The 44,643-nt window shown below is 47.1% G+C and carries 31 protein-coding genes and 1 pseudogene; 18 read left to right on the top strand and 14 right to left on the bottom strand.

All coding sequences use genetic code 11. The features are described 5' to 3' along the window. Positions 1–277 precede the first annotated feature (277 nt). From efp to radC, 3 genes are all read left to right on the top strand, one after another. Entirely contained in the window at positions 278–844 is a 567-nt protein-coding gene (efp, locus tag EV202_RS06990) for an elongation factor P (RefSeq protein WP_106069239.1), read from the top strand. A gap of 132 nt (positions 845–976) precedes the next feature. Further along, a complete protein-coding gene (locus EV202_RS06985) occupies positions 977–1,966 on the top strand; it encodes a glycosyltransferase (RefSeq protein ID WP_131926337.1) in 990 nt (329 codons plus the stop codon). Positions 1,967–2,002: 36 nt separating this feature from the next. Beyond that, positions 2,003–2,689, top strand: a complete 687-nt coding sequence (gene radC / locus EV202_RS06980; RefSeq protein WP_131926335.1) for a RadC family protein — start codon at positions 2,003–2,005, stop codon at positions 2,687–2,689. Between the two features lie 502 nt (positions 2,690–3,191). On the opposite strand, the gene EV202_RS06975 is transcribed toward radC, so the two are convergent. Then, complete coding sequence (locus EV202_RS06975) at positions 3,192–4,322, bottom strand: AAA family ATPase (protein WP_125239913.1); 1,131 nt, start codon at positions 4,320–4,322, stop codon at positions 3,192–3,194. Positions 4,323–4,527: 205 nt separating this feature from the next. On the opposite strand from EV202_RS06975, the pseudogene EV202_RS06970 reads away from it, so the two are divergent. Next, positions 4,528–4,918: pseudogene (locus EV202_RS06970) on the top strand (MarC family protein); the annotation flags it as partial. Between the two features lie 148 nt (positions 4,919–5,066). On the opposite strand, the gene EV202_RS06965 reads toward EV202_RS06970, so the two are convergent. The 3 genes from EV202_RS06965 to EV202_RS06955 form a co-directional block, all read right to left on the bottom strand. Continuing rightward, complete coding sequence (locus tag EV202_RS06965) at positions 5,067–6,605, bottom strand: RagB/SusD family nutrient uptake outer membrane protein (RefSeq protein ID WP_131926333.1); 1,539 nt, start codon at positions 6,603–6,605, stop codon at positions 5,067–5,069. A gap of 13 nt (positions 6,606–6,618) precedes the next feature. Further along, positions 6,619–9,513 carry a SusC/RagA family TonB-linked outer membrane protein gene (locus tag EV202_RS06960; protein ID WP_131926331.1) on the bottom strand — a complete coding sequence of 965 codons (2,895 nt, stop codon included), beginning with the start codon at positions 9,511–9,513 and terminating at the stop codon, positions 6,619–6,621. Positions 9,514–9,724: 211 nt separating this feature from the next. Then, a complete protein-coding gene (locus EV202_RS06955) occupies positions 9,725–10,924 on the bottom strand; it encodes a site-specific integrase (protein WP_131926329.1) in 1,200 nt (399 codons plus the stop codon). A 792-nt stretch (positions 10,925–11,716) separates the two neighbouring features. Here EV202_RS06955 and EV202_RS06950 point away from each other — a divergent pair. The 5 genes from EV202_RS06950 to EV202_RS06930 all read left to right on the top strand — a co-directional run bounded on the left by EV202_RS06950 (position 11,717) and on the right by EV202_RS06930 (position 22,035). After that, complete coding sequence (locus EV202_RS06950; protein WP_165899403.1) at positions 11,717–14,902, top strand: SusC/RagA family TonB-linked outer membrane protein; 3,186 nt, start codon at positions 11,717–11,719, stop codon at positions 14,900–14,902. A 29-nt stretch (positions 14,903–14,931) separates the two neighbouring features. Further along, complete coding sequence (locus tag EV202_RS06945) at positions 14,932–16,572, top strand: RagB/SusD family nutrient uptake outer membrane protein (protein WP_131926327.1); 1,641 nt, start codon at positions 14,932–14,934, stop codon at positions 16,570–16,572. 345 nt (positions 16,573–16,917) lie between these two features. After that, the gene (hflX, locus tag EV202_RS06940) at positions 16,918–18,174 is read left to right on the top strand and encodes a GTPase HflX (protein WP_131926325.1); all 1,257 of its coding nucleotides are present in this window, start codon (positions 16,918–16,920) and stop codon (positions 18,172–18,174) included. Positions 18,175–18,219: 45 nt separating this feature from the next. Further along, positions 18,220–20,205, top strand: coding sequence for a DUF4954 family protein (locus EV202_RS06935; RefSeq protein WP_165899402.1), 1,986 nt, complete (start codon positions 18,220–18,222; stop codon positions 20,203–20,205). Positions 20,206–20,397: 192 nt separating this feature from the next. Further along, complete coding sequence (locus tag EV202_RS06930; protein WP_106069228.1) at positions 20,398–22,035, top strand: fumarate hydratase; 1,638 nt, start codon at positions 20,398–20,400, stop codon at positions 22,033–22,035. A 243-nt stretch (positions 22,036–22,278) separates the two neighbouring features. Here EV202_RS06930 and pelA read toward each other — a convergent pair whose 3' ends face one another. The 4 genes from pelA to pyrH form a co-directional block, all read right to left on the bottom strand. Continuing rightward, complete coding sequence (pelA, locus tag EV202_RS06925; protein ID WP_131926321.1) at positions 22,279–23,391, bottom strand: pectate lyase; 1,113 nt, start codon at positions 23,389–23,391, stop codon at positions 22,279–22,281. A 148-nt stretch (positions 23,392–23,539) separates the two neighbouring features. After that, positions 23,540–24,472 carry a ribosome small subunit-dependent GTPase A gene (gene rsgA / locus EV202_RS06920; protein WP_125239482.1) on the bottom strand — a complete coding sequence of 311 codons (933 nt, stop codon included), beginning with the start codon at positions 24,470–24,472 and terminating at the stop codon, positions 23,540–23,542. Between the two features lie 71 nt (positions 24,473–24,543). Then, a complete protein-coding gene (gene frr / locus EV202_RS06915) occupies positions 24,544–25,104 on the bottom strand; it encodes a ribosome recycling factor (protein ID WP_131926319.1) in 561 nt (186 codons plus the stop codon). Between the two features lie 60 nt (positions 25,105–25,164). Next, the gene (pyrH, locus tag EV202_RS06910) at positions 25,165–25,875 is read right to left on the bottom strand and encodes a UMP kinase (protein ID WP_125239481.1); all 711 of its coding nucleotides are present in this window, start codon (positions 25,873–25,875) and stop codon (positions 25,165–25,167) included. Positions 25,876–26,262: 387 nt separating this feature from the next. Between pyrH and EV202_RS06905 the strand changes: the two genes are divergently transcribed. Genes EV202_RS06905 through EV202_RS06895 form a run of 3 tightly spaced genes read left to right on the top strand, consistent with a single transcriptional unit; the run spans position 26,263 to position 30,688 of the window. Next, a complete protein-coding gene (locus EV202_RS06905) occupies positions 26,263–28,629 on the top strand; it encodes an efflux RND transporter permease subunit (RefSeq protein ID WP_131926317.1) in 2,367 nt (788 codons plus the stop codon). A gap of 17 nt (positions 28,630–28,646) precedes the next feature. Then, positions 28,647–29,429 (top strand): outer membrane lipoprotein-sorting protein, encoded by a 783-nt coding sequence (locus EV202_RS06900; protein ID WP_106070502.1) that lies wholly within the window; start codon positions 28,647–28,649, stop codon positions 29,427–29,429. Next, entirely contained in the window at positions 29,426–30,688 is a 1,263-nt protein-coding gene (locus EV202_RS06895; protein ID WP_394336156.1) for a DUF1302 family protein, read from the top strand. Before EV202_RS06900 ends, EV202_RS06895 begins: the two co-directional genes overlap by 4 nt. Positions 30,689–31,225: 537 nt before the next feature. On the opposite strand, the gene EV202_RS06890 is transcribed toward EV202_RS06895, so the two are convergent. Continuing rightward, entirely contained in the window at positions 31,226–33,745 is a 2,520-nt protein-coding gene (locus EV202_RS06890; RefSeq protein ID WP_131926315.1) for a heavy metal translocating P-type ATPase, read from the bottom strand. Between the two features lie 146 nt (positions 33,746–33,891). Here EV202_RS06890 and EV202_RS06885 point away from each other — a divergent pair, with 146 nt between their 5' ends. The 3 genes from EV202_RS06885 to EV202_RS06875 all read left to right on the top strand — a co-directional run bounded on the left by EV202_RS06885 (position 33,892) and on the right by EV202_RS06875 (position 38,082). Beyond that, positions 33,892–34,500 carry a TetR/AcrR family transcriptional regulator gene (locus EV202_RS06885; RefSeq protein ID WP_106069220.1) on the top strand — a complete coding sequence of 203 codons (609 nt, stop codon included), beginning with the start codon at positions 33,892–33,894 and terminating at the stop codon, positions 34,498–34,500. A gap of 68 nt (positions 34,501–34,568) precedes the next feature. Beyond that, entirely contained in the window at positions 34,569–36,341 is a 1,773-nt protein-coding gene (locus EV202_RS06880) for an ABC transporter ATP-binding protein (protein ID WP_131926313.1), read from the top strand. Continuing rightward, the gene (locus EV202_RS06875) at positions 36,334–38,082 is read left to right on the top strand and encodes an ABC transporter ATP-binding protein (RefSeq protein WP_131926311.1); all 1,749 of its coding nucleotides are present in this window, start codon (positions 36,334–36,336) and stop codon (positions 38,080–38,082) included. The genes EV202_RS06880 and EV202_RS06875 overlap by 8 nt, the downstream gene beginning before the upstream one ends. Here EV202_RS06875 and EV202_RS06870 read toward each other — a convergent pair. After that, positions 38,071–39,429, bottom strand: coding sequence for an MATE family efflux transporter (locus EV202_RS06870; RefSeq protein ID WP_131926309.1), 1,359 nt, complete (start codon positions 39,427–39,429; stop codon positions 38,071–38,073). The genes EV202_RS06875 and EV202_RS06870 overlap by 12 nt on opposite strands. A 166-nt stretch (positions 39,430–39,595) precedes the next feature. Between EV202_RS06870 and EV202_RS06865 the strand changes: the two genes are divergently transcribed. Next, complete coding sequence (locus tag EV202_RS06865) at positions 39,596–40,276, top strand: tetratricopeptide repeat protein (RefSeq protein WP_185741367.1); 681 nt, start codon at positions 39,596–39,598, stop codon at positions 40,274–40,276. 46 nt (positions 40,277–40,322) lie between these two features. Here the strand turns inward: EV202_RS06865 and EV202_RS06860 are convergent, their stop codons facing one another. The 4 genes from EV202_RS06860 to EV202_RS06845 are packed head-to-tail and all read right to left on the bottom strand — an operon-like array spanning position 40,323 to position 43,616. Further along, complete coding sequence (locus EV202_RS06860) at positions 40,323–41,096, bottom strand: biotin--[acetyl-CoA-carboxylase] ligase (RefSeq protein ID WP_131926307.1); 774 nt, start codon at positions 41,094–41,096, stop codon at positions 40,323–40,325. After that, positions 41,080–41,436 (bottom strand): MmcQ/YjbR family DNA-binding protein, encoded by a 357-nt coding sequence (locus EV202_RS06855; RefSeq protein WP_106069214.1) that lies wholly within the window; start codon positions 41,434–41,436, stop codon positions 41,080–41,082. The genes EV202_RS06860 and EV202_RS06855 overlap by 17 nt, the downstream gene beginning before the upstream one ends. A 39-nt stretch (positions 41,437–41,475) precedes the next feature. Then, positions 41,476–41,844, bottom strand: coding sequence for a YraN family protein (locus EV202_RS06850; protein ID WP_106069213.1), 369 nt, complete (start codon positions 41,842–41,844; stop codon positions 41,476–41,478). Beyond that, positions 41,844–43,616: a S41 family peptidase gene (locus EV202_RS06845; RefSeq protein WP_131926305.1), complete on the bottom strand. Its 1,773-nt coding sequence runs from the start codon at positions 43,614–43,616 to the stop codon at positions 41,844–41,846. Before EV202_RS06845 ends, EV202_RS06850 begins: the two co-directional genes overlap by 1 nt. Positions 43,617–44,037: 421 nt before the next feature. Here EV202_RS06845 and EV202_RS06840 point away from each other — a divergent pair, with 421 nt between their 5' ends. Together EV202_RS06840 and EV202_RS06835 are read left to right on the top strand one after the other, a co-directional pair. Next, positions 44,038–44,241, top strand: a complete 204-nt coding sequence (locus tag EV202_RS06840) for a hypothetical protein (RefSeq protein WP_106069211.1) — start codon at positions 44,038–44,040, stop codon at positions 44,239–44,241. Continuing rightward, positions 44,238–44,471 carry a hypothetical protein gene (locus tag EV202_RS06835; RefSeq protein WP_106069210.1) on the top strand — a complete coding sequence of 78 codons (234 nt, stop codon included), beginning with the start codon at positions 44,238–44,240 and terminating at the stop codon, positions 44,469–44,471. The genes EV202_RS06840 and EV202_RS06835 overlap by 4 nt, the downstream gene beginning before the upstream one ends. Positions 44,472–44,643: the final 172 nt, after the last annotated feature.

The following is a 44,643-nucleotide window of genomic DNA, read 5'->3' as shown; positions in this document are numbered from 1 at the left end:
TTGTTGTTATCACTTACAAAGTTAACTATAATGGTATAGCTTTTTTAGGGCTATATTATGTTATCCGTCACTTCCGATTTTAAACATAGGAACTTGTTTTATGTTATTATTCTCACGAATTCGGGCTGCAAAAATAGGGACTTTTTTCAAATAAACCAAGAGATAACTCATTTTCTCTCAAAAGTTTTTGTGATTTTTGTCGATTTCCATTACTTTTGCAGCTGTGAAGCAATTCCAACAAACAAAGTAAACTATAAATAATATAAAGACTATAAGTATGATTAATGCCCAAGACATTAAAATCGGGACTTGCATCCGCATGGACGGCAAGCTTTATTTCTGTATCGACTTTCTGCATGTAAAGCCGGGAAAAGGTAACACCTTTATGCGCACTAAGTTGAAAGACGTAGTGAACGGCTATGTGCTCGAACGTCGTTTCAACATCGGTGAAAAGCTGGAGGACGTACGCGTGGAGCGTCGCCCGCACCAATATCTCTATCACGATGGTGACTATTACCAGTTTATGCATCAGGAAACTTTCGAACAAGTACCTATCACCCACGACCTCATCAACGGTGTAGACTTCTTGCTTGAAGGCATGGTGGTAGACGTGGTATCGGACGCCACAACCGAGACCGTGCTTTATGCTGATGTGCCGGTAAAGGTTCAGCAGAAGGTTACTTACACTGAGCCGGGGCTGAAAGGTGACACGGCAACCAATACCTTGAAGCCTGCAACCGTAGAGTCGGGGGCAACCGTTCGTGTTCCCTTGTTCATTAACGAAGGCGAGACCATTGAAATAGACACTCGCGACGGTTCTTACGTAGGCCGCGTAAAAGCATAATTTCTTTGTACAGTTTGTAATTCGCTCGGCAGCTTGTCCATAACTTTTTTGGGCAGGCTGCTTTTTTTATTGCCGGATTTCCATTATTGCCGGGTTTCCATTACCTTTGTTCGTCGCTAAAGAACAAACGCTATGAGATACTCAGTCATTATCCCCGTTTTCAACCGTCCGGACGAAGTGGACGAGTTGCTGCAAAGTCTTATCCGCCAGAGTTACACCGATTTTGAAGTGATTATAGTGGAAGACGGCTCTTCTCTTCCTTGTCGGGACATCGTGGAGAAATTCCGAGGAAAGCTGGATATACATTATTATAATAAGCCCAATTCCGGCCCCGGACAGACACGCAACTATGCCGCAGAGCGCAGTAATGGTGAGTATCTGATTATTCTGGACTCCGACTGCATTCTGCCCGAAGGATATTTCACCGCTGTGGAAGATGAATTGCAGTGCAAGCCCGCCGATGCCTTCGGTGGCCCGGATCGTGCGCACCACTCCTTTACCGACATGCAGAAAGCCATAAACTATTCCATGACTTCTTTCTTCACCACCGGCGGCATACGCGGAGGAAAAAAGAAGATGGACAAATTCTATCCCAGAAGTTTTAATATGGGAGTGCGGCGAGACGTCTATCAAGCCTTGGATGGTTTCTCTAAGATGCGTTTCGGCGAGGACATTGATTTCAGTATCCGCATCTTCAAGGCAGGATATACGTGCCGCCTGTTTCCCGGAGCATGGGTATATCACAAACGTCGGACGGACTTGAAGAAGTTCTTCAAACAAGTACATAACTCCGGCATTGCCCGTATCAATCTGTATAAAAAATATCCTGAATCGTTGAAGATAGTCCACTTGTTGCCGGCAGCATTCACATTGGGCTTGGTTATACTGTTGTCAGGTGTGCCTTTCTGCTTGTACAGTCTGATGCCTATCGTTGCCTATGCTCTGTTGGTCTGTGCGGATTCTACCATCCGAAATCGAAGTCTGCGCATCGGTATCTATTCCATTGCCGCTTCTTTTGTCCAACTTGTTGGCTATGGGACGGGCTTTTGGCTGGCTTGGTGGAATTGTTGCGTATTGGGAAGAGGAGAGTTTGAGGCTTTTAAGAGGAGCTTCTATAAATAGTCACAACAAAGGCGGCGGAGATAATAAGCATACGGTATGAATAAGCTGAATATCAATCAGTGGGCAGAAGAGGATCGCCCGCGGGAGAAAATGATGCAGAAAGGGGCGGAGGCTCTGAGTGACGCCGAACTGCTTGCCATACTTATCGGATCGGGCAATACGGAAGAGAGTGCCGTAGCTCTGATGCAGCGGGTACTTGCTGCCTGTGGCAATGACCTTAACCGGTTGAGTAAATGGGAAGTACATGACTTTTCCCGTTTCAAGGGTTTGGGGCTTGCCAAAAGCATCACCGTAATGGCTGCCCTTGAATTGGGTAAACGGCGTAAATTACAGGAGTGTTCCGAACGCGCCGTCATCCGTTCATCGGCAGATGTCTATGAGCTGTTCCATCCTTTGCTATGCGACCTTGCCACCGAGGAGTTTTGGGTATTGCTTCTGAATCAGACTTCCAAAGTGATAGACAAGGTGCGCATCAGTCGCGGAGGTATCGATCAAACGACTGCCGACGTACGAACCATCCTACGCGAAGCTTTGTTGCGGCGTGCCACACAGATTATCCTCATCCATAATCACCCTTCGGGCAGCACACGCCCCAGCATAGACGATAAACGCCTGACGGAACAAGTGAAAAAAGGCGCGCAGACCATGAACATACATCTGGCCGACCATGTAGTTGTTACGGATGGTCGCTATTACAGCTTCAGTGATGAGGGAATGTTGTAACCTCCGGCTTCTTTCAGCAGGGCTGCCTCTGACTTGTTATTGCTTTTACCTTTACCGTATCTAATGATACCTGAGTTCAGGACAAGAAGCAGGTCGATAACCTTACACGGATACTTGTGTTTTAAAGTAAAATTCCATTGGTTATCAGACGTTTACTCCTACCCTGTCAGACACAAGTGTCTGATGGCTCAAACACCTGTGTCTGTCACGTCAGGAACTTGTGTCTGTCGGCTTGGACACTTGCGTCTGTCATGACAAAGGCTTGCAGCTGTCAAAACAGGGGGGGAGGGCGCTCGACGTAAAAGGCTCTTTTCTCTTCTGCCTAACCATTGTAAACCGGTGCATTCAAGAAATATCTGACCGATAGGATGCAGCCCCTCATCTTTAGAAGAAGGAACCGCCTATCCCGAATTCAGGTCTAATGATGTGTTATTAACCTTGTCGTAATCTCAGGCATTTGAAAAGCAGACCTGAAATCAAGCTCTCAAACCTTTGCCGGGCGTCACGCTTTCAATTCCTTTTGTAGCCACACTTTCATCACCGGATCCGGGATGATAACGTGGCGCTTCTCAATCTCTATAAGTTCTTTTTTAATCAATGCCCTCTTTACGATACTGACATTTGCCGACGAACCAAGTTGATATTTCTGCAAAACCTCTTGTGTGGTAAACTCGCTATGGACGCCATCAATAATGGCCTTTAAGAAATTCATCTGATAAGTCGTAAGGCTCTCGGTCTGTTTTTCAAACAACGGTGTGTTTTGGTCAATAATATCCTGATATGCCATCTTGAAGTCCTGCTCTGTGGCGACTTTGTCCGTATGCACCCATACCAACCATGCCAACTGCTGCACATACGAAGAATGGTTGTCCACTCTTTGACATATTTTTTCGGCCAATTCTTTTGAGATTTGTTTACCTGTAGCAGCAAAACGGCCACAGATGTAATCAATCCAATCTGAAGTTCCGATTTTGGGCAAATAAATAGCGTCGCCGAATTTATAAAACGGAAGGCTTCTTTTTTCAAAAAGCTCATTCATCAAGTGCTTTTTACTGCCGAACAAACAATAAGATACTGACTTTTGTAGTTGCCATACAGAACGTAACCGCTTCTGAAAAGTCTTCGAATCCTTGAATTCGGCAATCTGTTGGAATTCATCGATGCATACAACAATCTTACAACTTTTTTTTTGCGCTATTTTTTCGGGGAGTTGCAGAATCTCATCAATATCGTCGCTTTTGGGATTCATTTCAAGTGAAATGGAGAAATCCGTCATCGGATCAGTGCCTATTGATATTTTGGGGCTGATACGCGAAAGGAATAACTTGACATTTTCAAGCCACTCATCCAGCTTGGAAGATGTTTGTTTAAGAACGGCGGTCGCAAATGCGTCATAGAAATCTCTGTCGCTGCGACACGGGAATATATCAAGATACACAACCTTCAATTTGTCGGATTGTGCCAAGCGGCACGCTTTCTGCACTAAAGAAGTCTTACCCCAACGGCGGGGAGAAATCAGCACCGTATTTATGCCGTGTTGAAAATTCAATAGTAGACGTTCCGTTTCTTTCTCCCGATCGGTAAAATTATCGCCCGATGTTGCAATACCGAATATAAAAGGCTTATTCTCCATAAATCTTCAGATATTATTCTGATGTAAAGGTAGGTAATATTTTTATTAGTAACAATGTTGTTACTAATAAATTTGTTACAATGTAAATCCTAAAGACTGTCTTGGTCTTAGAATACTTTAGATTTGCACAATCATAATTATTTAGTGTAAATTCTACCTTTGCAGTTAAAACAAGTTAACCAGGGAGTATGGTGGCCTATATCGAGTTCTGGTTAAAATAGGTTTTGATATGCTGCAGGCCGTTACACGCCTATGAAGCTGAAAGATGAAGAGATAAAGACTTATGCCGATGACATTTCCACACTCCGCTTGGCATTCCGATGCTTTGTGGGTCGGCTGCCATAGCCAACGCCATTGTGCTGATGCAGGATGCCTATACCTTTGAGATGAAAGGGGCTGATAGGTAGATTGCTTTGAATTATTTGTTGACTTTCTTTGTTTTGGGTGCTTCGACGCACTTGGTGAAAGTGTTGGGCGAAACGGGAAACGATGTGATGATGCGCTTGATGAGACTTATTCTGATGGTTATTGCAGTGGAGTGTTTTGTCAGCGATGTCAAATCCAGATTGATGGATATATCGAAAGATTGTATTTGACGTTTTCTTCGAATGTCCGAAATGATGAGTCATTAACAATTTGAACTGCCCCAAAAATTATCTAACTTCTTGGGCAGTTCAATTTGTTAATGACCTTATAAAAGTCTCCTGCACAGATAATCCAGGAAAACTCTTCTAAAACAAGTTATTATTCATTATCATCATTCTTCGTAATAGAAGGATTGTTCTCCATCTCAGTATCTGGAATATGATAAATCAGGCGAAAATCGCGTGAAGAATACGTCACTGCCTTGAACTGCGGCAAATCAACGGCATGATTTGTACTAGTCGAACGATCTATTGTCTCGCCGCGGCGCTTAGCATCAAGATAGCGATTACCTTCCATCCATGTATCGATACGTTTCTGTAAACAAATTTCCCGATACAGAGCTTCACCACTGTCAGAGCATGAATAGCCGGGGATACGGGTTGCCATCACCGCATTCAACATATTCTTTGCCATTGCCTCATCACCAGCCAAATAATAAGCTTCAGCTGCTACAAAATACATTTCGCCACTGCGGAAGTAAATTATTGCAGAAGTAAAGGCTTCTGTACTTGCTCCGGTCATATAAGTATCTCTGAACTTATTCTGTATATATGGTGTCAATTTGCCGGATTCTTCATAGCCGTAGTTGACTTTCAACTTATTGTAAGCCGCATCATAGCCAAACCATTTTTTGCGAATATCGTTCTCGGCTATCTTATCATACAAGTCCGAAGCGATAAGTTTGCGGAAGCCGACTTTACCTCCATAGCCAATCATATAAGCGTCTACATGCGAGAAGAAAGAGGCATAATATCCAGTAGTTTCGGTAGTTACATTGTATCCCCAAATAACCTCCGGCATATCCAAGGAGTTGAATCCTCCCAGCATATCGCTTTCGGAGTTAAAAGAACCTCCGGCTGCGGCAGCTTCGGCATATTTAGCCGCATTGGCATAGTCACCTGTAAACATCAAAATGTTAGCATATATTGCCGCCGCTGCATATTCAGACAAGCCCACTTTCCCATTATGGAATTTTTCTCCTTTCAGGTAACCATAGCCTTTCTCTATGTCGCTGAGGATTTGGGTATAAATATCTTTTACGGGAACACGTTCCTGACGATATACTTCTTCCGTTTTCAATGGTACACCGGGCTTATCGGCTGCCACACTGTACGGATGTTGCCATAGATTTATCAGCCAAAAATAGCAATAGGCACGTAAAGAGTAAGCTTCGCCCAACATGATTTTGGCCTCTTTACTTCCCGGTTGTCCTCCATCTGTAGGTTTCAGCATCAAAATGATGGTATTGGCGTTGTCTATCACTGAGTATAACTGATTCCAAGTGCTTCTTGTACGTCTGTAGTTACCCTGCCTGTTATCCAATTGGTAGTCGTAACAAAAGAAATGAGCATCTCTGTTATAGGCGATATCCTCACAAAACAAGTCCGTAGCCAATTTGATTGCAGGGAGTCCAAAATCGTCATGACCGATATGATAATCACCTCCAATGTATAAATTCATGTAGGCACCAGTGACATAAGCCTGTACCTTTGTAGGTGTTTTCTGCATAGTTGCAGTTACCGTCTCTTCTTCCAGATAACGGGTAGGGTTCGTCTCCAAATAATCATCGGAGCAAGACACAGTCAGCGCAATAGCACTGAATGCAATACCTTTGAATATAATATTTCTCAGATTCATATAAGTCTTGTTTTTAGAATGTTAAAGAAAGTCCTACAGATATTGAACGAATTGCCGAATAGTTGGCTTGTGACTGGCCGTAAATGTATTGGCGTGGATCCATACCTTTACGTTTCGACCAAAGAGCAACATTATCTGCGGCAAAATAAATACGCGCATTTTCGATAGCAGCCGGCTTCAACCATGACTTCGGGAAAGTATATCCCAACGTAATGTTGCGGATATTAAAGAAAGTAGCGCTGATGAGGAAACGGTCGGAGAACGTGTTGGCATTCTGGTTACCATTCAATACCGGAATATTACTTGTTGTATTCGTTTCACTCCATGCATTCCGTATATCCTGATGCCAATTGCGACCTGCATCGCTACCCGCATGCATCAAGCTGGCATACATGCTGTCGTAGATTTTTCCGCCCAACTGATAATTCGCGGCGATGGAGAAGTCAAGCCCTTTCCACGAAAACTCTGTGCTAATGCCACCTTGGAAGTCGGGAAGAGCCGTACCGATATAATATTTAGTGGCCTTACTATAGTCATCTGTCGTTTCCAATGTGATATTCCCTTCTTTGTCTTTACTATCTCGATACCACAGTGAATGCCCTTTCTCGTCCAAACCGGCATAACGGTAGTAATAGAAATCATATACACTCTTTCCTTCGCGGATATTATAGTAAGTACTGTGAGTGATACCGGCTTCACGCTTATCTTCAGGTATATCGGTCACCTTGTTCTTGTAGTGCGTTCCTGTCAAGGTCCAGTTCCATTTCATATCTCTCGGCATAGGGATATTAATGCCCAAAGTGAATTCAAAGCCCTTGTTGGTCATAGTCAATGCATTTTTCGAAATGTATGACAGGCCGGAAGACATAGGTTGGGGCACATTGTACAACATGTCTTCCGTTTTTTTGTTGAAATACTCAAAATCGATATTCAGCAGATTGTCCCACAGACTTGCACTCAAGCCCACATTGAAGTTGTAAGAGGTTTCCCAAGTCAAATCAGGGTTACCGTGATAATATTTGGATACCGCAAAACTACCGTCAGAATTCGATACGGAATATTGGGTTTTGTAGGCATAATAATTGCTGGTGGTAGTGGTAGGATAATAGATGTCATCATTACCTACACTGCCATAGCTGGCACGCAATGTCAGGTTACTTATCCAAGAAACGTTCTCCATAAAGGTTTCTTTCGATATTCGCCAAGAGCCGCCCAATGACCAGAACGTACCCCAACGATTGTCTTTGGCAAATCTGGAAGAACCATCGCGGCGGAGTGAGCCGGAGAAGTAATACTTGTCGTCGTAATCATAGTTCAAGCGTCCCAAATAAGACTCAATGGTATACTCATTTGAATAAGAATTCATATCCTCCATGGTGATGGCATTGGAGTATTCCGGTACAAGATCATCGAAGAATTTGGTCTTGGCATTATACAAATAATTATACATATACTTATAGTTTTCGTGGCCTACCAATATATCCAAATGATGTTTGCCGGCTATTTCCTTGGTATAATTCAACAATTCGTTGATGGTGTAAGTCTGTGAGCGGGTACGATATTTATAACCACGTCCTCCCGAAGCAGCAGCATCGCCGAAAGAAGGTGTCATAAAGCGATTCTGCATTTGGTTAGTCATGTCGTAACCCATATTTCCCGAAAACTTGAAGTCTTTCAGAAATGTAATATTGACGCCAAAACGGCTACTGACATTGTCGCTGATAATTTGATTCTGGTTAGCGGCATCGGATGCAACAACATTCTGATTGGATCCCCATGCTCGGTTTCCATAAGTTCCATCACCAAAATCATAACGTCTGCTTCCATCTTCATTATAAACAGGAGTTCCTTTTCCATCGTAAGCATACACCGGATAAATGGGAGCTACATATTGTGTAAACATAAATGTGTTCACATAATTGCTTAGACCACTAATTGCTTGGCTGTTCTGCTCACCGCGCGCATAAGCCACACTACCGTTCAGCTTGATAAACTCATTCACTGTATAATCACCGCTGGCACGAAGAGACAAGCGGGTGTAATCCGAATTGGAAATAATACCCTCATCATCCAAATATCCCAACGACAAGAAGTGAGTCGACTTGTCCGAACCACCTTGTACGGTTAAAGTATATTCTTGACGTGTTCCATTTGAGATGGCTTCTTTTTCCCAATCGTCTTGATACAACAATTTTGCGGAAGTAAGATTACCGTTAGTGTCTACAATCGCCCCGTTGTCAGTATCATAAGGATTGTAACCCAATTTTCCGAAAAGTCCGGCAGAAGCTTTTTCACCTGACCCCAATTGATTCTTGAGTACAGTCCAATAAGTAGTCATATATTCACCCGGTGATTTCATGATGTCGTATTCGGGAATACCTCGGCTGTTTATTCCCATACGGGCATCAAGAGTTACTTTTGATTTCTGCGAGTTCCCCCTTTTAGTGGTAATTACCACAACTCCATTGGCAGCACGCGAGCCATAAAGTGAAGTGGAGGCGGCATCTTTCAGTACGCTGATGGACTCAATATCAGAAGGATTGATAGCCGAAATACTTCCGTCATAGGGCATGCCGTCTACCACATACAATGGGGCTGCACTAGAATTGATAGACCCGATGCCTCGAATACGTACAGTGGCACTCTCGCCCGGCTGACCGGACTGCATGGCTACTTGCACACCCGGCGCAGCACCTTCCAAAGCCCTACTGACATTGGACACTTGAAGTTTTTCTATGGACTTGGAGGATACAGTCGAAGCCGATCCCGTAAACGAAGATTTCTTCGCTGTGCCATAAGCCACAACCATAACCTCTTCCAATTGCTCAGCTTCCGCTTTCATCACGACTCTCACATTCGGTTTTATAGCCACCTCCTGTGTCTGCATACCAATGAATGAAATCTGCAAAGTCTTTGCGGTACTATGTCATATACGGCAATCTGCTTGTCTGCCTTAAGAAAACGAGAAGAGCCTGTTCGATTTTCATCCGGAACATTTATCGAGCATGGCTCCACAGAACACGGTTGTGCCCCGGCAACACATTTTATCTACCCACCCTTTACCGACTTTCAGATGTAACACTTTGTAAGCCAACCGACAGCCGACAATTGTCATGAGGCTATTTGTCGTGAGTGCATCTACCCGGTTCATTAATCGGATGTTCCGAGTTCTTTTTCAAATCCTGTACGATGGTCATATCCATCACATCCGCATAAACCTGGGTGGTTTTTAGGTTCTTATGGCCGAGCAGCTTCTGCACCGTAGTGATGTTTACACCTTTATATATTAATAAGGTGGCGTTGGTATGGCGGGCGGTATGGAAAGATATCCTTTTTCCTAAATTAGCCAAGCGTGCAAGCATAATCAACTCCTTGTTCACGTTGGAATTGTTTTTCAGTTGGTAGAAACAATCCGGGGCATCCTTGTATTTATCCAATATCCCGAGCGCTTTCCCGCCGAAAAGAAGAAAAAGGGGAAGCCTGACTTCCGTATCGGTTTTGACGGTTCTATAAACCAGCCATGTTTCCCGATATATTTCTACTATGTTATCCGAAGAGAGATTGATGAAATCGGAATATCGTATTCCCGTATAGCAGCAAAAGAGAAACGCATCCAGCGTCTTCCTGTACTTGGCGGCTTTCCCCATAAGGGGCAGGTGCTCCAGCCGTTCCAGCTCTTCCGGAGTGAGGTGGGTGTGTTTGTTGGCCACGGTTTTAATCTTATATTTTCTGAAAGCATATTCCCTCATTTCCATGTAACCCTTGTTGATTGCTATATTGACCTGCCGTTTAAGGTGTTTCATGTGCTTGGCTATCGTGTTGATGTGGTAACCTTTGGAGCGCAGGAAGCATTCGAACGAAGTGATAAACTCGAAAGTCAGGTCGGCAAAGCAGAGATCCTTTTTAAACTCCCCCAGTAGTGCAAGCGTAGAGAGGTGGTTGCTCTTGCTGCTCTTTTTCAACGTGGAATTTTCTACTTCTTGTTTGAAGAAATGCAGAAAAGACGCAGAATTGCTGTTGCCGCTCAAGCCGTCTTTCAACGACTCCAGAGAAATGCGCTTTCCTTGCCGCCACATATCCAGTTCTTTCTTTTCTATCTCTGTTGCATACTGCTGTATCCAGCGATTCAGGGCATCTGCATTCGGGTGCTTTTTCACTACACATCTGGCGGTGTCCCACTGCTCCGGTTTCAGATAAACTCCGGTAGAGAAGTACTTTTTCTTGTTTTTCAGATAGGCTTCCACTTGCACCAAGGCCATCCCTTGCCTGTTCAGGCGCTTCTTCCTGTTGTACACTAAACGGTAAGTAATCTTATTCATCTCTTCAGTTTTTTAGAATTTGCATTGCAATTATGCGGCATTTCCTTCAACAAACCGTCATCAGGGATTCTTTCCGGTTTTATGTGGCATGAGGGTGTGTCAAAACTAAAATGACCTCTCCGAAAAGTTACAGAATGTAACTATAAGACCTAAAAAGAGTCGTATCAAGCTCTGTTTCGAGTAATGATACAACTCTTCTTTTTGCCTTTAGGGATGTTCAACTTTCAAATCAAAAGTTCATCTGGATTAAAATTGAGTTTTGACACACCCTCATCTTCGCATAGAATGAAACCTTGTCTCTCATTACGAGTGAAGCCACTTCCCATTACTACTGAAGCCGCTTCACTCGTAGTGGGAAGTAGCTTCAGTAGTAATGGGAAGTAGAGTTTCATCTCGACAAGAATGGGTGAAACTTTAGGGTATTTATGGGAAAGATAACGGTTATCCGGGATTCCTGCTACTTGGACTACGAAGCCGAATTATCAGTGCATGAAGCATATTTCACAAGCCACCGGCCTGTTTTTTTAACCTTATTGATATAAAAAGTGTATACAAAGCAGAGTCTTTCGCCAAATGCGGGGGTGCATTATGATAGGCCGTCTTCTTGTTTTTGGATCTTTTAAAGGTAAAAAACATGCTTAAAAGCATAAAACAGCCATACGCATTAACAAAAAGACAGATTTACAAGGTTTTTTCAATAAAATAATTGTCTAATTCAGTTTTATTAATATATTTGCATTTTGTTAGAGTAAAGAAACAATTAATGTAAAGTTAAACTTTAAGAGAGAATTTATGAAAAGAAAATTAATGCTGTTATTGGCCTGTCTTTTTGTTGGGATAGGCTTGGTAACTGCCCAAACCCAGAAGGTTACGGGTGTTGTAACCTCTGAAGAAGACGGGCAGCCGGTTATTGGAGCTTCTGTATTGGTGAAAGGTACACAGATCGGTGCTATTACCAATGTAGATGGAAAGTTTGAATTATCGAATGTACCAAGTACCGCAAAGACTTTGCAGATTTCGTTTATTGGCATGCAGACACAGGAGGTGGCTGTAAAACCGAGTGTGAAGGTTGTGCTGCGAGCAAACACCGAACTTATTGATGAAGTAGTGATTGTAGCTTATGGTACAGCCAAGAAGGAATCGTTGACTGGTTCTATATCCGTGGTGGATAATAAGAAAATCGAAAAACGTATTACAACGAGTGTGACGGGTGCACTTGAAGGTGCAGCTCCGGGCGTACAGGTGAACAATACCTATGGTGAGCCGGGCGCAGCTCCGAGCGTCCGTATCCGCGGTTTTGGTTCTATGGTATCAGGAGCAACATCTCCGCTGTATGTGGTGGACGGTGTGCCTTTTGATGGTAACATGGCGGAATTGAACTCTAACGATATCGAGAGCATGTCCATCTTGAAGGATGCCGCTTCGGCCGCACTTTATGGTAACCGTGCCGCTAATGGTGTGGTTCTTATCACTACCAAAAAAGGACGTAACTCCAGCAAGCCGAGCATCACGCTGCAAATGAATCAGGGTATCTATAACAGAGGTATTCCTGAATATGACCGTCTGGATGCCGACCGTTGGATGGAAGCTACTTGGATGGCTAAAAAGAATGCCATGATGACTAACAAAGGAATGTCGGCAACTGAAGCGGCTGCCTATGCCACAGCACACGTTATGAGCGAATCAATCGGCCGTAACATCTACAATGCAGCTGACGACCAACTGTTTGATGCTAATGGAAAATTGATTGCCGCTCGTCTGGCTGGTTATGACGACCTTGATTGGCAGAAACGCAACGGACATCGCCAAGACTATAACTTATCTGCCGCTACTTCCGGTGATAAATATAATGTATATTCTTCTGTTGGTTATCTGAAAGAAAAAGGTTACGTGGAAGCTGCTGACTACGAGCGCTACTCTGGTCGTATCAACACCTCTTATACACCCAACTCATGGTTTAAGGGTGGTGTGAATCTTAATGGTTCTTGGACCAAGCGTAACTATAACAGTAACGCTTCGGGAAGCATGTATGCCAATCCTTTCTATATTACTCGTTACATGGCTCCCGTGTATCCTCTGTATCTGCACAATGCTGATGGTACTTACAAACTGGATGAGGCCGGAAACAAAATGCATGATACCGTTTCTCCTTATTTGAACAACCGCAACATTGCATACGAGTTGCTGAAAGATAAAGAGGAGTCAGTACGTAACGTATTGGGCGGACAGGCTTTTGCCACAGTGTCTCTGCCTTATGGAATATCGTTTACCTTGAAAGGCGACTTGAACAACAGTACTACGAACTATCAGAAGTTCAACAACCCCGAGATTGGTGATGGAGCCACGAACGGTGGACGTTTGACATCACGTGCTTACCAGTACAGAACTGTGACTTTGCAGCAAATCTTGAATTGGGACTACAAATTCAACAATGTACACAATTTCGAGGCTATGGCGGCTCATGAAACTTATAGCTGGGAACGTAAATTCACTCGCGGCATGAATACCGGTATGGCGGTAGATGGAAACCTTACTATCGGGAACTTCCTGAAAAACTCCTACTTCGAAGGGTATGATGATGAAGACAAGACTGAATCTTATCTGGCTCGCTTGAAATATAACTACGATGACCGCTACTTTCTGGAAGGTTCATTCCGTCGCGACGGCTCTTCACGCTTCCACAAAGACAACCGTTGGGGTAACTTCTACTCCGTGGGAGCCAGCTGGAACATGAAACGAGAAGTTTTCTTGCAAGATGTGGACTGGGTAAATACATTGAAGATGCGCGCTTCTTATGGTGAAGTGGGAAATAACATGGGGGTTACTCTTTATGGACACATGGCTCTTTACTCCATCGAGAAGAATGCCGGTGACCCGGCTTTGGTGAAGCAGGCCCTTGCCGCTCCCGACATCAAATGGGAAACCACTCAGACTGTAGACATCGCCGTAGAAGGCCGTTTGTTCGATCGTCTGGACTTCCAGATTGGATATTTTGACAAACGCTCAAAAGACCTGTTGTTCCAAGTACGTCTGCCGCTCTCCGCAGGTTCTTATCCCTGGGGAAGCTTGATGAACATGACGCAATACAAGAATATCGGTACAATCTCTAACCGCGGTTGGGAAATTTCTTTGAAGGCTGATATCATCAACGATAACGACTGGAAATGGAAAGTAGGCATGGATGCCACTTTCTTGAAGAACAAGATTGTAAAGCTTCCTGAAGGCAAGGATATCTTGAACGGTATGCAGAACTACTCTGAAGGACACTCTATCTATGAATTCTATACATATCATTTCGAAGGAGTGGATCAGTTGACCGGTACGTCTCTTTATACATTGGATCCGGAGAAAAAAGAGAAAGCTGCTGAGGCTGGTGCCTTGAGCTCTATCAACGGAGTGGAATATGCAACTGCTACCTCTTATGCTAAGCGTGAATGGGCGGGAAGCGCATTGCCTACCGTGTTTGGTTCTGTCAGCACAGGTCTCTCATGGAAGAACTGGGATTTGAACATGTTGTTCACCTATTCTTTGGGTGGAAAGACTAATGATGGCGTGTACAGATCTTTGATGAGTGTTTCTGAATCTGGCGCATCTGGTAGTGCTATGCACGTAGATATTCTGAACTCTTGGAAAGAAGCTCCTGCCGGTATCACAGAGACTTCTTCCAACCGTATCGATGCCAATGGGCTGCCTCGTGCAGACTTCTATAGCTCTTCAGACCTGAATGCGGTGAGCGACCGTTGGCTGACAAGTGCTTCTTATCTTGTTTTCAAGAACTTGAATCTTTCTTACAGCCTGCCCAAACGCTGGTTGAGAAGCATGAACCTTGAAGGCTTGTCTGTAACTGCTGGTGTTGAGAACCTCTTTACGCTGACTTCTCGCAAGGGACTCAATCCGCAGTATTCATTTAGCGGTGGATCAGATGATACATATGTAACGGCTCGAGTATATAACTTAGGCCTGACTGTGAAATTTTAAAGGTATAACCACTTAAATTTGTATTAGAAATGAAGAATTTTATCAATAAAATGTTTGCCGGTGGCCTGTTGGCCGGTATGATGTTGGTATCGTCCTGCTCCGGTGACTTTCTGGATACGGCTCCCACAGATTCTACGGGAGCAGCTGATGCTGTCGGTACTACGGCCAATGCCATGAAAGCCTTGAATGGTGTCGCCAAGATTATGACCACACAGCACTCACCGTTCAGACAGGGCTTTGCGGGAGAAAATAATGTCATCTCTCATTATGAGAACTATCCGAGCGAGAATTATCTCTATAATCTCTACGCTTCCGGATGGGCACCTATTCACAATCAAGAGTTCCATTCACGCACCAACTCTATCTACGATGCCTATGCATGGTATTACTATTATACCATTGTGGGCAATGCCAACACAATCATTGTCAATATAGACAATGCGGCAGGATTGGAAACAGAGAAGAACTTCATTAAAGCGTCGGCTCTGACTTTCCGTGCTTATGCTTTTGAAAAATTGGTTCGTTACTACTGCTGGCGTTGGCAAGATTCCGGTAACGGAACTTCACAGGGAATCGTGCTCCGTTTGGATGAAACTACTGGTGGACAAAAGTATGCTACACTGGGTGAAACCTATGCTCAAATCTATAAAGATCTTGATGAGGCAATCGAATTGTTCAATAAGAGTGGAAAAGACCGTGCCGAGGGTAATGTCTGGATACCGAATGTCAATGTGGCTCACGCCGTATATGCACGTGCCGCCCTTGCCAAGCAAGATTATTCTAAGGCTGTGTCGGAAGCCAAACTGGCTCGTCAAAACTTCCCGCTCATGTCGAATGCGGAATATCATGCCGGATTCTGTAACCCGACAAGTGAATGGATTTTCGGTAGCTTCGGCAGTGCACAGGAGAATAACTGGTATTGGAGTTATGGAACTCAATTCTCGTGCAACGGATATTATGCCAATAACGCTAAAACCGGGGCGGGTGCCATCGGACGTCATCTCATCAACCGTATTCCTGATAACGATGCCCGTAAGGCTTTGTTCTTGACTGAAGATAAGTTCCCTGAATTTAACTTTACTAACACCTCAGCTATTGATCAGACTTATGGTATCTTTGGAGGAAACACAAAGGGAGCTGATGCGGCAAAAGCAAGAGCTGCCGCTGCTGCTTATTGCAAAAAAATGGCTGTTTCAGGACTTGAAGCTCCTTATCAGGCAGGTTATATGTATTTGGGTGGCCAGCTTAAGTTCTATGTATTCGATACTCCGGGTGTGAGCTACTTGCCTTTCATCCGTTCATCGGAGATGGTGCTGATTGAAGCAGAAGCCAACTACTTCTTGAAGAACGAAACTGCCGCTCAGGCATCTTTGGTAGAGCTGAATGCTACTTCAGGGCGTAATCCTAAATATACTTGTGAGAAGACGGGTAATGACCTTTGGAATGAGATTATGGATTATCGCGAACTTGAACTTTGGGGTGAAGGATTTGCTTGGAGCGACTATAAGAGATGGAATCGTCCAGTAGATCGTAAGGGATTTGCTGAAGGCGGTAATGCTCATATCTCCATTGCTAAGCTTATTCCTGCTGATGGTGTGAACAAATGGACTTGGGATGTGCCTTTAAATGAAACAGACTATAATGATGAATTAAAGGACGCAAATAAATAAATTTGTTATCGTTGCTTTGAGATATTGTATAGGTAAAGCCTCCACTTCCTGTTTCTATTTGTAGAAATGGAAAACTGTGCAAGTGGAGGGTATATCAAGCAATCTTAGTATTTTTGGGGGATGCGGATTATGTATCTTCTCTTAGTTTTCATAAATGAGAACTAAAGGGCTACATAATCCGCATTTTGTAGTCTAAAGTTCCTACTTTCTCTTCTTGCCCAACCCTCTTGTTGACAAATACCAAGCAATCTCCGAATTAAATAATAACCTTGCTGAAAGATTCTGTAGAAATCCTTATATTTGTGGCCATTAAAATTGGAATATATATAATATAAGGTATAGTAAATGAAAGAATTTGTAATTTCCGAGGTGCAGGCCGAAACAACGGTATTGGTGGGTCTTATCACGAAGACGCAGGACGAGCGCAAGACCAACGAATACCTTGACGAGCTGGCATTCTTGGCTGAGACAGCCGGGGCGGAAGTGGTGAAAAGATTTACCCAAAAACTGGACCAGGCTCATTCGGCGACCTACGTGGGCACGGGTAAGCTGGCCGAGATAAAAGAATATATCAAGAACGAAGAAGAGGCTGAACGTGAGGTGGGGATGGTTATTTTCGACGATGAACTCTCTGCCAAACAGATACGGAATATTGAAGCGGAACTGAAGGTTAAGATTCTGGATAGAACTTCGCTTATTCTCGACATCTTTGCCATGCGTGCGCAGACAGCCAATGCTAAAACACAGGTGGAACTGGCGCAGTACAAATACATGCTCCCTCGTCTGCAACGCTTGTGGACACACTTGGAGCGTCAGGGAGGTGGCTCCGGTGCCGGAGGCGGTAAGGGGTCTGTGGGACTTCGCGGACCGGGTGAGACACAGTTGGAAATGGACCGTCGTATCATCCTCAACCGTATGTCTTTGCTGAAAGAACGTTTGGCCGAGATAGACAAACAAAAATCCACGCAGCGCAAGAACCGTGGACGGCTGATTCGTGTGGCGTTGGTGGGATATACCAACGTAGGCAAGTCGACGCTGATGACGTTGCTCTCGAAAAGCGAAGTGTTTGCCGAGAATAAGCTGTTTGCCACGCTGGACACTACGGTGCGCAAGGTGATTATCGAGAATCTCCCGTTTCTGCTTTCCGATACGGTGGGCTTTATCCGCAAGTTGCCCACTGATTTGGTGGATTCCTTCAAGTCCACCCTCGACGAGGTGCGTGAAGCCGATTTACTGCTGCATATCGTCGATATTTCTCATCCCGATTTTGAAGAACAGATAGAAGTTGTGAACAAGACATTGGCCGACATCGGCGCCGCTGGAAAGCCCATGGTACTTGTGTTCAATAAAATAGACGCTTACACCTACGTGGAGAAAGCGACTGACGACCTTACCCCCAAAACAAAAGAAAACTTAACACTCGAAGAACTGATGAAGACGTGGATGGCGAAGATGGAGGATAGTTGCCTCTTTATCTCCGCCCGTGAAAGAATCAACATGGAGGAACTGAAAAGTGTGGTTTACGGACGTGTGAAAGAACTGCATGTGCAGAAGTACCCCTACAACGATTTTCTTTATCAGGTCTACGGAGACGAAGAATAATCCTTGGAAAGTTGAAAAGAAGCTTTCCTTTTTCATTAAATCCGTATGAGTTATAGAAAATTGACCGAAGCCGAAGTGCTTCGTTTGAAAAGCCAGTCGTGTCTGGCTGATGATTGGGAAAAAGTGACCGTTGTCGAAGAGTTTGCAACGGAGTTCGTGCACCATACCCGTTTCTCGGGAGAGGTGCGTTTAGGAGTGTTCCGGTCGGAATTTACTTTGCCGGGAGGAATAAAGAAGCATTCCGGCCTGCGGCATGTGACGTTGCATAACGTTACCGTGGGAGATAATTGTTGCATTGAGAATATCCAGAACTACATTGCCAATTACGAGATAGGCCACGATACTTTTATCGAGAATGTGGATATTATCCTTGTGGACGGAGTATCGAAGTTCGGCAACGGGGTGGAAGTCTCCGTCCTGAACGAGACGGGAGGGCGCGAGGTGCTTATCAGTGACAAGCTGTCGGCGCATCAGGCTTACATCATGGCTCTTTATCGCCATCGTCCGGAACTGATAGCACGGATGAAAGAAATCACAGACTTCTATTCCAATAAGCACGCTTCTGCCGTGGGGAGCATAGGCAGCCATGTGATGATATTGAACACCGGCTCCATCAAGAATGTCCGTGTGGGCGACTATTGCCGCATTTGCGGAACATGCCGCTTGTATAACGGGAGCATCAACAGCAATGAAGTGGCACCGGTGCACATCGGGCACGGGGTGATTTGCGATGACTTCATCATCTCTTCCGGTTCGCATGTTGATGACGGGGCGATGCTGAGTCGCTGTTTCATTGGGCAAGCATGCCGGCTGGGACATAATTATTCCGCTTCGGACTCACTGTTCTTCAGTAATTGTCAGGGAGAAAACGGTGAGGCATGTTCTATTTTTGCCGGGCCGTTCACGGTTACTCATCATAAGTCCACGTTGCTGATTGCCGGTATGTTCTCGTTCATGAATGCCGGTTCGGGATCCAACCAGAGCAACCACATGTATAAGCTGGGGCCTATTCATCAGGGAACGTTGGAACGTGGCGCGAAGACCACATCGGATTCGTATATCTTGTGGCCGGCAAGGGTAGGGGCATTCTCCCTGGTCATGGGGCGCCACGTCAACCATTCTGATACTTCGAATCTGCCTTTCTCCTATCTGATAGAACAGAACAATACGACCTATCTTGTGCCGGGTGTCAACCTGCGTAGTGTGGGCACTATCCGTGACGCACAGAAATGGCCGAAGCGTGACGGACGCACTGACACCAACAAACTGGATTACATTAACTACAATCTCCTCAGTCCCTACACCGTACAGAAGATGTTCAAGGGACGGGAAACGTTGCTCAACCTGCGCCATGCCAGTGGAGAGCTTTCCGATATCTATTCTTTTCATAGTGCAAAAATCCGTAACTCTGCACTGAACAAGGGACTTAAGTTCTACGAGATTGCCATTCATAAGTTTCTTGGAAATTCAGTCATCAAACGTCTGGAAGGGACTGGCTTTCAAAGCGACGAAGAGATACGTGCCCGCTTGAAGCCCGATACGCTTGTGGGGAGCGGCGAGTGGGTGGACATCTCCGGGCTGATTGCTCCGAAAAGCGAGATAGACGCTTTGATAGACGGCATTGAGTCGGGAGCGGTGAACCGGCTGAAGTATATCAACGCCGAGTTTGAAAAGATGCATACCAACTATTATACGTATGAGTGGACGTGGGCATACGAAAAGCTGGAAGAATTTTACGGTATTCATCCGGAGCAGATGACGGCGGAAGATATTGTCCGCATCGTAGAAAAGTGGAAGGAAGCCGTGGTCGGTCTGGACCGTATGGTTTACGAAGACGCCAAGAAAGAATTCTCGCTGGCTTCGATGACCGGATTTGGTGCTGACGGCTCGCGCCTTGAAAAGGAACTCGACTTTGAGCAGGTACGTGGCGACTTTGAAAGCAATCCTTTCGTTACGGCCGTACTGAAGCATATCGAGGTGAAAACGGCATTGGGCGACGAACTGATAGGACGGATGAAAAAGGTGATGTAGGCAAATGCGCCTCTTCTCTCCGGATGCAGGGCATCATTTTTACTCTGATTAAAGAAATATTTCAATAATAGTTCTTACCTTTGCTTTGTGAAAGTAAGCGACATTCGAGGCATGACATACATGAGATTGTTCCCGTTTGGTTCGCACTACTTTTGTGCAGCGATTAACTAACTTAAAAATAAACGAGTAATTATGGCAACACCTCCGTTCAAGTATCAGCCCATGTTCGAGAAAGGGAAAGATACTACCGAGTATTATCTGCTTACGAAAGATTATGTTTCAGTAAGCGAGTTTGAAGGAAAGCCCATCCTGAAGATTGAGAAAGAAGGTCTGACGGCTATGGCAAACGCGGCTTTCCGTGATGTGTCGTTCATGTTGCGCCGTTCGCACAACGAGCAAGTGGCCAAGATTTTGAGCGACCCCGAAGCGAGCGATAATGATAAATATGTGGCATTGACTTTCTTGCGCAATGCCGAAGTAGCGTCTAAAGGCGTGCTTCCTTTCTGCCAGGATACGGGTACTGCCATTATCCATGGCGAAAAAGGACAGCAGGTGTGGACGGGCTATTGCGATGAAGAGGCTCTCTCTTTGGGTGTTTACAAGACCTATACGGAAGAAAACCTCCGCTATTCCCAGAATGCTCCGCTCACCATGTATGAGGAAGTGAACACGAAGTGCAACCTTCCGGCACAGATTGATATCGAAGCCACGGAAGGCATGGAGTATGAGTTCCTTTGCGTGACCAAAGGCGGCGGTTCGGCCAATAAGACGTACCTCTATCAAGAGACAAAGGCTATTCTGAACCCTGAGACGCTTGTTCCCTTTCTCATTTCGAAGATAAAGACGCTGGGCACTGCGGCCTGTCCTCCTTATCACATTGCATTCGTCATCGGCGGTACGTCTGCCGAGAAGAATCTGTTGACGGTGAAGTTGGCTTCTACCCGTTTCTACGACAATCTGCCTACTACGGGCAATGAATTCGGCCGTGCTTTCCGCGATGTAGAGCTGGAAAAAGAAGTGTTGGCAGAGGCTCATAAGATAGGACTCGGCGCACAGTTCGGCGGTAAATACATGGCCCACGACGTACGCATCATCCGTTTGCCGCGTCACGGTGCTTCTTGTCCCGTGGGATTGGGTGTTTCCTGCTCTGCCGACCGTAACATCAAGTGTAAAATCAATAAAGAAGGTATCTGGATCGAGAAGTTGGACAGTAATCCGGGCGAACTGATTCCGGCAGAACTCCGTCAGGCAGGAGAGGGCGATGTGGTGAAGATTGACCTGAACCGTCCGATGGCCGAGATATTGAAAGAACTGACCAAGTATCCGGTATCTACCCGCCTATCGCTGAACGGAACCATCATCGTGGGCCGCGACATTGCGCATGCCAAACTGAAAGAACGTTTGGATAAGGGAGAAGACCTTCCGCAATACATCAAGGATCATCCTATCTACTATGCAGGTCCTGCCAAAACTCCTCAAGGCATGGCTTGCGGTTCCATGGGCCCGACTACGGCCGGACGTATGGACTCTTACGTAGAGTTGTTCCAAAGCCACGGCGGCAGCATGATCATGCTTGCCAAGGGTAATCGCAGCCAGCAGGTGACGGATGCTTGCCAGAAGTATGGCGGCTTCTACCTCGGCTCTATCGGTGGTCCTGCTGCTATCTTGGCGCAGAACAACATCAAGAGCATTGAATGTGTGGAATATCCCGAGCTGGGCATGGAGGCTATCTGGAAGATTGAAGTGGAAAACTTCCCGGCATTTATTCTGGTAGATGATAAGGGGAATGACTTCTTCAAACAGTTGAAGCCTTGGAATTGCAGCAAGTAACCCTGTCATTATAACAGGCTTTTCCATATGTTGTTACCTCCCCCACCGAACGACAGGTCGGGGGAGGTCGACTTAGAAAGTTTGTCTCTTTTCACTTCCGTCATCGTGCTCCCACACTTTATGGGTTGCAAGCCCACACTTGGCGGGTCGTAATCCCACACTTTGGCAGGTATAAGCTCACACTTTAAGGAAGCTCTTCCCACACTTTGGGGAAGGAGTCCCCACACTTAAGGGACAGCCTCCTTATTTCTTGTTCAGTGTCTTTTTCCACTTCTCATATTTTTTCAGCACTTTTTGCCCACCATCGTTAAACCAACTGTAACCGTTGCGCCGTTCGTAACCTATCTCGGAGATGTCGAAGCGCTTCACGCCGTCGCGGTCGCAGAAGAAAGGACGATTATCTTCCAGCGTATAGAAGCGTGCCCAAAGCGCGGGGCAATCGGCATCATCCTGTGAACAGGGAACCATGCGATAATCTTTCTTACCTTGGCTGTTGATGAAGCTCTCTTGCTTCATGCCGACGATCTTGCTCTCCTTGAGCCAATCTGCGGCTGCTTCTACGGCAGTGACGATTTCCTTGGAGGGTTGGGGGATGGACATCAGCAGCAGGATGATGTCGTCCGATTCGGCACCGCTCAATGAAGGCAATTCGTAGGCACGGGCTTTGGCCGGAGCCAGCGTGTGTTCATCGTGCTGGGCGCACCATACGGTGAGTTTCCCGTTGCGACGGACTTGTGTTTTCAGGATGCACTCCACTCCTTTATTGAAGGCTGCGCGGGCTTGCCGGCACAGGCTGTCAGTGACGAAAGTATAAGGCGCCTGCTTTTCGTAGACTTCGCGCAGCAGCTTCATCACGTTTATCATTGCATTGTCGTTGTAGGTGATGTGGGTATAGTAACCTTTGGAGCGCGGCCAGAATTGCGGGAAACCTCCATTGGCATACTGCGACTTCAGGATGTAGCGTATGCCCTCGATGGCTGCATCTCTGTATTTCTCTATCTGCGTGGCCAGATAAGTGCGTGAAAGATAGCGTATCTCCGTGCTGGTGGCGCTGTTGTCTATCGTGCTTTCGTTTACGTCGTCTTTGGCATGGAGCACATCCTCCAGCTCTTTCGGTGATAATTCGGCAGGCATGTAGACGTTCTTCGGCCATCCGCCGGTGGTATGCTGATATAGCAATACATTGTCGGCAATGCGTATGGCCTCAGCGGTCTTGAAGAAGTCATCGTCCAGTTTCGCAGCCATCCTTACCCAACTTTTGTAAGGCTGTTTATCTTTGTAGGTCGTTGCGGTTTCTTGCGCTTTGGTTCCGACCATGCCGGCGAGAAAGGCGCAATACAGAATAATTCGTTTCATGATCTTTCCTTTCTTTATAAGAGATTCTTAGTCGAATACAAAAATAAGGAGAAACAAGAAGCCGAAGGGGGAATAATTGGCTTTATAGGGGGAAATTTAGGTAGGCGTCGGCTTTTCCGGTTGAATAAGAGGGTGGGGAGGCCGGCACTTAATAGGCAGCCCTGTACTTTCCTTCTTCTTTGTCTTCCAGCATGTTCAGGTAAGAAGCGTAGCGTGATTCGCTGATCAGATGCTCTTCCACGGCTTTTCGAACGGCACATCCCGGTTCGTGGCGATGGGTACAGTTGCCATAGCGGCAACCGGCGGAAGTCTTGAATATCTCCGGGAAATAGTGCCCTATTTCTTCTTCCTCCATATCGAAAGTGCCGAATCCTTTGATGCCCGGAGTGTCGATGAGGTATCCGTTTCCCGGCACCGGAAACATTTCGGAGAAGGTAGTGGTGTGCATCCCCTTGTTGTGATACGAGGATATCTCGCCGGTCTTGATGTCCAAGTCGGGCAGGAGGGCATTGATGAGCGTAGACTTGCCCACACCGGAGTGTCCGGAGAAAAGCGTTACACGTTCTTTGAGTTCCTCTTTAAGGAGGTCGACGCCTGTGCCCTCTCGGGCCGACACCTTGAAACAGCGATAGCCGATGGTGGTGTAGAGGTTGATAAGTGCGTCCATATAGTGAAGCTCTTCTTCATTATAGGCGTCTGTTTTGTTGAAGATGAGCCGCACCGGCACACGGTAGGCCTCGGCCGAGGCCAGAAAACGGTCGATGAAAGTGGTGGAGGTCTCCGGATAGTTCACAGTCACTATCAGCATGCACTGGTCGAGATTGGCTGCGAGGATATGCGATTGCTTGGAGAGGTTGGATGCCCGGCGGATGATGTAATTCTTCCGGTCTTCTATTTCGCTTATAAAGGCCGTGCCTTCTTGATTCAGGATGATCTGCACACGGTCGCCCACAGCCACGGGATTGGTGCTGCGTATGCCTTTCAGGCGGAAGTTGCCTTTGATCTTACACTCCACATCCTTGCCGTCGTCGGTGTGTACCAAGTACCAGCTTCCGGTGTTTCTGATTACAAGTCCCTTCAAATTAGCTCAGAGTTGAAAGTGGAAAGGCGAGAAAGAAAATAGATTTCCGCTTCCGCCTTTCCACCTGTTTTTTATACTGTCATTATTTCCTTGTCTTTGGTTGCCAGCATGTCGTCCATCTGCTTGATGTACTTATCATGAATCTTTTGCAGCTTTTCCTCACCGCCTTTCTGGGCATCTTCTGCCAAACCTTCTTTCACGGACTTTTTCAAGGCGTCGATGGCGTCGCGACGGGCGTTGCGCACACTCACTTTGGCTGTTTCGCCTTCGCCTTTGCATTGCTTGGCCAGCTGCTTGCGGCGTTCCTCGGTCAGCGGTGGGATGCCGATGCGGATAATCTCGCCGTTGTTTTCGGGCATGATGCCGAGGTTGGAGTCGATGATGGCTTTTTCGATGGGGCGGAACATGCTTTTGTCCCAAGGCTTGATGGCGATGCTGCGTGCATCGGGAGTAGTCACGGCCGCCACGTTGTTGATGGGCACCATACTGCCGTAAGAATCTACACGGATGCCGTCCAGCAAACGGGTATCAGCTTTGCCTGCGCGGATGTGTACCAGTGCTTCTTCCAGATACATCACTGCCATATCCATTTTCTCTTGCGCTTCGTCTAAGATTTCTTTTACGTCTCTCATATTGTTTCTGTTTTGAGGTTGCTTTGGTTTGAAACTGTGCAAATATAATTAATTTCGGGTTTAATTATGTACCAGTGTGCCTATTTCTTCGCCTTGCATCACTTTCTTCAGGTTGCCCACGGTGTCCATGTCGAATACGATGATGGGGAGATTGTTCTCCTTGCACATGCAGGTGGCGGTGAGGTCCATCACTTTGAGTCCGCGCCTCAGCACTTCGTCGTAGGTGATGTCGTGGAATTTGGTGGCGGTGGGGTCTTTTTCCGGATCGGAGGTATAGATACCGTCCACTCGTGTTCCTTTCAGCATCACGTCGGCTTCTATCTCGATGCCTCGCAAACTGGAGCCTGTGTCGGTAGTGAAGAACGGGTTGCCCGTTCCGGCCGACATGATGACCACTTCGCCGGCTTCCATACATTCAATGGCTTTCCATTTATTGTAGAACTCGCCGATAGGCTCCATGCGCACGGCGGTGAGCACACGGGCCTTCACGCCGGCAGCCACCAGCGCAGAACTTAGTGCAAGGCTGTTGATGACGGTTGCCAGCATTCCCATCTGGTCGCCTTTCACACGGTCGAAGCCCTTGTTGGCACCGCTCAGCCCCCGGAAGATATTTCCGCCGCCGATAACGATGCCTATCTGTATGCCCATTCCATGTATTTCCTTGATTTGCGCTGCATATTCGGCAAGGCGTTTCTCGTCGATGCCGTACTGCTTTTCTCCCATCAGGCTTTCGCCGCTGAGTTTCAGCAAGATTCTTTTGTATGTTGCCATAATTCTTTAAGTTTGTTTCTCTGTTTCGGCAAAGATAATGCAAACAGAGTGCATAAAAAATGAACTTGTCCATTTTTTTATCTTCCACTGCAATTAAATTTTGATATGGAAGGGAGAGAATTTATAACCATTGATTATGAGAGCTTAATGAAAAATCACTATTTTAAGGTATTGTATCGGTGCTGATACATTACGAAATTTGCATCCGAGAATAAAGGTATATTACTCTCATATCAAAAAAAACTGTATAACCGAATTCTATATGAGGCATTTAGAATACATCATCATATTATCATTCAACGAAGCGAGCCGCCCGAAAAGAGCGGCTCGCTTCGTTTTTTTTGAACAAAACGAAAACTTGTTCTTTTTTAAAAACATCAATTAAGTATGAACATCGAAAAAATCAACTGCTGGTTTGCCCGGAGAGGCAAATGGATTGTGAAAAGACGCCGGCTCGTCTTGGGGCTGTTTGTTTTGCTGTTAGGCATAAGTTTCGCCGGTTTGCGTTACCTCAACATCAGTTCTTCGTGGAACGATTATTTTCTCGAAGACGACCCGATGCTTGTGAAAACCGATGAGTTTAAAGAGATATTCGGAAATGACAATTTTGTGGCTGTCCTCACACGGTGCGACAATACGTTTACGAAAGCGAACCTTGAACTCATCCGCGAGTTGTCCAACGAACTGCTCGACAGCCTTTCGTACGCCGACAAGATAACTTCCATCACAGACATAGAGTTTATGGTGGGTAGCGAGGATGGAATGACTATTGAGCAGATTGTGCCCGAAACGATTCCGTCCGACGAAGACGGATTGGCCGAAATCCGGCGGAAAGCCTTTCAGAAGCCATACATTGCCGATCGGCTCGTTTCGCAAGATGGCAGGCTGACATGGATTTTCCTTAAACTGAGACCCTTTCCTGAGGATTCGGTATGGAATAAAGGCAAAGGTTCCGTTTCTCCCGAAATGCTTACGGGCAGAGAATTGGAGCGCATTATAACCAAAGAACGGTATGCCCGCATACACCCTAAAGGAACCGGGCTACCCTATGTTACCTTTGCTAAAATGGAGTGGGTGGGTAAGGAGATGCCTCGCGTGATGGGGCTTGCCACACTGTTCTCTATCATAGTGTTACTGCTTGTCACACGCTCTTTCAGAGGGGTGGTGGTACCGCCGCTTACCGCCGTAGGTGCCATTGTCATGGCTTATGGCATTTTAGGATATTTCCGGCTCACCATCGACAGCGGCATGATGTTGATTCCCATGCTGCTGACTTTTGCCGTGGCGGTGGCCTACAACATTCACGTATACTCTTTCTTCAAACGGAGGTTCCTGACGCATGGGCAGCGGTGTTTGGCGGTGGAGGAAACCATAGGCGAGATGGGGTGGCCGGTGCTCTTCAGCGCACTCACTACGTTTGCGGCATTGCTGTCATTCCTTGCCATTCCCATGCAGCCAATGCGTTTCATCGGCATAGCGGCCTCTCTCTGCGTACTGTTTTCTTTCTTCATCACCATTACGATAATGCCCGCTTTGCTGAGCTTCGGACGGGACGGCAAGCCGAATGAGAAACTGCAAGAGGCTGGCGGGCGATGGATGGATTGCAGATTAGAGGCTTTCGGTGCCGGAGTTTTGCGCCGAGGCACGCTCATTTTGTGGGTGGCAGGTCTGCTGATGGCCGTTCTCATCTATCAACTCATGAAAATAGAAACGGCATTCGATATTGAGCGCACCATGGGACGGAGAGTAGCATACGTGAGGAACCTGCTTGAGATAAGTGAGAGCGAACTTGGTTCGATATATACCTACGATGTGATGATAGAGTTTCCTGAAGACGGGATGAGCAAATCTCCCGCTGCGCTTGTCAGGCTCGATTCGTTAGCGCAACATGCCTCACGCTATCCGCTCACCAAGCGCACTTCTTCGGTGCTGAACATCCTCAAAGACCTGAATCAGACACTGCACGATGGTGATGCGGCTTTTTATACTGTTCCCGACAATGCGGACGAGGTGGCGCAACTGCTGCTGCTCTATGAAAATGCGGGCGGCAGCGAGGGGGAGTATTGGGTGGACTACGAATATCGCCGCCTGCGCCTGATGGTGGAGCTGAACGATTATAATTCCGGTGAGGCCGAGCGCGAGCTGGAGGATATCGTTGCATGCGCCCGGAGGCTTTATCCCGAAGCTACGGTGACCACAGTGGGCAGCATTCCGCAGTTCACGGTGATGATGCAATACGTGGCGCGTGGACAGCTATACTCGTTTGTGATAGCCCTGCTCATCATCGGGATGCTGATGATGATTGTCTTCGGCAGTGTGCGCATAGGGCTGATAGGCTTGATTCCCAATATTACTCCGGCAATTGTGGTGGGAGGACTGATGGGCTGGATGGACTATCCGCTTGATATGATGACAGCTACCATCATGCCCATGATTTTAGGATTGGCGGTGGACGACACCATCCATTTCATCAACCACGGGCATTTGGAATTCGACAGACAGCGCAACTACCGCTCGTCCATTCTGCGGTCGTTCCGTATCGTGGGCACGCCGTTGGTGCTTACCAGCGTCATTATCACAGTGAACTTTGCCATCTATACCACTTCCGAGAGTGTATCATTCATGCACATGGGGATACTTTCGGTTGCAGGTATTCTTTCGGCGCTCGTGGCCGATTTGTGTATTACGCCGGTGCTGTTCCACAAGTTCAGGATTTTCGGAAAAGAAGTGAATTCCATAGAAAATAATCAATGAAAAAACAGATGAGAAACATGAAACGTACACTTTCTACTCTTGCGATGACGGCTCTGTTCGGCATCGCTTCATTTGCGCAGACGGGCAGGGAGATAGCCCGGAAAGTTAAGGACCGTCCCGACGGAAATACTCGTCGTTCGGAGTTAGTGATGAAACTTATCAACAAGCGTGGCAGCGTTCGCGAGCGCAGACTCGTCTCCTATTCCATTGATGTGGGCAAGGAGAAGGAAGACCGCAAAGGACTTATGTTCTTCCTCTACCCCGGTGACGTGAAGGGGACAGGTTTTCTCACGTGGGATTATGACGCTCCTGACAAGGATGATGACAAGTGGCTTTATCTTCCGGCTATGAAAAAGACCCGGCGCATCAGCGGTTCGTCCGCCAAGCAAGACTACTTCATGGGCAGCGACTTTACGTATGACGATATGGGGCGTCGCAGTGTGGATGAAGATACGCACCAATTGCTGGGAGAGGAAACGCTGGAAGGGCATAAATGCTGGAAGCTGGAATCTGTATCTAAGGATAGCCGTGATATTTTTTCCAAGAAAATCTCATGGATACGGAAAGATTGTCTGATTCCCGTGAAGGTAGAGTATTACGACAAGATGGGCAAGCTGCATCGGCGGCTTGAAATGTCGGACATCGCTCAAGTGCAGGGCTATTGGGTGGCATTGAAGATGCACATGGCTAACGTGCAGACCGGCCACCAGACAACTATTGAGATTATCAGTCCGAAATACGACCTCCCGATGGAAGAGTCTGGGTTTAACGTAACCACACTGGAAAAAGGCAGCTTATGATGAAAGACAGGAAAAAACTCATTACAGGCTTGTACCTGCCTGTTCTGTTCCTCTGCTCCATACATGGGGCGTGGTGTCAGGAAGGGGGTGGGGCTTCGTGGAGACTCAAAGGGTTTGTCGACACCTATCATGCCCTGCGTACGGACAACCCGAACGATTTCATGGCTTCTCGCACCCGTATGCGTGGCGAGATAGAGAAGACGTTTGGCGCGTCATCGCTTTTTGTCTCGCTCAATGCCACTTACAATGCTCTGCTGAAGGAACGCACCGGATTTGAACTGCGCGAAGCCTATCTCGACCATCGGAAGGAACATTGGGGTTTCCGTTTTGGAAGGCAGATAGTTATCTGGGGAGCGGCAGACGGGGTGCGCATCACCGATTTGCTCTCGCCAATGGACATGAGCGAATTTCTGGCACAAGACTATGACGATATCCGCATGCCGGTGAATGCCCTCCGCTTTTTTGTCTTCAACGAGAAGATGAAGTTGGAGCTGGTGGCCGTTCCCACTTTTCAGGGCTATATGTTGCCGACCGATGAGAGGAATCCGTGGAGTATTCTGCCGAAAAACGCCGTGCATCCTATGGTGTGGGATGATGCCGGTGGCACACCGGCCTTCAAACTGTCGAATGTGGAGTATGGAGGGCGGCTTTCCTTTACTTTGCCGGGTATTGATTTTTCATTGGCAGGGTTGCATACGTGGAATAAGATGCCGGTGCTGATGTATGGGCAGTCGGCGGCAGGAACCGTCGTCTCGCCCCGATACTATCGGATGGGTTTTGTGGGAGGTGATGTGGCAAAACCGCTCGGACAGTTTGTATTGCGTGGCGAAGCCGCTTTCAACATCGGCAAGCATTTCAGCTATCGGCCGCAGGCTGCACACACCTCCCAAAAAGGTTTTAACTCCATAAATTGGTTGGCGGGAATCGACTGGTATGCACCCGGTGAATGGATGGTGATGGTACAGTTTTCGAGTGAGAGCATTTTCAAGTACGAAGAGCAAATGGCCCAGCCTCGTCACAACTCGCTTCTGACGGTCAATGTATCGAAGAAGCTGTTGGGCAGTACGCTTCAGCTCTCCGACTTTACCTATTTCGACTTGAACCACAAAGGATGGTTCAGCCGCTTTTCCGCCGATTATGCCCTCAACGACCTCATCCGTCTTTCTGCCGGCTTTGATTGGTTTGGCGGCGATGAGGGTATGTTTGGTCTGTACAAGCGCAACTCGGAAGTGTGGGTCAAGGCAAAATATAGCTTTTAGCAGTGTTTTGTTTCGTGCATTTTCGCTCGATTGACGTAGAAAGAACATGACAATAGACAGTTTGTGTGTCTCTTTTAGAAGAAGAGTGTGTATTGGCTTGATTTTCAGTGGATAGCACTCTTCTTTTTTCTTTTCTTCGAGATGGCGTATGTTCGGCACCGAGGAACACGTCGTTCCACACCGAGGAACACCCTCTTCCTCACCGAGGAACGAGGCTTTCGGCACCGAGATACGATTTGCGCCTGTCGTATCCATGTATAATATTTTACAAATGAGCGTTCCGGCGGAGGCTGCCTATATGGGAAAAACTCAATTTCAGAAAAAAGAGCCATATCATTACTCAAGAAATAGAGTGTGATAGGGCTTTTTATTATTTATCTGTTACAACCCGTAACTTTTCTAATGACTTATATTAGACGCATCCCCGTCCGGCTTTATCTCCTTTTGCTTTAGAAAGTAATAGATTGTGAATGCTCCATCAACTGGCCAATTATTTAACCAGAATTTTGCCTTAGCTGTCCGAAATATTTTGCGTAATCAGGAATCCTGCTTCAGCGTATATTCGCCCGCATTTGCCGTAACTGCGGCTTGCAGTTCTTCCAATGTCTTTTCATCGCCTGCAAACTCTACGGTGGCTGTGGGAGGGTCGAGGCTCACGGAAGCCTTTACACCGTCTATACCGTTCAACGCTTTTTCTACGCGCATGCGGCAGTGATGGCACATCATGCCTTCCACCTTGAAGGTCTTCTTCAGAGCTTCTTCCGCACTTGGTTTACTTGCTTGCGGTTCTCCGGTCGGTGCAACTTGGGTTTCTGAGCCCTCTGCCGCCGTTTCTTTCGTCCGTATTTTCTTTCTTTTCAGTCGCAAGCTGTTGCTCACCACGCTGACACTGCTGAAGGCCATGGCAGCGCCGGCTATCATCGGATTTAGCAGGAAGCCGTTGATGGGATAGAGCAGACCTGCCGCAACGGGTACACCTATTATATTATATATAAATGCCCAAAACAAGTTCTGGCGAATGGTGCGCACGGTGAGCTTTGACAATTTGAACGCTTCCGATATCTTGGTCAGGTCGGAAGAGATGATGGTCATACCCGCCACATTCATGGCAATGTCGCTTCCGCCTCCCATAGCGATGCTCAAGTCGGCTTGGGCAAGGGCGGCGCTGTCGTTGATGCCGTCGCCTGCCATAGCTACTTTCCGACGCTCTTTTTGCAGTTGGGCAATGAAAGCGGCCTTGTCCTGCGGCAGTACCCCGGCCTTGTAATGGACTATTCCGGCTTTGCGTGCAATCTCACGGGCGGTTGCTTCGTTGTCTCCCGTCAGCATGTACACCTCAATGCCGTCAGAGCGCAGTTGGCCGACGGCCCGGACGGAAGTCTCCTTTATCCGGTCTGTGATTCCGGCCACGGCCAATGCTTCTTTTTCATCGGCAAACCCAATCACGGTCTGGGCGTCTGCTGTCAGGCGGGCTGCCTCGTCGGATAAATCCCGGCTGACGGCAATCCGCTTCTCTTCCAGCCATTTCAGGTTGCCGGCATAGTAGGTGCGGCCTTGCACTTCTCCCTTGACACCTTTGCCCGTGACACTTTCAAAGTGCTCGATGTCGGTAGGAACCGTCCCTTTGAAGTGTTGCATCACGGCTTCCGCAAGCGGGTGCTCAGACAGACGCTCCAAACCATGGAAGATACTTGCCGCTTCTCCGGCGTCTGTGCTCCAAGTCAAAGAACTGACCATCGGGCGGCCTTCGGTCACAGTGCCGGTTTTGTCCAAAACAACGGTATCTATCTGCCGGGCGGTTTCCAAGCTTTCTGCATCCTTTATCAGTATGCCACTTTCTGCCCCCTTGCCTATTCCTACCATGATTGCGGTAGGAGTGGCCAGTCCCAAAGCACACGGGCAGGCAATGATGAGCACTGTGACGAGTGCCAGCAGGCCATGTGTAAAGCCATTTTCGATGTCGAATATCATCCATACGCCGAACGAGAATAAGGCAATGCCGATGATGACGGGCACGAATATGCCCGCTATCTTGTCTGCTAATTGCTGCACCGGTGCTCTGCTTCCTTGGGCTTCTTGCACCATATGGATGATTTTGGCGAGCAACGTATCTGTTCCCACCTTCTCCGCCCGGAACAGGAAGCTACCCGTCCGGTTGATGGTGCCGGCAAATACTTTGGCATCTTTCTGTTTGGCCACCGCTATGGGTTCGCCGCTCAGCATACTCTCATCCACATACGAAGTCCCCTCCGTCACGATACCGTCTACGGCAATGCGCTCACCTGGCCTCACCTGAACGATGTCGCCGGGATGTATCTGTTCGATAAGAATCTCCTTTTGTTCGCCCGACGGAGAGACGGTGATTACCGTCTTTGGTTGCAGTCCCATCAGTTTCTTGATGGCGGATGACGTGTTGCCTTTGGCTTTCTCTTCGAGCAGCCGTCCCAGCAGAATGAAGGCGATGATGACACTTGCCGCCTCGAAGTAGACATGCGGGCGAATGCCCCTTGCCATCCAGAAGTCGGGAAAAAGCATGTTGAAGAGACTGAACAGATAGGCTATGCCGGTGCTGTTGGCAACCAACGTGTCCATATTGGCGTTGCCATGCTTCAGCTGCCTCCATGCACTGACGAAGAATCCTCTGCCCAGCCAGAAGACGACGGGGGTAGAGAACGCCCACATCAGGAGGTTGGCGTATGGCATGTCCATGAAGAACATGCCTACGACCACGACGGGAAAGGACAGCGCAATGGCCCAAACGGTGCGGAACTTCAATGCGGCATATCTTTTGTCATGGGCTTGTTCGGCTTCTTCGAGCGTATGCTTGTCTTGCCCAATCAGCAGGTCATATCCGGCATCCTGCACGGCCTTCTGCAAGGCTTCGGGCGAACATTGCGCACTGTCGTACTCCACGGTCACCATTCCCGAAGCGTAGTTCACGGTGGCTTTGCTGACGCCGGGTTGATGATTCAGTGTCTTGTCTACCCGTGCGGCGCATGAAGCGCAACTCATGCCTTGCACGGGAAAGGTCTTTTGTACAATCATACTCTTATTCATGTTACCTTATCTTTAGCTCTTAACAAAGATAACGTTTTTTTCATGGATAATGTTCTCTTGACAAAATCACAATAAATAGGTATTGTCGGGAAGTGAAAACTTTCCTTTCTTTGTTTCCGGAAAACATTCAGTTTCACAGCGTAACCATGCAAATTCCTAAGGACGATATTCGGGAGAACATTCTGTCGGCAGCAGAGAAAAAATTTCAGGAGAAAGGTTTCCTGAAAACATCCATGCGCGATATCGCAGAGGAGGCACAGGTAGGTTTGAGTAACATCTATAATTATTTCAAAGGGAAAGATGAAATATTCTGCATGGTGGTGCGCCCCGTGACACGGGCGTTGGAAAGTATGCTGCACGAACATCATGGCCGGCAGGGAGTCGATATACTCGATAAATCCGAGACTTATTTCCGTTATATGGTAGAAGAATATATAGGGCTGATATGCAGATATCGCTCTTTGTTGGTATTGTTGTTTTTCCGCTCACAAGGCTCTTCTATGGAGAATTTCAAAGAAGAGTTTACTGATAAATCCACATTGTTGGTAAAAGATTATTTTGGGGATATGAAGCGGAAACATGCGGAGCTGGATATTGATATAACGGATTTTTCTATTCATCTGCATACTGTTTGGATGTTTACAATGCTCGAAGAACTGATTAGACATAAGGTCGGTCCGGAAGAAACGGAAAAAATAGTAGCAGAATACATCACATTTGAATGGACAGGTTGGAGAGGGCTTATGAAAATATAAGCTCTCTTTTTTTTGAATGTTTTGAGCAATTGTTCGCTTTTGGATACGTTGATTTAAATATAAGTAAAATGAATACACTAAAAAAACTGCAACATTACATGGGTAAGCGTAAAATACTTTTGCCCATATCTGTGCTCTTGTCCGCACTCAGTGCGTTGGCAGGACTTTTGCCTTTTATTCTTGTTTGGCTTATTGTCAAGGAATTGTTGGTTGCGGGCGGCATGTCTGTCTCGGCCAATGTCATTGCCTATGCTTGGTGGGCGGCAGGGGTGGCCGTAGCCGGTGTTTTCCTCTACTTTGCGGCACTGATGGCTTCGCACCTTGCCGCTTTCCGTGTGGAGGCCAATCTGCGCCGTGAAGCCATGCGGCGGATAACAGCCATGCCTTTGGGATTCTTTGACTGCAACACGAGCGGGCGTATTCGCAAGATAATAGATGACAATGCAAGTGTCACCCACAGCTTTCTGGCGCATCAACTGCCCGATTTGGCGGGTACTTTTCTGGTCCCGTTGGTAGCGGCCGTACTGATTTTCTGGTTCAATTGGCAACTCGGATTGGCTTGCATCATACCTGTTGTTATTGCCTTGCTGATGATGGGGTATATGATGGGAACTAAAGGTCGTAGGTTCATGCAATCCTATATGAGTTCGCTCGAAGAGATGAATGCCGAAGCGGTGGAGTATGTGCGCGGTATTCCGGTGGTGAAGGTTTTTCAGCAGACCATCTATTCTTTCAAGAATTTCTATCGGAGCATCGAGAATTACAATAAGATGGTCTTTGGTTATACCATGATGTGGGAGAAACCTATGTCGTTCTATACAATTATCATCAACGGGTTTGTTTTCTTTCTTGTCCCGTTGGCCATTCTCCTCATAGGGCGTTCGGGTGGCTATGCGGAAGTGCTGCTTGATTTCTTTCTGTTTGTACTGATTACTCCGGTTTTCTCCCAGAACATCATGAGAAGCATGTACCTCAATCAGGCATTGGGACAGGCAAGCGAGGCCATCGACAGGTTGGACAAGTTGCTTTCTTATGATAGCTTGCCGGTTTCGTCTTCGCCCAAGCAGTTGAAGGGATATGATATCTGTTTCAAGGAAGTGTCGTTTTCTTATCCCGGCGCAACGCAAAAGGCTGTCGACAAGGTGAGTTTTACTATTCCCCAAGGCAAGACGGTTGCTTTGGTCGGCGCTTCGGGAGGCGGTAAAACCACTATCGCCCGTCTGGTTCCCCGTTTTTGGGATGTCGATGAGGGAGAGGTGACGATAGGTGGCGCGGATGTCAGGGACATTGAACCGGAGGTACTGATGAAGCATGTTTCTTTCGTCTTCCAGAACACAAGACTTTTCAAGACTACGCTTTTAGATAATATCAGGTATGCCAATCCGCAAGCATCGTCTGACGAGGTACAACGTGCCGTTGATATGGCACAATGCCGTGAAATCATCGACCGGCAACCGTTGGGACTGGACACTAAAATAGGCGTGGAAGGGACCTATCTTTCCGGTGGCGAACAGCAACGCATTGTGTTGGCACGCGCCATTCTCAAGAATGCTCCCATTGTTGTGCTGGATGAAGCTACCGCTTTTGCCGACCCGGAAAATGAGTACTTGATACAACAGGCCATCAAGCAACTGATGTGCGGTAAGACCGTGCTGATGATTGCCCATCGCCTGACGAGCATCATCGATGCCGATAATATTCTTGTCATAGACAAGGGGCGGATAGCCGAACAAGGCACACATGCCGAACTGATAAGAAAACAAGGAATATATAACCGTATGTGGAATGAATACCGGCAATCGGTTTGCTGGACAATAGGAAAGGAGGCTACTCATGCTTGATACAATTCAAAAGCGTTTTGCTCTTTCGAAAAAAGGTGCGGAGGATTTCTGTAAAGGGATATTTTTTACTGTTTTGCTGGATATTGCTTTGATGCTGCCGGCAGTGTTTGTTTTCTTCTTTCTGGATGATTATTTGCGTCCGGCACTTAATCCGGAAGTGTCGGCGGTTCGTGGATTTCTTTATTATGCTTTGCTCGGCATCTGCTTTATGATGTTGATGTACGGCTTTGCCGTTTTGCAATATCGCAACACCTATACTACGGTATATGAGGAAAGTGCCAATCGGCGTATTTCTCTTGCCGAGAAGTTGCGCATATTGCCGCTTGCCTTCTTTGGAGAGAAGAATCTTTCCGACCTTACCGCTACCATCATGGATGATTGTACCGATTTGGAACATACTTTTTCGCATGCCGTTCCTCAGTTGTTTGCTTCTGTCATCAGCATTTCGCTGATTGCCGTCGGCATGGCATTCTACAATTGGCAACTGACTTTGGCATTGTTCTGGGTGGTGCCGATTGCATTTGCGGTTATTTTGCTGGCAAAGAGAGAGATGCGTAAGGGTAACGAAAGTCTTTATCTGAATAAGCGTCATGTCAGCGAACATATACAGGAGGGGTTGGAGACCATCCAGGAAATCAAGTCTTACAACCGGGAGGAGGATTATTTGGAGGAACTGGATAAGAAAATCACTGTTTATGAAAATGTACTTACCCGCAACGAACTGTTGATGGGAGTTTTGGTGAATGGTGCGCAAAGCTTTCTGAAGTTAGGACTGGCAAGTGTTATCATTGTGGGAGCGCATCTTTTGAGTACCGGCGTGCTGGACTTTTTTGCTTATCTCATATTCATGGTTATAGGCTCGCGCATTTATGCGCCCGTCAATGAGGTGATGAACAACTTGGCGGCCTTGTTTTATTTGGATATCCGCATCGACCGTATGAATGAAATGGAGGCGCTGCCTGTGCAGAAAGGAATAACGGATTTTCATCCCCGGAACTATGATATCGAATTCAATCAGGTGGATTTTGCCTATGAAACGGGGAAAGAGGTTTTGAGAAACGTCTCTTTTACTGCGCGTCAGGGAGAGATAACAGCATTGGTCGGTCCTTCGGGCAGTGGAAAGAGTACGGCTGCCAAGTTGGCGGCTCGTTTTTGGGATATACAGTCCGGACGTATCACGTTGGGCGGACAAGATATCGGTTTGGTAGATCCGGAAGCATTGTTGAAGAATTACTCCGTTGTTTTTCAAGATGTAGTGTTGTTCAATGCCTCTATCAAAGATAATATCCGTATAGGGCGGCGTGACGCTACGGATGAGGAAGTGATGCGCGTTGCCCGTTTGGCACGTTGCGACGAGTTTATCGACAGGATGCCTCAGGGGTATGAAACAGTTATCGGCGAGAACGGTGAAACGCTTTCCGGTGGAGAGCGCCAGCGCATCTCCATAGCCCGTGCTTTGCTGAAGGATGCTCCGATTGTATTGCTGGATGAGGCTACCGCTTCGCTCGATGTAGAGAATGAAACGCGCATACAGGCCGGCATCTCCGAGTTGGTGTGCGACAAAACGGTGCTTATCATCGCTCATCGCATGCGTACCATTGCCAATGCCGACAAAATTGTTGTTCTGGAAAACGGGAGGGTGGTTGAAACCGGTACTCCCGATGATTTGCAGAGACGTGACGGCCTGTTTGCCAAGATGCTGAAGAATACCAGCTTTGAGGGTAATTTATTAGGGCAGTGAAGAGGCGAAGGCTTTCCTGACCACTCTCCGGCTCAATCCCGTTTGCACTGCTCCCCTCATGAAAAGGTAGACGAGGAAAGCCAGCCATAGTGCATGGTTGCCCAATGCGGGACGGAATGCGTAGTATAAGACAAAGAAACTGATGGCGGCCGTTGCCATAGATAGCAGCATGCCGCGTGTTGCGGTGGCACCGATGAAGATGCCGTCCCAGATGAAAGCGGCAATGCCTGCAACGGGTATGGCAAGCGCCCAATAAAAGTAGGTGCCGGCGGCAGCTATCACTTCTTTGTCATCTGTCAACAGTCCGAGGAAGGCACTGCCGCCCGTTGCATAGGCAGCCGTGAAAAGTGCCGCCATTGCTGCGCCCCAGCCGAATAAGAGCCGTGTCGTATTTGCAAATCCTTTTCGGTTGCGTGCGCCTATATACCGGCCGCTCAATGCTTCGCCGGCATAGGCAAATCCGTCCATCACATACGAAAACAAGGTGAAGAGTTGCATCAGCAGCGTATTTACCGCCAGAATGATTTCTCCTTGCGAGGCTCCTGCCGAGGTGAAAAACAGTGTGACTGCAACCAAGCAGAGTGTGCGCAGGAAAATGTCACGGTTCACCCGTAGGAAACGGAGCATCGCTTCTTTCTCCCAAATCGTTTCTCCTCTGCCGCTTCCGGCCATTTGCAGTCTGCCGTTCTGTGTTTTCAGGAATCTTCTCAACTTGCCATAATGCCGCATCCATAAAATAAGCGCCATCAGGAATCCGGCATATTGGGCGATGAATGTCCCCAATGCCACTCCCTCTACCTTCATGCCGCACAGATAGACCAGGCAGAGGCTGGCAATGATGTTGACAATATTCTGTGTGATGGCTATGTACATGGGGATGCGTGAGTTCTGCATGCCGATGAACCAACCGGTAAGGGCATATAATCCCAACATGGCCGGCGCACCCCAGATGCAGATGTGGAAATAGATCGTTGCGAGGCTCTTGACTTCATCCGTGGGATGGATCAGCAGGAACGCCAGTTGCCTGATGGGGACTTGCAGCGCAATGATGCAAAACGCCACTGCCAGTCCCACGCCCATTGAACGCAACAATAGGCGTACGGTTTCGGGTAAGTCTCGTTTGCCGTATGCTTGCGAGGTCATGCCGCCGGTACCCATGCGCAGGAATCCGAAAATCCAGTAGATTATATTGAAAAGCATTCCGCCCACGGCAATGGCGCCGATGTAGGTCGGTGAGCCTAAGTGACCCACGATGCCCACATCGATTAAACCGAGCAACGGAACGGTGATGTTCGATACGATGGAGGGTAGTGCTATTTCCAGAATTTGTTTGTTTTCGTAACTCATCGGGGCGTTTACTTAAGCGATGCAGGCAAATGTACGCAGAAAAAGGCGATCCGGACCAATAAGATTAACTATTTTTCTACTTTCCCCTATTGAAGATTAGGCCACTAATTCGTATTTTTGTCATTGAACTTCAATGAGATATATCGGACTTTTAAACTATTTGGAAATGAAAACCCTGACCTTACTGTTCTCTTTCTTTTTTCTTCTTCCGCTGTCACTCCCGGCACAGTCGGTCAATACGTTGTTGCAGAAAGTCTCCGAGGCTCTTTCTGCCGGTAAAGATGAGTATGCGGTGAGCCTGTTCCGCCAAGCGGCAGATGCCGGTACCGACCAGACGGAGATGTTCTATTGGACCAACGTTGACAAGAACAGTGCGGTCGTTTCACGTTTGGCCAATGAATTGGCGGTGCATTACAAAGAAGAGCGGAACTACGACAAGGCTTTCCTTTTTTATAGGGAGTTCTTGCAGCGCCATCCCGAAGACGTGTCTGCGCTGGTGGCTTGTGCCGAGATGGAGTTGATGAGAGGCAGGGAAAAAGAAGCCTCGAAGCTCTACGAGAAGGTGCTGACCTTGGACGGCGATAATCTGCAAGCCAATATCTATTTAGGCAACTACTATTATCTGCAAGCCGAGAAGGATCGAAAGAAGCTGGATGATGACTACAAAAAGCTCTCTTCTCCTACACGAATGCAGTATGCCCGCTACCGTAACGGCCTGTCCGATCTGTTCATTAATAATTATACCAAAGCCAAAAACTACCTGCAAAGGGTACTTCAGCTGTTCCCTTCCATGGAAGCCGGCAATACGCTGGAAAGGATAAAGAAGATAGAGGCGGAAATCAAATAAGATTCTTCCCTGTCCTTTATTATGACTGCACAACACAGGACGCTTCCTATATCACATATTGTACCTCTTTGAACAGGTACTGCCGTTCTCGTCCGCTTTCATCTTCCAGAATAAGGCGTCCGTCTTGCTCTACGCGGAGCAGGCGGGCAAGGAATTTACCGTTGGCATCTTCATAAGGATGAAGTCCTCGACGGCGGTATAGGGAGCGGGCATAGCGGGTGGCAATCTCGGCCGAATAGATATTGGGCTCCTCCGTCCGCAAGCTGTTGTAGTAGGTTTCTATTCGCTGAAGGATGTGAGCCAGAATGGTATGCCGGTCGTGCTCCTTGCCGGTGATTTGTTTCAATGATACCGGGTTGGGGGCATCGCTATGGAAGAGTTCCTGATTGATATTGATTCCGATGCCGGAGATAGTACGTGCGATGTTATGCCCTGCAAGGTCGTTCTCTATCAATATGCCACAGATTTTCTTGTCTTTCCAATAGATGTCGTTCGGCCATTTGATGGTGATCTCGTCCGACCATCTGCTGAGTTCTTCCTTGATGGCGAGAGAAACGATTTGCGAGAGGATGAACTGTCGGCGGGCTTCCAAAAATGTGGGATACAATACGAAGCTGAAAAGTAAATTCTTGCCTTCTTCGGCTTCCCATGTATTGCCACGCTGACCTTTTCCGGCGGTTTGAAACTCGGCAACAACGGTCGTGAATTCCGCAATTGCTTCCTGCCGCTCGTTGCAGAGCCGGCTGAGGTGCTGGTTGGTGGAGTCTGTTTCGTCCAAAGCAACCAACGGGAACGGGAATGTGTCAGGGCATGGTCTCATATTCGGTACGCATTTTTTTGGTGAACTTCTTCAATACTTCTTCGTAAGAGTGATCTATCAGGTGCTTCACCAGCTTATCATCAACGTCTCCGTCCAAAAAGATTTGGTTCCAGTACTTCTTGTTGAAGTGATAAGCTGCTTCGATGGCAGAATGGTGTTCGCGTAGTTCGAGGGCGTATTCGGGGTCGCATTTCAGGCAGACTTTGTTGGCACTCTCCAAGTCGATGAGTGCGAACATCTTGTCCATGACTTTCATGACGAGCGCGTATTCATCGAACGGCATGCATTCGGTGACCGCTTTTTTTCTCAGGCAATATTCGCGAACACTTTCTATATCCATGCTATATACATTAATGATTCTTCGTTTCTCATTCTCTTTCTATCCGAACATCGGCGGATAGAAAGCATCCTTAATGTGCTCTATTCGGAATGCTCCGGGTTGGCCTACGGCGGTAATGATGTCGAATCGAACGGCAGCATCTATGCCAAAGTGCTTGATATAGGCATCAGCGGCTACAACGATGCGGCGTATCTTCTGCCAATTCACGGCATCCTGTGGCTCAATATAGTCCGTATTTCTACGGGTCTTCACTTCTACGACGATCAGTTCATCGTCTTTGGTAGCTACAATGTCCAGCTCCAGATGGTTCTTCCTCCAGTTGCGGTGGAGGATGCCGTAACCGTGTTTCTTCAGATATTCGGCTACGGCATCTTCGCCGGCTGCACCAAGCAGATTGTGCTTGGCCATTAGTCTTCCTCGTATTTCTTCAGCATGGCGTTATAGCCCGGGCGGTATATGGCGGGGGCTTTGATTTCCTGAACTTTCAAAGCCTTGCCTGTGCTGCGTGTGCTGGTGCTCTTCATCGGACTCTTTCCGGTGATCAACTCAATGGCCTTGGCATACAGAGGTTCATCGTCTGTGCCGTAATCCGGATATATTTTGATTTGAACCGTCTCGTTCATATCCCAGTCCGGCTTGAAGCCTTTTTCGTAGTCTCCGAATCCTTTGGCGTTGTAGCTTTGGAATGTGATGGGGACTACTTCATAGATGTTTCCTTCAACAGCAAAGTTCTCCACTTCCATACCTACATTTTTGCCTGTGGTGGTTTTGCCTATCAATATAACTTCCAAATCGATTCCTTTCAGGCTGTTGATTACCAGTTCACTCGATGAAGCTGTGCCTTCTCCCACGAGGCAGTATACTTTTTTCAGACCGAGGCCACCCTCCGTCAGCTTTTCATCCAGATTGGGATAGAGGTCGGGGTATGTGAACGGCTCATCCTTGCGCTTGTTGCCGCGCTTTTCCATTCTTTCTTTATTGAAGCGCAAACTTGAGAAGACTTTTCCTTCGGAAGTTTCGGCTGCAATACAGCTTGCTATCAGGTTGGCGGAGATGGTGTGTCCGCCACCGTTGTAGCGTAAGTCCAGAATCAGATCGGTGACGTTGTGGGTCTTGAACTTCTTGAAAACGTCGAACAGCTCTTGGTCGAAAGCCGCTTCGAACTCCGAATAGACTAAATAGCCTATCTTGTGCCCGTCTATCTCTGTCACTTTGCTTGTGATTACGGGGTTCAGGTATATTGCGTCCGAAGTCAGACTGATATTCTTGGCCTCTTCCCACTTTTTGTTTACAACCTCTATTTCCGTCAGGGTGAGGGATGAGATTGCATCTGGTGACCGCAGTGCGTAATATTTTTTTCCCCAATTGCTTTCGCTTAGCCTTTCATTGTTTATCTTGCCGATTATAGTTCCTCGCTTTAGGCCTGCGGCCGTAGCGGGTGAGTCGGGATATACGCCCTGTATGGCGAAGCAAACAGAGTCATTGCCTATGAGAAAAGGAGTGATGCCTGTGATGCCGAAGCTATAGCTGAGTTCTTTTTCCACCAGCTTGGCACGGGTCTTGGTGATGGGATTTTTCTTTTGGATATAAGAGAAGAGGCTATAGTAGGTGTTCCCATCGTTTCCGGTATATGGCTTCTTATCTAGGGTGTTGGTTTTCATGGCCTCCAGAGTCCCATAGAAAAAGTCCTCATAATTCTTTGTATAGTCAAGGGGCATTGTCTTGTACTCATCATTCCACAGATAGTTTTTTCTTAGATACTCGGCCACCTTTGTGTTGACCTTCATGTCTTCTGTTTCTTCCTGAGGAACTTCGCCGGCTTTTTGTGTCACTTGGAAGCTGACAGCCTTGTCATATCCCTCCACGGTGATGAGTATCTCGGAAGTCCGATCGGTTGTGGTGCCGGATTTTGTTAAAAGCTGCAGGGTGCTTTTTCCTGCGTTCCCCGATTTGTTAAGAATTTCACACCAGATGGAGTTGGTGCCTGCTCTCCATTTGGCGGCAGCATTAAAAGTCACGGTCAGCGTTTCGTTGGGAGTGATTTCCACGGGCACTCCCTCTTGCCAGCTCTGGTTGGTTATGGCCGGTTGAACAACTTTGTCCTTGTCTTTTTCACATGAGCTAAGGCTGATTGCAGCTACTGCGAGCAAACAGAAAATGAAATAATGTATCTGTTTCATTCTTCTAAGTTATTTTAAAGATTCCCAAAAATACGTTTTTTCTTCTTCTTGCAAAAATAAACAAAGGAAAAAACTGTTGCGTACAGCGAAAATCTCGGCTGAAGTGCCCGAAAAGTGCCGAGCTGCCGCTCGTTTTAGTCCGTACTGAAGGCATCTCCCACGAATAGTCTCCCGTATTCATTGCCGTTTCGCATGCGTTGTTTCTCTTTCGTTTAGATTCTCCGTTGTTTTGCTGAACTGGTTTTCTGTTTTAGGAAGTGTGACAGAATGTGCGGTGTGGATGCGAAGTGCGGATGAGCGAAGGTGGATGTATAGCGAAAAGCTGTTCGGTATATACTCCAAAGCTGTTCGATGCACGGAGAAAAGTTGTACGATTCGTGTATGCATCTCTGTTTGCGGTGCACGGATATAAAAACGCAGTGTGCGAACGGGTAAACGCACGCTGCGGATAAGCATCCGCAACCTATGGACAAAGAGTGTGGGAGCAGGTGTGCAACGTACCGAAAAAAGTCGGAAAATTGCCATGAAAAGAGGCTTAGGCCGTGCCCTTAAGGCTTTGGGTGTAAAAAACATGCAGGTTCGTTTTGTTTTTACGGAAGTAAAAGTAATTTTGCAGAAGATATGAGAAAGAGAGATAAAACGTGTGCAAAAGCAACACCCGAAGAACCGAAACGCGAACAGCGCATGGTGTGCCTGATGAGCGAAGAAGAACAGCGCATCGTGGACCGTTATCTTGAAAGGTATAAGATAACGAACAAGTCGCGCTGGTTGCGCGAGACCATCCTTATGTTTATCCATAAAAATATGGAAGAGGACTATCCGACCTTATTCGGCGAACATGATATGAGGAGATGACGAAGCCGCTTTTTCCCGTATCAGAACCTTGTCAGAACCGCATTTATTCCGTATATGTTCCGTATTTATTCCTTGTTTGTTCCTTGTCTATAGAGACGAAGGACATACGAAGATGGTAAAAAGATGATACGAACATGATACGAAGACGATAAGAACATAACAAGAACATGAC

The organism is Prevotella heparinolytica, from assembly GCF_004342845.1.
GTDB lineage: Bacteria > Bacteroidota > Bacteroidia > Bacteroidales > Bacteroidaceae > Bacteroides > Bacteroides heparinolyticus.
Note: the sequence above shows the minus strand (reverse complement) of the source record. Positions and strands in the feature narration are given on the sequence as shown.

Coding starts and splice junctions, on each gene's coding strand:
- EV202_RS06905 (WP_131926317.1), top strand. CDS start 26,263: ATGAACATCGAAAAAATCAACTGCTGGTTTGCCCGGAGAGGCAAATGG.
- EV202_RS06850 (WP_106069213.1), bottom strand. CDS start 41,844: ATGGCCAAGCACAATCTGCTTGGTGCAGCCGGCGAAGATGCCGTAGCC.
- EV202_RS06930 (WP_106069228.1), top strand. CDS start 20,398: ATGGCAACACCTCCGTTCAAGTATCAGCCCATGTTCGAGAAAGGGAAA.
- EV202_RS06860 (WP_131926307.1), bottom strand. CDS start 41,096: ATGAGACCATGCCCTGACACATTCCCGTTCCCGTTGGTTGCTTTGGAC.
- EV202_RS06900 (WP_106070502.1), top strand. CDS start 28,647: ATGAAACGTACACTTTCTACTCTTGCGATGACGGCTCTGTTCGGCATC.
- EV202_RS06945 (WP_131926327.1), top strand. CDS start 14,932: ATGAAGAATTTTATCAATAAAATGTTTGCCGGTGGCCTGTTGGCCGGT.
- EV202_RS06865 (WP_185741367.1), top strand. CDS start 39,596: ATGAAAACCCTGACCTTACTGTTCTCTTTCTTTTTTCTTCTTCCGCTG.
- EV202_RS06875 (WP_131926311.1), top strand. CDS start 36,334: ATGCTTGATACAATTCAAAAGCGTTTTGCTCTTTCGAAAAAAGGTGCG.
- efp (WP_106069239.1), top strand. CDS start 278: ATGATTAATGCCCAAGACATTAAAATCGGGACTTGCATCCGCATGGAC.
- EV202_RS06895 (WP_394336156.1), top strand. CDS start 29,426: ATGATGAAAGACAGGAAAAAACTCATTACAGGCTTGTACCTGCCTGTT.
- EV202_RS06935 (WP_165899402.1), top strand. CDS start 18,220: ATGAGTTATAGAAAATTGACCGAAGCCGAAGTGCTTCGTTTGAAAAGC.
- EV202_RS06835 (WP_106069210.1), top strand. CDS start 44,238: ATGAGAAAGAGAGATAAAACGTGTGCAAAAGCAACACCCGAAGAACCG.
- EV202_RS06950 (WP_165899403.1), top strand. CDS start 11,717: ATGAAAAGAAAATTAATGCTGTTATTGGCCTGTCTTTTTGTTGGGATA.
- pelA (WP_131926321.1), bottom strand. CDS start 23,391: ATGAAACGAATTATTCTGTATTGCGCCTTTCTCGCCGGCATGGTCGGA.
- radC (WP_131926335.1), top strand. CDS start 2,003: ATGAATAAGCTGAATATCAATCAGTGGGCAGAAGAGGATCGCCCGCGG.
- EV202_RS06890 (WP_131926315.1), bottom strand. CDS start 33,745: ATGAATAAGAGTATGATTGTACAAAAGACCTTTCCCGTGCAAGGCATG.
- EV202_RS06955 (WP_131926329.1), bottom strand. CDS start 10,924: ATGAATAAGATTACTTACCGTTTAGTGTACAACAGGAAGAAGCGCCTG.
- EV202_RS06975 (WP_125239913.1), bottom strand. CDS start 4,322: ATGGAGAATAAGCCTTTTATATTCGGTATTGCAACATCGGGCGATAAT.
- EV202_RS06855 (WP_106069214.1), bottom strand. CDS start 41,436: ATGGATATAGAAAGTGTTCGCGAATATTGCCTGAGAAAAAAAGCGGTC.
- EV202_RS06985 (WP_131926337.1), top strand. CDS start 977: ATGAGATACTCAGTCATTATCCCCGTTTTCAACCGTCCGGACGAAGTG.
- EV202_RS06880 (WP_131926313.1), top strand. CDS start 34,569: ATGAATACACTAAAAAAACTGCAACATTACATGGGTAAGCGTAAAATA.
- frr (WP_131926319.1), bottom strand. CDS start 25,104: ATGAGAGACGTAAAAGAAATCTTAGACGAAGCGCAAGAGAAAATGGAT.
- EV202_RS06885 (WP_106069220.1), top strand. CDS start 33,892: ATGCAAATTCCTAAGGACGATATTCGGGAGAACATTCTGTCGGCAGCA.
- pyrH (WP_125239481.1), bottom strand. CDS start 25,875: ATGGCAACATACAAAAGAATCTTGCTGAAACTCAGCGGCGAAAGCCTG.
- hflX (WP_131926325.1), top strand. CDS start 16,918: ATGAAAGAATTTGTAATTTCCGAGGTGCAGGCCGAAACAACGGTATTG.
- EV202_RS06965 (WP_131926333.1), bottom strand. CDS start 6,605: ATGAATCTGAGAAATATTATATTCAAAGGTATTGCATTCAGTGCTATT.
- EV202_RS06845 (WP_131926305.1), bottom strand. CDS start 43,616: ATGAAACAGATACATTATTTCATTTTCTGTTTGCTCGCAGTAGCTGCA.
- EV202_RS06870 (WP_131926309.1), bottom strand. CDS start 39,429: ATGAGTTACGAAAACAAACAAATTCTGGAAATAGCACTACCCTCCATC.